Genomic DNA, 57,671 nt, shown 5'->3' on the forward strand with positions numbered 1-57,671 from the left:
TGCTCTCCGGCGAGTCCGCCCCGCAACTGTTCGACGTGGTGAACCAGTACAACCAGGGCGCCGCCTTGCTGGCCGGCCGCGATGAAAAATCGCAGGTGGCCGAACTCAACCTGCGCGCCGGTCGCAAGGCCAAGGCGTCCGTGGCGTATGCATCGGCCTGCATCTACCTGGCGGCGGGCATGGCCTTGCTCGATGAAGACGACTGGGACAGGCAACACGACCTGGTGTTCAGCCTGTGGCAAGAACGTGCGGAATGCGAATTCCATAGTGGTGGCCTGGCGCTGGCGGGCCAACTGATTGCCACGCTGATGGAACGCGCACAGAGCAAGGCTGAACTGGCTGCCGTGTACGGCCAGAAGACCCGGTTGCACGTCATGCAATCGGAATGCGAGCAAGCCGTCGACAGTGCATTGGCCGGCTTGCGCCTGTACGGCATCGACCTGCCCGCGCATCCCGATGCCGGACAAGTCGAGGCCGAGTACGGACAAGTGTGGCGCAACCTGGGAACGTGGCAAATCGAGGACATCCGCAACCTGCCGCCCATGCAGGAGCCGGAACGGCAAGCCAGCATGGACATGCTGGTGTCGTTGATCGCCCCGGCATCCTTCACGGACTTTTCCCTGGCCAGCCTGGTCGTTTACCGCATGGTGAACCTGAGCCTGCTTCACGGTAACAGCAATGCGTCGTCCTACGCGTACGCGTTCTTTGGCTTTCTGCTGGGCCCGGTATTCCACCGCTATGCGGACGGTTACCGGTTCAGCAAGGCCGCGGGCGAGTTGACCGAGCGCTACACGGCGGCAACCAACAAGGCGGAATTGCATTTGCTGACGATTGCCAATGCGATGTGGACCCAGCCGCTGGGCGCCGTCATCGACCGCTTGCGCGCGGTCTTCCATGTCGGCCGTGAAACCGGCGACATTTTCACGGCCTGCAATAACTGGGTCTTGCTGATCGGTGCGCAACTGTTGCAGGGCATCCCGCTCGATACCGTCTGGCGTGAAACCGAAAGAGGCCTCGACTATGTAAGCAAGGCCAAATACCAGGATGACGTAAACGTCATCACCAGCCAGCAGCGCTTTATCGCCACCATGCTGGGCCGTACCGCACATTTTTCAACCTTCAGCGACAGCGCACCGGACGGTTTTGACGAGGCCGCCTTTGAAGCACGGCTGCAGGCGGACAAGACTGCGCAGCCGGTATGCCGCCACTTGCTGTTCAAGATGCAGGCGCGCTACCTGTCGGGTGACTTCGCCGATGCGCTGGCGGCGCTGGCGGCGCTGCGCCCGCAGTTGTGGGCCCTGTCCAACTTGCCGGACCTGGTGCTGGAATACCACTACTATGCGGTGCTGATCCTGGCCGCCGTCCTGGACGCCGGCGCCGCGGATGGGCAGCATCGCACATTGCTGGACGGCCACCTGGCGCCATTGCGCGAATGGGCCGAGCACTGTGCGCCTGCGTTTGCCGACAAATACGCGCTGGCGGCGGCCGAAGCCGCGCGCCTCGACGGGCGCGACAGCGACGCCATGGTCTTGTATGAGCAAGCCATCCAGTCAGCGGAGCGCCACGGTTTTGCCCAGTTCGAAGGCGTGGCGCACGAAGCGGCGGCGCGCTACTACCTGGCGCGCGGCACCGCCAGCGCGGCGCGGGCGCACCTGTGCGCGGCATGCGATTGCTTTGGCCGCTGGGGCGCCGACGGCAAAGTCCGGCAATTGCTGGCGCGCTACCCGCAGTTGCAGGGGCAATGGGCGGCGCCGGCTACGGCCGGCGGCATGGTGCAGCTCGACGCGCTGTCGGTCGCCAAGGCGTCGCAGGCGATCTCCGGCGCGATCCTGCTCGACGAGCTGATCGATACGCTGATGCGCATCATGCTGGAAAGCGCCGGTGCGCAGACCGGCGCGCTGCTGCTGGAACGCGGCGGCGTCCTGGTACTGGCGGCGCAAGCCGGCCTGACGAACCAGGCGGCCGAAGTGCGCCTGCACCTGGACCATGCAGTACCGGCATGGAGCGGACCCGAAACCATCGTCAACTATGTCCGGCGCAGCCGTGCGCCGGTGCTGCTGGCCGACTCCTCCGGGCCGCACCCGTTTTCCGCCGATCCTTACCTGCGCAGCCAGCGTCCCAAGTCCATCCTGTGCATCCCGATCGTCCGGCAAGCCCGGCTGGTTGGCGTGCTGTACCTGGAAAACACGTTGGCCACCCAGGTATTCACGCCGGAACGCGTGACCGTGCTCGAACTGCTGGCCTCGCAGGCCGCCATTTCCCTGGAAAATGCCTTGCTGTATGCCGACCTGCAGCAGGAAAATGCCTCGCGCAAGCGGGTCGAAGCGGCATTGCGCGAGCGGGAAGCGCGCATCCGCCGGCTGGTGGAATCGAATATCATCGGCGTGTTTTTCTGGGACTTACAAGGCGGCATCAATGACGCCAACGACGCTTTCCTGCACTTGACCGGCTATGGCCGCGACGAACTGGCGTCCGGCAGCCTGCGCTGGAATGACTTTACCCCGCCCGAATATGCGGCGGCCGATGCGCGGGCGCGGGAAGAGGTGGCGCGGACCGGCAAGCTGCTGCCGTATGAAAAGGAATTCGTCCGCAAGGATGGCGGCCGGGTGCCGGTCCTGGTGGGCGGCGCGCTGCTGGAAGGCTCGGCCGACCACGGCGTCGGCTTCGTGCTGGACCTGTCCGAACGCAAACAGGCGGAGATCGAGCGCAGCGCGCGCCTGGCGGCCGATGCGGCCAACCGCGCCAAGAGTGCGTTCCTGGCGAATATGAGCCATGAATTGCGCACGCCCCTGAACGGCATCCTCGGTTATGCGCAAATCCTGCTGCGCGAGCGCGACGCCAGCGACAGCCGGAAGACGGCGCTGACCGTGATCCAGCACAGCGGCGAGCATTTGCTCAACCTGATCAACGATATCCTGGATTTCGCCAAGATCGAAGCCAACAAGCTGGAACTGTACATTGCGCCGGTGCGGCTGGCCGAATTCCTCGATGTCGTCAGCGAGATCGTGGCGGTCAAGGCATCGCAAAAAGGACTGGAATTCATCAGCGCATTCGGCCCGGACTTGCCGGCAGCCATACAAACCGATGAAAAGCGCTTGCGCCAGGTCTTGCTCAACCTGCTGTCGAACGCCATCAAGTTCACCGATCATGGCCAGGTGGTGCTGCACGTGCGCCGTGTCGCGCCGGCGCGCCTGCGCTTCGAGGTACGCGACACCGGTGTCGGCATCGCCGAGCCGGAGCGGGAAAAAATCTTCCAGCCGTTCGAGCAGGCGGGCGACCAGCAAAGCCGGCAGGGCGGCACCGGCCTGGGCCTGGCGATCAGCAGCCAGTTCGTGCACATGCTGGGCGGCGAGCTGCAAGTGGACAGCGTGCCGGGCCAGGGCAGCACGTTCTGGTTCGACATGGACGCGGCAATGCCGGAGAGCACGGAGGCGCCGCGCCAGGCCCATGCCGTCCAAGGCTACCAGGGGCCGCGCAAGTCCATCCTGGTGGTGGACGATGTGGGCGAAAACCGCATGGTGCTGCGCGATATGCTCGGCCCGCTGGGCTTCACGGTGCATGAAGCGGCCAATGGCGCCGAGGGGCTGGCGCAAGTGCAGGCCGTGCAGCCGGACCTGGTGCTGATGGACGTGGTGATGCCTGGCGTGGACGGACTGGCCGCGATGCGCTGGCTGCGCCAGTCGCCGGCGTTTGGCGCGCTGCCCATCATTGCGGTGTCCGCCAGCGCGGGAGATCACCATGCCGCCGACAGCCTGGCCGCCGGCGCACAGGCGTTCCTGCCGAAGCCCGTCAAATTGGACCGCTTGCTGGAGCAGGTCGGCGCGCTGCTCGGGCTGGCCTGGACTTATGATGCGGCGGACACGCCAGCCACGGCGGCGCCGCGGGCCGATGCGCCGCTGCTGGCGCCGCCGCCGGACGAAATGGCGGTCCTGCACCAGCTCGCACGGCAGGGCAACATGCGCAACATCATGCAGCGTGCCGACTACCTGTCCGCACTGGACGAACGCTACCGGCCCTTCGCCGACCAGTTGACCCAGCTGGCCAAGGGATACCGGTCCAGGGCCATCCTCGAGCTGGTCGAGCAGCATATGCGGCGCGATGGCGGCGCGTGACGACGGTCCTTCTTATTTCCGTCCCGTCCCGATCTGGTACTTCTTCAACTTGTCATACAGCGTCTTGCGCGGCACACCCAGGTTATCCGCGGCCAGCGCCACGTTATGGCCCGCGGCGGCCAACGCCCGTTCAATCAGTGCGCGCTCGAAATCGTCGACTTGCTGCGGCAACGTGGCCGCGCCGTCGCCGGCGGCCACCGTGGGCGGCGCATCAGGCGCGGCACTGCTGCCTGCTGTGACAAACGCGGGTGCGGCCAGCGGCGCGGCGGGCGCCGTCTGCACCACGCCCAGCACCAGCCGTTCCGCGAAGTTGCGCAATTCGCGTACATTGCCCGGCCAGTCGGCCGCCTGCCACGCGGCCATCTGTTCCGGGCGCCATGCCGGCACGGGACGCTGGTAGCGCGCCGCCGCTTCCTGCACGAAGTGCGCCAGCAGCAGCGGGATATCGTCGCGCCGGTCGCGCAGGCGCGGCAAGTCCAGCGTCACCACGCCAATGCGGTAATACAAGTCTTCGCGGAACAGGCCCTGGCTGGACAGCGCCAATAAATCCGCCTTGCTGGCCGCGATGATGCGGCAATCCAGCGGAATACCCTCATTGCCGCCCAGGCGCTCCAGCTTGCGTTCCTGCAGCACGCGCAGCAGCTTGACCTGCAATGCCAGCGGCATGGTTTCGATTTCATCGAGGAACACGGTGCCGCCGCTGGCATATTCCAGCTTGCCGATGCGGCGCTTTTGCGCGCCCGTGAAGGCGCCCGCTTCGTGGCCGAAGATTTCGCTTTCAAACACGGATTCCGGCAGCGCGCCGCAATTGATGGCGACGAAGTTACCCTTGCGGCCGCTGGCCGCGTGCAGCACGCGCGCCAGCACTTCCTTGCCGGTGCCGGTCTGGCCATTGATGAGGATATCGACGCCGGCCGGGCCGACATTGCGCACCAGCGTTTTCAGGCGTTCCATGACGTCCGAGCGGCCGATCAGGTCCGGCGTGTCCGGGTGCAGCGCGCGGTCCGAGCGCAGGCGGCGGTTTTCCAGCACCAGCGCACGGCGTTCCTGCGCGCGCCGCACGGCGTCCAGCAGGCGCTCCGCCGCAAACGGCTTTTCAATGAAGTCGTAGGCCCCGGCGCGCATGGCCGCGACCGCCATTTCCACGTCGCCGTGGCCCGTCACGACGATGACGGGCAATTCCGCGTCGAGTGCGGTCACTTGCGCCAGCACGTCGAGCCCGGATTTGCCGGGCAGGCGCACGTCCGTGACGATGACGCCGTCGTAATCGGCGCGCAGCAGCGGTTGCGCGGCTTCCGCGCTGGCCACGGCTTGCACGGTGAAGCCGCCCAGTTCCAGGGTTTGCTGTGTCGCCAGCCGCAGCGCGGCTTCGTCTTCGATCAGTATCGCTTGCATAGGTCTATGGTTCGGTTGCTTGCAGCGGCAGGCGCAGCACGAATTGCGCGCCGCCCGCCGGGCCGGGCAGGTTATGCGCCGTCAACTGGCCATTCATCGCCTGCACGATGGACGAGGAAATCGCCAGCCCCAGCCCCAATCCCTGGCCGGACGGCTTGGTCGTATAAAACGGTTCGAACAGGTGCGCGGCCACCTGTTCCGGGATGCCGGGACCGGTATCGCTGATGCGCACTTCGGCCCACCGCTCCGCCTTTTCCAGGGTCACCGTCACCGTGCGGGGATGTGTCTCCTCCATGCCCGCCACGGCGTCGAGCGCATTGCGCAGCAGGTTGATCAGCACCTGCTCGATGCGCACCGCATCGCCCGCCACGGTAATTTCGCTGCCGGTGAGATCGCCGGTTTCCAATGTGACGCCCTGGCGCTTGAAATCATTGTCCACCAGCAGGGCGGACGCCTGCACCGAGCGCGCCAGGTTCACTTGCGTGATTGCTTCATCCTTGCGCGCAAAGCCTTTCAACTGGCTGATGATGGCGCCCATGCGCGCGCTGGCGTCGCTGATGTGGCCCAGGTTGGCGTCGGCCTGTTCCGGGCGGCCCCGCTCCAGGAACACGCGGGCATTGTCGGCAAAGGCGCGGATGGCGGCCAGCGGCTGGTTCAGTTCATGCGTGATGCCGGCCGCCATCTGGCCCAGCATGGCCAGCTTGCCGGCCTGGACCAGCTGGTTTTGCGTGGTGCGCAGCATGTGTTCCGTTTGCTGCAACTTGACGTATTTGCTTTCCAGGTCGCTGTTGGTGGTTTGCAGCTGCGCCGTGCGTTCGGCGATGCGCTGTTCGAGTTCCAGGGCGGCCTGGCGCAGCGCGGCGCGCGATTCGCGCTGTTCTTCGAGACGGCGGCGGCGCTGGTGCAGCGCCCACCACAACGCGCCGCCACAGGCCAGCAACAGCGCGGTGCCGGCGGCCCACAGCAGCGCGGCGCGCTGCACGCGCACCTGCGACGGGAACAGCATCAATTGCCATCCCAGCTTGCCGACCGGGCGCACGGCGTATTCCGGCAGCGGCTGCGGCAGCGACGCGACTTGCCGGCCGGTGTATTGCTGCGTTTGCGCCAGTTCCTGCTGTGCCGTGGCGTCGAGCGGGCGCAGGCTGCGGTAGCGCCAGTCCGGCTGGTTGCTGAGGAAGACGACGCCGTGACGGTCGGCCAGCGCGATCGTATGTTCGCTGGAACGCCACGTCTGTTCGAATTCGGCCAGGCTGATTTTCACGGCCACCACGCCGGCCACGGGACCGCCGTCCGTGCTGTCGCGGTACACCGGTTGCGCGATGAAATAACCCGCCTCCGCCGTGGCCGTGCCGATGCCGTAGAACAGGCCGGGGCGGCCCCGCTGGGCTTCGCTGAAATAAGGGCGGTACGAGAAATTCTTGCCGACGAAGGACGTCGGCTGGTCCCAGTTGCTGGAGCCTAGCGTCAGGCCGCTGCGGTCCATCAAATAAATCGCGCCGACCTGGGACTGGCGCTGGATGGTTTGCAGCGTGCGGTTCAGGCGCGCGATGACGGCGGCATCGGCGGGATGGGCGATGGCCTCCGCCAGGTCGGGCTGGAAACCCAGCACGAACGGCAGGGTTTCATATTTGTCCATCGCCGATTGCAGGTCGGGCGCCATCAATTCCAGCTGGCGCCGTCCCTGTTCCAGCAAATCGGCGCGCGCCCGCAGCGCCCCAAGCGCGTACGCGCCGGCCACCAGCAACAGGGCGGCCAAGAATACGAGCGGGAGGAGCGGTTTGCGCATGCGCCGATTGTACATGGGCGAGGTGTGAAACTCAGTCGACCGCCGCCATCCGCATCTCATCGTTGTGGTGGCGCTGCTGTTCTTCCATCACCAGCATGCCCAGCTCGCGCTTCAGGGCATTGAAGTCGGATGACGAAGGATCGCGCAGGCGGGGCAGTTCCACCATCATGTCGCGCTTCACGGTGCCGGGACGGTACGTCATGACGATGATGCGGTCGGCCAGGTAAATCGCTTCCTCGATACTGTGCGTGACGAAGATGATGGTCTTCTTCAGTTCGGCCCAGATGCGCAGCAACTCATCCTGCAAATTGCGCCGCGTCAGCGCATCGAGTGCGCCGAACGGTTCATCCATCAGCATGATCGGCGAGTCCAGCGCCAGGACGCGGGCAATGGCCACCCGCTGGCGCATCCCGCCCGACAAGTCTTTCGGGTAGCGATGGCGGAAATCCGTCAGCGACAGCATGCGCAGCAACTGGTCCACCGTCTCATTGATGCGCTTCGGTTCCATGCCCTTGATTTCCAGGCCGAACGCGATGTTTTTTTCCACCGTCATCCACGGGAACAGCGCATATTCCTGGAACACCATGCCGCGTTCCGGACCCGGGCCGGTGACCAGCTCGCTATCGGCCATGATCTCGCCGGTCGACGGCAGCGAAAAGCCGGCAATCGCATTGAGCAAGGTGGATTTGCCGCAGCCCGACGGGCCCAGCAGGCAGACGAACTGGCCTTGCGGGATCTCCAGGTTGATGTCCTTCAGCGCGACCACGTCGCGGCCACCGGTCTTGAACACCTTGTTCACGTTGCGGACCTGGATATGGCTCAAGGTCGTGTTAAATGCGTCCATCTTGCTCATGTCAGTTCTCCAGGCCGCGGTGCCACCGCAGCAAATGGTTGTTCAATTTGTTCATGCCGATATCGATCATCAAGCCCAGCAAGCCGATGCTGATCATGCCGGCGATGATTTTGTCGGACCAGAAGTATTCGCGCGCTTCGAGGATGCGGAAGCCCAGGCCATTGTTCACGGCGATCATTTCCGACACGATCACCACGATGAAGGCGGTGCCGATGCCGATCCGCACACCGGACAGGATGTACGGCACGGCGGCCGGCAGCATCACGCGCACGAACATGGCGCGCTGGCTGACGCCAAGGTTGCGCGCGGCGCGGATGTAGATGCCGTCAACCTGGCGCACACCGGCAATGGTGTTCATCAGCACGGGGAAGAAGGCGCCGATGGCGATCAGGAACACGGCCGGCGCGTTGCCCAGGCCGAACCACAGGATCGACAGCGGGATGTAGGCGATCGGCGGGATCGGGCGCAGCACTTGCAGCAGCGGGTTGAACCAGGCGTAAGCGCGCTTGCTGGCGCCCATCACGAGGCCGAACGGCAGCGCCAGGCCGGCGCCGATGCCAAAGCCCAGCAGCACGCGGTACATGCTGCCCAGCGTGTCGGCCCACAGTTCGCCGGACAGCGCCCACATCAGCCAGGAGCTTTGCGCCGCGTCGTACGCCTGCAGCGGCAGCGCATATTCGATCCACTTTTGCACCACCGCCAGCGGCGACGGCAGCACTTGCGGATTGACCAGCCCGAGCGAAGCGGCAGCCTGCCACAGGGCGATCACGACCACCGGCGCCACGGCGCCGGTGCCGATATTTTTCCAGTCCTTGATCATGATATGGTCTCCTTATTTGACGCCGAGGCTTTTCTTGGCGTCGTCCAGCAAGTCGGTCTTGACCCAGTCTTTCGCCACCGGCGGCAGGCGCATCTTGCCGGTGCCGAAGCGGGCCATCACGTCGGTGGTGACCTGGATGTGCTGCGCCGTGACGTCATACGTGTAGGGCGAGTTGGCAATCGCATCCTGGAAATCGTCGGCGGTGATCTGGTTCTTGAACAGCGTCTCGCGCACGTATTTTTCCGCCGTCGGTTTGCTGTCGATGAAGGTCTTGGTGGCCAGCACGAAGCAGTTCATGAAGCGGGCCGCCGTGGCGCGGTGGTCCTTGTAGAATTTTTCGCTCATGACCATGGTGCGCACCGGTTCGCCGATCGGCGTGTCGTATGGCTTCATGACTTCCACGCCATAGCCCTTGTTGATGGCTTGCGACGATTGCGGTTCGCTTTGCATGATGGCGTCCAGGTTTTTGCCCATCAGTGCCTGGTTCAAGTCCGCGAACGCAAGGAATACCAGTTGCACGTCCTTGCCAGGCTGGTCCGATGCGGTCAGGCCGGCCTGCGCCATTTCCGCCACCAGCAAGACTTCATGGATGCCGCCGCGCGTGACGCCGACTTTTTTGCCTTTCAAATCCTTGATGGACTTGATGTTGCTGTCGGGGCGCGCGACCAGGCGCGCGCCGCCCTTGGCGAAGCCGGCCACCACGTAAATCGGCGCGCCGTTGGCGCGGCCCTGGATCGCCGCTTCGGACGCGGTGGCGCCGACGTCCAGTTCACCGGCCAGGATGGCTTGCATCACGTCCGGACCCTTGGCGAAGATGTGTTCTTCCACCTTGATGCCGCACTTGGGGGCGATTTCCTTGATGTATGAGACGGCGCCGTAATGGGCGAATTTCAGGTTGCCGAGACGGACCACTTCTTCGGCGCTGGCCGATGTGGCGGCGCAGGCGGCGAGGGCGGCGGCGAGGACGGAATTACGGAAGCGTGACATGCTGGTCTCCTTTTTGGTTGGTATGACCAGACTTAGAGCAGCAAGCGTGCCAGCGCGGTGTGAAATGTTAAGTGCTTGATTTTTATGGAATTGCGCCAGAGGCTATGGCGCGGGTGCGGCGGAAAACCAGAATCCCGCGTGCGGATTTCCGCGTTGGGCGGTTTCCGCGCAGCGGAAGCCGCCCAACGGGAGTCATTGCGCCGGGCTTATGCCAGCTTTTCCGTCCGGTAGTTGTCGACCATCTTGTACTTGGTCGCATAGAAACCGAACGCCAATGCCGTCAGCAGCGCGAAGCCGGCAAAGAAGAACATCTGGAACGTGATCAGGCCAAAGCCGCTGGCGGCGATCTGCCCCAGCACCGCTTCGTTCTTCACGCTGGAATTGACGATCAGCACCCACAGGTTGCCCACGGTGGTGGTCAAAATCCAGAAGCTCATGATCGAACCCTTCATCGATGCCGGCGCCTGGCTGTACGCGAATTCCAGGCCGGTGGCCGAAACCAGCACCTCGCCCATGGTCAGCAGCGCATAGGGCAGCAATTGCCACAGGATCGACATCGGCGTGCCGCCATCCATTTGCAGCTGCACCCAGCCGATCACGATCCAGGCCGCGCCGCTGAACACCATGCCGGCCGTCATGCGGCGCAGCGGCGTCGGTTCGATGCCGAGCTTGCGCAGGGCAGGGAAGAACACCAGGTTGTTCAGGGGGATCAGCAGCATTACGAGGATCGGGTTCACCGCCTGCATTTGCGCCGGCAGCAGCTTGAATTCGAAACCGAACACGGACAGCAGCGGGCTGACCATGTTGTTCGCCTGCAGGACCCACGTCGATGCTTTCTGGTCGAACAGCGACCAGAATGGCGTCACCAGCGCAAACACGATCAGGATGCGCAGCACGGCACGCACGCCTTCCACGGCGAAGTCCGGGTGCAGGCCGCGCGCCCGTTCCAGCTGCATGCCGGTGCCGATGCCGCCGAACGCCAGCAACAGCACCAGCGCCAGGCAGGCGGAAATCACGAAACCCCACGATGGCGCCATGCACAGCGATGCGATCGCGCCGATCACGCCGATGATGGCCACCACCAGGCCGGGACGGCCCTGGCCGGGCTTTTGCGCCAGCAGCGCGGTGCGCGCCACGCGCGTGAACGAATCCGGGTTCGGTGCGGCGGGCGGCACGTGCACGTAACGCTTTTTACCGGCCCAGAAAATCACGGCGGCAATCGCCATCAGCACGCCGGGAATGCCGAACGCCACGGCAGGGCCGTAATTCTTCAGGAACAGCGGCATCAGCAGCGACGCGAAGAACGAGCCGAAGTTGATCGACCAGTAAAACGCGTCGTAGACGACTTTCGCGCGCTTCTTGTTGGTCTTGTCGAACTGGTCGCCGACGAATGCCGACACCAGCGGCTTGATGCCGCCGGCGCCCAGCGCGATGAGGAACAGGCCGAAATAAAAGCCTTGCAGGTTGTCTTCAAAGAACGCGAGGCACGCGTGGCCGGCCACGTAGACCAGGCTCATCCAGAAGATCGTGTTGTATTTGCCATAGAAGCGGTCGGCCAGCCAGCCGCCCAGCAACGGGAAGAAATACACGCCGATCACGAACGTGTGGAACACGTGCTTGGCTTCACTGGCGCGGTCCGCCACGGGAAGAAACAGCAGCAGCGTGCTGACCAGGAACGGGGTCAGGATGTTGCGCATCCCGTAAAAGCTGAAGCGTTCGCAAGCTTCGTTGGCAATGATGAACGGGATCTGGCGGGGCAGCGGACCGTTGCCGGACTCTTGATCCGGAACAGGCGCCGTTTGAACAGCGGGATTGGCCATATAGCCTCCATGGTTTTTCGACTGACCGGGATGCTATGCCGGATGGGTTGCCGTTGGCAACCGGTATATGCAAGTTGTATGAACGCTACGCTTTGTAGTTTTTATGTAGTTTGACTACGGTATGAACATGCTTCAGCTTTGAAAATATTTGAATAAGTCATTGAAAATAAATGGTTTTATACGAAAATTAAGAAATTCAAACCGATTTGAATAAACCAAATGGTTGATGTATATTCTCTACAAACCCAACTCTATGGACGAACCATGACCCAACAACTGTCCCCGAACTGGTGGCGCGAAGCGATCATCTACCAGGTTTATCCCCGCAGCTTCAACGATACCAATGGCGATGGCGTCGGCGATTTGCCCGGCATCACCGCCAAACTGGATTACATCGCGCAACTGGGCGTGGACATTGTCTGGATTTCTCCGTTCTTCAAGTCGCCGATGAAAGACTTCGGTTACGACATTTCCGACTATTGCGACGTCGATCCCCTGTTCGGCACCCTGGCCGACTTCGATGCAATGATCGCCAAGGCGCACAGCCTGGGCTTGAAAATCATGATCGACCAGGTGATGTCGCACACGTCCGAGCAGCACGCGTGGTTCGCGGAAAGCCGCAAGAGCCGCGACAACCCGAAAGCCGACTGGTACGTGTGGGCCGACGCGGCGCCGGACGGCAACCCGCCCAATAACTGGATGTCCGTGTTTGGCGGTTCGTCGTGGCAGTGGGATACGCGCCGCCGCCAGTATTACCTGCACAACTTCCTGGTCAGCCAGCCGGACTTGAATTTCCATAACCCGGAAGTGCAGCAGGCGCACCTGGATTGCCTGCGCTTCTGGCTGGAGCGGGGCGTCGACGGCGTGCGCATGGATGCGTGCAACTTCCACTTCCACGACCGCCAGTTGCGCAGCAATCCGCCGGCGCTGGTGCGCGATACGGCCACCGTCTCGGACGTCAACCCGTACGGCATGCAGGCGCACATCCACGACAAGACCCAGCCGGAAAACGTGGCGTTCCTGCAGCGCATCCGCAAGCTGCTCGATGAATATGGTGCGGTCGCCATTGGCGAAGTGGGCGCGGACGATTCGCTGGCCGTGATGGCGGAATACACGGAAGGCGGCGACAAGCTGCACATGGCCTATAGCTTTAACTTACTCACACCGCAATGCTCGGCCAGGCATATCCGCACGCAGGTGGAACAGTTTGGCGCCCGCGTCAAGGATGGCTGGGCATCGTGGTCGGTTGGCAACCACGACGCGGTGCGTGTGATGACGCGCTGGGGCGGCGACCAGCCGGACCCGGAATTCGCCAAGCTGGTGCTGGCCATGCAACTGTCGCTGAAAGGCACGCCATGCCTGTACCAGGGCGACGAACTGGCGTTCACGGAAAGCGACGTGCCGTTCGAACTGCTGCAAGACCCGTATGGCATCACGTTCTGGCCTGAATTCAAGGGCCGCGACGGTTGCCGTACGCCGATCGCGTGGGAAGCGGCCACCAATGGCGGCTTCACGGAAGGCAAGCCATGGCTGCCGGTCGATGAAAAGCATATCGCCCGCGCCGCGTCCGTGCAGGAGCGCGACCCGCAATCGCCGCTGGCGTTTGCCCGCCGCTTCATCGCATGGCGCCGCACGATGCCGCAGCTGACGCGCGGCGATATCACTTTCTTCGATGCGCCGGAACCGGTGCTGGCGCTGCGCCGCGATGCGGAAGGCGAGCGTTCGGTGCTGGCCGTGTTCAACCTGGGGCGCGACGCGACGACGCTGCCGTTGCCGCAGGCGGCGGGCGCGCAGACGATTACCGACCCGGGCTTGCCAGGCTCGGTGGCAGCGGACGGTACGGTCACGCTGCCACCCTATGGCGCCTGGTTCGGCTACGTGAAATAAATGCGTAGGGCGGTTCGCTTGCGAGCCGCCATGCCGGTGTTGCCGCCAGCGCCGGCAGCACCGCCGCGTAAGGAGTTGTAGTGAATTGCAGGCGGCGCCGGGCTTCATGCAGTGCCGATATGTTAAGCGTCGTATAAATCGGGTATCCTTGCCGGCTTCAAGGGCATTCCCGGCATGAGAATTAAACGAGACGATGAAACAAGCTGAAGCTGACCAAAAAACAAGCCGCACCGCGTTTGCCGACGGTCCGCGCCTGCTGGCCGATATCGGGGCCACCCATGCGCGTTTTGCTCTCCAGACGGGACCGTCCGAGTTCCGCGCCGTACGCGTGCTGAAATGCGATGACTTCACCGGCATCGTGCCGCTGTTGCGCACTTACCTGGCCGATCACCAGGGCATCACGCTGAACCACGCGGCGCTGGCTGTCGCCAATCCCGTCAGCGGCGACTATGTCCGGATGACCAACCGCGACTGGGAATTCTCCACCGATGAAGTGCGCCGCATCCTCGGCTTGCACACGTTATTGGTGGTGAATGACTTCACGGCGCTGGCCATGTCGCTGCCGGGGCTGAAGCCGGCCGACCTGATGCAGGTGGGTGGCGGCAAGCCGGCCGGCAATTCCGTGATCGGCGTGCTGGGGCCGGGGACGGGCCTGGGCGTGTCGGGCGTGATCCCGACCGTGGACGGCTTCGTGACCCTGGGTTCGGAAGGCGGCCACACCAACTTCGCGCCGGCCGACGAACGCGAAATCGCGATCCTGCAATATGCATGGCAAACCTGGCCGCACGTGTCGACCGAGCGCCTGATTTCCGGCCCCGGCATGGAAATCATTTACAAGGCGCTGGCCAAGCGCAATGGCCGCACTGTACGCGACTTGAATGCGCAGGAAATCATGTCCGGCGCGCTGACGGACAAAGACCCGCTGTGCGTGGAAGTGCTGGAATGCTTCTGCGCCATGCTGGGCGGCGCCAGCGCCAACCTGGCCGTGACCCTGGGCGCGTTTGGCGGCATCTTCATCGGCGGCGGCATCGTGCCGCGCATGGGGGACTGGTTTGCGCAATCGCCATTCCGCGCCCGCTTCGAAGCCAAGGGCCGTTTCACCAGCTACCTGTCGGAAATCCCGACCTACGTCATCACCACGCCGAACCCCGCGTTCTATGGCGTGGCGACGATCCTGTCCGAACACTTGCGCGGCCGCAGCGGCGCCAACACGCTGATGGAGCGCGTGCAGCACTTGCAGCACGAACTGACGCCGGCCGAGCAGCGCGTGGCGCACCTGGTGATCGAGCAGCCGCGCCTCGTGCTGAACGAACCGATTGCCGATATCGCGCGCCTGGCCGACGTATCGCAGCCGACCGTGATCCGCTTCTGCCGCTCGATGGGCTTTTCCGGCCTGGCCGACTTCAAGCTGAAGTTTGCCAGCAGCCTGACGGGCGCGATTCCCGTGCGCCACAGCCAGGTGCGCGTGTCCGACAGCACGCACGACCTGAGCGCGAAGGTGATCGACAACACCGTGTCGGCCATCCTGAAATTCCGCGACCAGCTGGACGTGCGCTCGCTGGACAAGGCGATCGCCCTGGTGGCGAAAGCCAAGCGCATTGAGTTTTACGCGATGGGCAATTCGCGCGTGGTGGCGCTGGACGGCCAGCACAAATTCTTCCGCTTCCGCATCCCCACCGCCGCGTATGGCGATTCGCATCTGTTCACGCTGGCGGCCGAGCTGCTGAAGCCGGGCGACGTGGTAATTGCGATTTCCAATTCCGGCAAGCTGCCGGAATTGCTGGAAGCCGTCGATGCCGCCCGCGCGGCCGGCGCGGACGTGATCGCCATTACCACCAGCCAGTCCGCCCTGGCCAAGAAAGCCACCGTGTGCCTGGCGGTCGACCACAGCGAAGACAGTTCCACGTTCCTGTCGATGATTTCCCGCATCCTGCAATTGCTGCTGATCGACATCCTGTCGGTGGGGATTTCGCTGGATGAGCAAAATGCGTCGCTGGTGCTGGAGCACAAGGCGGGGGATGTGCAGGACAGCCGCCGGCTGCTGATTTCGCACCTGGACAGTTGAAAACAGCTGCCCCGGACGCCTGAAAAAAATGCCGCTCAGTTTGCACCGAGCGGCATTTTTCTTGCGTCACGCCGGGATCAGAAGCTGTATCCCACCGCCACGCCCAGTACCCGCGGGTTGAATTTGATATGTGTCTTGCGCTCGATGCTGCCGGTGGTCGCCGTCATGTCCGATTCGACGTCCGCGGCAATCACGCTCAGGCACAGCGACCAGGTCTTGTCGAACTGGTAGTTCACGCCGGCCTGCGCCGCCAGGCCGGTCGACTTGCTCAACTGGATCTTGGTCGGCCCGCCACTGGCCAGGCTGCCGGACGTGGTCGAGGCCGCATCGTAGAAGCGGGTGTAGTTCAGGCCCACGCCGACAAAAGGACGCAGCGCGCTGCCCGCCGCGCCAAAACGGTAGTTCAGGAATGCCGTCGGCGCGGCCTGCTTGACCTTGGCGATGACGCCGAACGGCGCCAGGGTGCCGGCGCCGATCACCTCTTGCCTGGGAGGGACACCCAGCGCCAGTTCGCCATACCAGTGGTCATCGAGGCGGCGCGTGACCGTGATCAGCACCGTGGTGGCGTCCTTGACGTCGATGCCGGCCGGCTGCGGCGTCAGGAAGGCCGGGCCATTGCTGCTCAGGTTGGGCGACTTGGCATTGACGAAGATGTGCGCGGCGCCCAGGCCGATGGTGGTGTCTTGCGCCAGGACGCCGCCCGAGGCCAGGGCCAGGACGGACATGCTTGCGAGGAGTCGGATATTCATTGTCGTTGTGTCCTGAATTAGTGAGCCAGCACGTTCTGGAAGAAGCCGCGCGCAGCGGCCTGGCAGAACGGCGGAACCAGCGAGCCGTGGTAGGCGCTGGCGACCGCGGCCGTCGGGTCGACTTTGGCGGCGACGGCGGCATTGATGGCTGCGGTTTTCGCTTGCGCGAAGCCCACCTTGGCGGCGGCGAATGGATCGCTGGCGCCGGTCGGCGACGAGTCGACGTCGAGCACGGTCAGCGCCGCCGCCGGCAACCCCTTGGCCTGGAAGTAGCCTGCCGTGGCCTGGGTGTTGACGAAATAGACGGTCGGGTCGGCGTTACCGCCGCACAGCATCACCGGTACCGCTGGCACGTAGGTGCGCAGGTCGTTCTTTTTGGCGGCAATGCGGGTGGCAATGGCCGGCGCGCAGTTCAGCGGATCGGCAGGATTCGCGTTGCAGGGATGGGCCTGCGCATCGGCCAGGTAGGCGTTGCGGAAGCTGGTTTTGACCAGGTTGTTGGCGCCGAAGAAGGGCGCGAACGCGGGCGAGGACGGACCCGGCAGCGAGGCGCTGTTGAACAGCGCGGTCTGCGGCAGCTTGCCCGAAGTGAACAGTTCGGTGGTGCTCAGGTCGCCCGGCAGCAGGGTTTCGATCCCGGCCAGGAAGTTCGACTCGAACACTTCGTTCGGGTTGCCGTAGATGTTGCCGTAGGAATTCTGCCAGCTCGAGGTCAGCAGGGGGAAGAACAGGGTGCCGCCCAGGTTCGGGCTGCCTGCCATGATGGCGTCGCTGAACAGGGACATCGCATATGGCCCCGACAGGCCGGCCACCGCCGTGACCTTGAACTCGGACGCGTAATTCAACTGCATCGCGCGCTGGGTCGCCAGCGCCACGTGGCCGCCTTGCGAGTAACCGGTGATCAGGAGTTTGCCGGAATCGGTCGCGCCGATGTTCGGGAACGCCTTGCGCGCCGCGCGCAGCGCGTCGATCATGTCGTTGGCTTGCTGCTCGGCGTTCAGGTAAGGATGGTATTTCAGGGCCGACACGTCGTAGCCGGCGTAGTTGGGGGCCACCACGATGAAGCCCTGGGCCGCGAACATGGCCGCGACCAGCGACGCTTCGCTGTTGTCGCGGATATTGGCCATGTTGAATTTCTTTTCGACGGTGGTGCCGTGCGCGTACAGCAGCACCGGACGGGGGCCGCTGCAGGCCGGATCGGACCCGGACGGGACCATGATGGCGCCGGTGGCGTCGGTCGCTTCATTCTTGCCGCCCACGGTGCCGTATTTCATGTAGTAGTTGGTGATGGCGCACTTCGGCGTGCCGGTCACCAGGGTCGTGCCAGGCTTGGCCGCTTCCAGCATCTTGCCGAACACGACCGGATCGAGCGACTTGACGGCGGTGCCATCGGCTTGTGGTACCGGTACCATATTGGGGGGATTGGCCACCAGGGAACCACGCGTCAGCGTGTTGTCGATGACCGGGCCCGGGTCGCTGCTGCTGCCGCCGCAGGCCGCGAGGACGGCTGCGGCCAGCATGGACAACGCTAAATTGGTATAACGCATTGTGCCTCCTGGCGATATTGTTGTTTGAATCGAACGAGCGTACTATTCGAGAGCTATCAATATGCCAGTGTTTTGACTTGAAGTAAATTAATCTGGATGGCGTTGTTGTAGCGCCGCGCCGTCCTGGTGGAGGGGGGGAGACGATAAGCGGCTTAGTCCGCCTTCGGGCGACCCTGCCGCACGATCAAATCCAGCAGCTTTTGCGCCCCTTGCAGTACGGGCGCGGTCTGCTTGCCGGTGGCAATCGCTTCAAACGCCCCTTGTCCCACATACAGGCCGTCTGACACCAGCGCCGTCAGCCGCACGTCGCCCAGTGACGGCGGCGCCTGGCGGCGACGGGTGCCGACCGGTTGCTGCTTCACCATCCCTTGCGCGGTTTCCACGATTTCCTTGGCTTGCGCGGCGATTTCCGCCGGGTGGCTTTCATAGACGCTGATCGAACCCATGTGGTTGATGTAGCGTACCGTGCCGTCCGCGTAGGCGGCCAGTACGTCCAGTCCCTGTTCCAGCGGCACTTCGATCACCACCCCCAGTGTTTCCTTGGGCGGCACGGGCTGCGCGTTTTCATGCAGCCAGTTATACGCGAGCATCCGTACGCGGCTTTCTTCGTCGCGGTCATCGGCAATCGCCCGCACGACAGTCGGTTCCGTGCCGTCGGCAAACAGCGAGCGGGTGGCGTCGTCCGTGGTCTTGAACAGTGACGCATCGTCGCAGAACAGCAGGTTGTAGACCAGGTTCAGGTCTTCGCGCGCATAGGGCGCGATGGGCCGGTTTGCCCCTCCTTCAGGGGGGGAACCGTCTGCCGCCGCATTGTTCCGGGCAGGCGCGGGCGCGCCGGGTTCGGCAGCAGCCGGCGTGGACTTGAAACCCAGCAGGGCGAGCAATTTCTTGAACATCGGTTATCAAAGCATGCGTGGAATCATCACCATGATACGGCAAGCTGAAGAAAGTGAAAAAAACTCCTTGAAACAGGACTGAAATAGTTTAAGATATATCTTAGTTCGATATATCTTATGGAGGTTTCATGTTTCACCTGTTCAAAGGCCACCGCCATTCCCACCCGCATATGCATGGCCACGGCTTCTTCGGCCACCACCGTGGCGGCGGTGGACGCGGTCCGAAAATGTTTGATTCCGGCGCCATGCGCTATGTCGTGCTGCAACTGATTTCTGAAAAGCCCCGCCACGGCTATGAAATCATCAAGGAGCTGGAAACCCGCGCCGGCGGCAGCTATACCCCCAGCCCTGGCGCCATCTATCCGCTGCTGTCCATGCTGCACGACATGGGCCACGTCTCGATTTCCCCTGACGGTGCGAAAAAATTGCACACGATTACACCGGAAGGGCAGGCGTTTCTCGACGAAAACCGGCAAATGGTGGACGCCATGATGGCGCGCCTGTCGGAACCGGGTGTGGGGGGCGGCGATATCCGCGCCCTGATGCATGCGCTGAAGGAAGCCGTCATCGGCCGCGCACGCGACGGTTCCGCCACCGAAACACGGCTGGAAGCGATCCGCGCTATCCTGCGCAAAGCTGCCGCCGACATCAATGCGCTCGATTGAGGAGGTTTATGACTTTACCCAACAATGAATTAACCCCGGAATTAACCCCGGCCCGCGAACGCATCATCCTGTGGCTGCTGGCGCTGATCCAGTTCACCGTCATCATGGATTTCATGGTCATGATGCCGCTGGCGCCGCAAATGATGGAAGCGTTCCATATCGGCCCGGCCCAGGTGTCGGGCGCCGTTTCCGTCTACTCGTGGTGCGCCGGCGCCTCCGGCTTGCTGGCCATGGCGTATATCGACCGCTTTGACCGCAAACGCCTGATGCTGACGATGTTTGCGCTGTTCTCACTGTCCAACCTGGCGTGCGCCGTGGCGCCGAATTTCCACGTGCTGGTGCTGTCGCGCGCCTTTGCCGGCTTGACCGGCGGCGTGCTGGGTGCGATCGCCATGGCCATCATCAGCGACCTGATTCCGCCGAACCGGCGCGGCGCCGCCACCGGCATCGTGATGACGTCATTCAGCCTGGCCGCCGTGGCCGGTGTACCGGCCGGCGTCATGCTGTCGGCGCACTTTGGCTGGGCATCCGCGTTCTACCTGCTGGTATTGTTTTCCGTGCCGATCTGGTTTATTGCGGCCAGTGTGCTGCCGCCGCTGACCGGACATTTGAAATCGGCGCCGACGCCGCTGGCGCAAGTGCTGCCCGAGCTGGTGGGGATGTTCCGCGTGCCGGCGCATTTGAAAGCGTTTGCGCTGTCCGGTGTGAACATGGTCTCGGGCATGCTGATCATTCCATTCATTTCACCGGTGCTGGTGGCCAATTACGGCATCAAGCCGGCCGAGATCACATGGGTTTACCTGGCGGGCGGGCTGGCGACATTGGTGTCGGCCCGCGTGATCGGCGCCTGGTCCGACCGCGCCGGCAAGCATTATGTATACCGCTGCCTGGCCGGCTTTGCCGTCGTGCCGATGCTGATGCTGACGCACTTGCCGCACTGGCCGCTGTGGGGCCTGGTGCTGTTGTTCCCGCTGTTCATGATGGTGGTGTCGGGCCGTGGCATTCCGCTGCAAGCGTTGCTGACGACCGTGCCGCACCCGTCGCGCCGTGGCGCCTTCCTCAGCGCCAATGCCGCGCTGATGCAGATCGGCACCGGTTGCGGCGCCATGCTGGGGGGATTGATGCTGTCCACCGATGCGGCGGGCCATATCGAAGGGTATGGCACGATCGGCTGGGTGGCGGCCGCGTTGTCGGTGGTGACCTTGCTGTGGGTGAGCAAGGTACAGGGGGCGCAGGCTGCGCAGCCTGCGCGCGGCGCCGCTTGAAGTCGGTTCAGGTTCCAGGGCCGCTGCGTTGCAGCGGCTTTTTTGTTTCGCGCCACTGCGCCAGGCTCAGCACCGTGCCGTCGATATCGTCGTCGACCAGGATGTCGCCGTCTTTCTGGCCGACCAGGAAGCTTTCCCACCGTTGCGCCGTATCGTCGCTGTTTTCAATGAAGCTCAGCTGGTAATAGCGCTTGCCTTCATATTCACGCAATTGGTCATCGTATTCAATGATGGCGCCGTGCGCCTTGCCACCGGACGCTTTTTCAATCTGCTTCGACCACGCCTGCAATTCCGGCAACGCCATCAGCACCGTGACGGCCTGTTCTCGGTTCAGCGCGCCCTTGTGGACTGGCGTCGCCTGCGCGGCCGATTGCGTGGCGGACTGGGCGGCCACCGATGCCTGTATGGCGTCAGCCAGGACGGCCGCCATCGGGGCGGGGCGCGCCGGTGCTTCCGGCTGTTTGTTCCAGTACAGGTAATACCCCAGTAAGCCCGCAGCCAGGAAACCGGCCACAGCGCCAGCGATTGCTGCCGAGGTTGATGAATTCTTGCGCGCTGCCATGGGAATGCCTGTAATGAAAGGGTGCGGCCATACTAAACCATAGCGGAGGGGCGGGGCAACCAGTGCTGGCATTGCATTTCACACGGCCTACACTGAATCCACAGCGCGCGTTGACGCGTATATAGGGAGTAACCAACCTGAAAGGAGTCCATCATGCCTACCCCACTGGAAATTGTGCAGCAAGCCTATGCCGCGTTCGGCCGCGGCGATATCCCCGGATTGATGGAATTTGTCGCCAGCGACATCGACTGGGAATGTGTCGTCCCCGCATCGCTGCCCTATGCGGGCAAGCGCGGCAACCGCGAACAGGTGGCGGCATTCTTTGCCGCGATCCCGCAGGCGGACGATATCCGCGTGTTCGAACCGCGCGAATTCATTGCTGCAGGCGAGCACGTTACCGTGCTGGGCTGGGAGGAAGCCGTCGCGCTCGATAGCGGTAAGCCTTATGGCACCGAATGGGTGCACGTGTTTACCGTGAAAGCAGGCAAGGTGGTGCGCTGGCGCGGCTTTTACAACTCGGCAGCCCGTTATGGCATAGCCTGACACCTGACGCCGGAAAGTAAAAAAGCCCGCAAGGCGGACCTTGCAGGCTTTTGCCGGCTGGCCGGCGCAGTGCCGGCCATCGGAGGCAATTACATCATGCCGTCCATGCCGCCCATGCCACCCATACCGCCCATGCCACCCATGCCGCCGGCTGGCTTGTCTTCCACAACTTCAGCCACCATGCAGTCGGTGGTCAGCATCAGGCTGGCCACGGAAGCAGCGTTTTGCAGTGCCGAGCGGGTCACTTTGGCTGGGTCCAGAACGCCCATTTCCACCATGTCGCCGTAGGTGCCGTTGGCGGCGTTGTAGCCGTAGTTGCCGGAACCTGCCAGCACAGCGTTCACCACGACGGACGATTCTTCGCCGGCGTTTTGAACGATCATGCGCAGTGGCTCTTCCATGGCGCGCAGCACGATCTTGATACCAGCGTCCTGGTCGGCGTTGTCGCCTTTCAGGTTGCTGATCGACGAGCGGGCGCGCAGCAGGGCAACACCGCCGCCTGGCACGATACCTTCTTCAACCGCAGCGCGGGTAGCGTGCAGCGCGTCTTCAACGCGTGCTTTCTTTTCTTTCATTTCAACTTCGGTGGCTGCGCCAACCTTGATCACGGCAACACCGCCAGCCAGTTTGGCTACGCGCTCTTGCAGTTTTTCACGGTCGTAGTCCGAGGTTGCTTCTTCGATTTGAACGCGGATTTGTTTCACGCGAGCCTGGATGTTCGAAGCTTCGCCAGCGCCGTCGATGACGATGGTGTTTTCCTTGCCCACTTCAATACGTTTCGCCTGGCCCAGTTCTGCCAGCGTCACTTTGTCCAGGGTCAGGCCCACTTCTTCAGCAACAACCTGGCCGCCGGTCAGGATCGCGATGTCTTCCAGCATGGCCTTGCGGCGGTCGCCGAAGCCAGGGGCTTTCACTGCGCAGGTTTTCAGGATGCCGCGGATGTTGTTGACCACCAGAGTCGCCAGTGCTTCGCCTTCGATGTCTTCAGCGATGATCAGCAGAGGACGGCCGGCTTTGGCTACTTGCTCCAGGGCTGGCAGCAGGTCGCGGATGTTCGAGATTTTCTTGTCGCACAGCAGGACGAATGGGTTGTCCAGGATGGCAACTTGCTTCTCTTGGTTGTTGATGAAGTATGGCGACAGGTAGCCGCGGTCGAACTGCATACCTTCAACGATGTCCAGCTCGTCGTTCAGCGACTTGCCGTCTTCCACGGTGATGACGCCTTCCTTGCCGACTTTTTCCATGGCTTCAGCGATGCGCTCGCCGATCGATGCGTCGGAGTTAGCGGAAATCGAACCAACCTGGGCGATTTCTTTCGAGGTGGTGCATGGACGGGCGATAGCGGCGATCTGCTCAACGGTCGCAGCAACAGCTTTGTCGATACCGCGCTTCAGGTCCATCGGGTTCATGCCGGCGGCAACGAATTTCATGCCTTCGCGCACGATTGCCTGGGCCAGCACGGTTGCGGTGGTGGTACCGTCACCGGCGTTGTCGCTGGTTTTGGAAGCAACTTCCTTCACCATTTGCGCGCCCATGTTCATCAGCTTGTCTTTCAGTTCGATCTCTTTGGCGACCGACACACCGTCCTTGGTGACGGTTGGGGCGCCGAACGAGCGCTCCAGCACCACGTTGCGGCCTTTCGGGCCCAGCGTGACTTTAACGGCGTTAGCCAGGATATTTACGCCTTCAACCATTTTGGCGCGCGCTGCGTCGCCGAATACTACGTCTTTAGCTGCCATTCTGTATTCTCCTAAATCTGTTCAGTGTAGGTGTTGTGACAAGTATTACTTGTTGACAACAGCCATGATGTCTTCTTCGCGCATTACCAGCAGCTCTTCGCCGTCAACTTTGACAGCCTGGCCCGAGTATTTGCCGAACAGAACGCGGTCACCCACTTTGACTTCCAGTGGACGCACTTTGCCGTCATCCAGCACTTTGCCGTTGCCCACGGCCAGGACTTCGCCCTGGTCTGGTTTTTCAGCAGCAGCGTCAGGAATGATCAGACCGGATGCGGTCTTGGTTTCCTGGTCGAGACGCTTAACGATGACGCGGTCGTGCAATGGACGCAGATTCATACAAAACTCCTTTAGATAGCAATCAAGCAATGGTTGTCATGCTGGTGGAACAGTAACCGGCGTTATCGCCTGGCCACTGCCCCAGAATTCTTGTTAGCACTCTCGTCTAACGAGTGCCAATTATAGGGATGGTGTTTTGGTATTTCAAGGCACGCTTGAAAAAGTATTTTGTTTATGCAACCGGCAGGGTCAGCCGGAAGCACACTTTCCCGGGGCCGGGATCGGCCAATTCCAGGGCGCCGCCATGGGCGCGGGCGATGTCGCGCGCCAGCGACAAGCCCAGTCCGACGCCGGAAACGCGGCGGTTATGGGCCTGGTCGGCGCGGTAAAAGCGGTCGAACAAGCGGTCCCAGTGTTCTGCGGCAATACCTTCCGACGCGTTACTGATGTCGATTTGCCAATGTTGGCCTTCCTCGCGCGCGGTTAATGCGATCCAGCCGCCGGCCGTGCCATATTTGATGGCGTTGCTCACCAGGTTGTGCAGCACCTGGCCCAGCAGTTCCGCATCGCCGTTCACATACAAGTGCTGCGGCAGCTCCAGCCGCACGGCGCGGCTGTCGTCCATCAGGCCGATGTCTTCCGCCAGTTCTTCCAGCAGCGGGGCGAGGTCGGTGCGCGTCATCGGGATGTGCAACTGGCCCGCGTCGGCCCGCGCCAGTAACAGCAGTTTGCGGACGATGGAATCCAGGCGGCGCACTTCGTCCAGCATGTTGGCCAGCCCTTGTTCCAGCGCGGGATCGCTGGCGGCGCGGGCAAAACTGCGTTCCAGTTCGCCTTGCAGGATGGTCAGCGGGGTCTTCAACTCATGGGCCGCGTCGCCGGAAAAGCGTACGGCTTGCTGGTAGCTGCGCTGCAACCGGTCCAGCATGGCGTTGAACACGGTGATCAGTTCGGCAAATTCCCGGTCTTCGTGCTCGGTCGACACGCGCCGGTCCAGGTCGGTGGCATTGATGCGCACCATGACGCGGGTCAGCCGCTCGACGGGACGCATGGCGCCGCCCGCCAGGTACCACGACAGCACGCCGATCAATGCAACCATGCCGGCCAGCGCGCCGGCAAAGCGTCCGAACGAGGCGCGCAGCTGCGCGTTCGACAGGCTGCGGTTGACGCCGATCCATACCGTGACAGGCCCGTCGGTCACGGAACCGACCCGCCAGCTGCGATCGGCACTGTCGAGGGTTTGCAATCCGCTCCCCGCTTGCGGCGCCGGCTGCGGCGCCAGTTCCAGCGGCCAGTCGCTGCTGCGGTACAACTCGCCCGCCTGCGCATGGTGGACCCGCAGGATGGCAAAGCCTTCCGTCGACCCTTCCGGCGCGAAGCCGCTGAAGCTGGCATTGATGTGGGCATCGATGGCGGACCACGGCGCCTGCAAAGTCAGTTGAAACAGCGGGCCGGACAACTGGGCCGCCAGCACGCGGTCGATGATGCCGGCGCGCCGGTGCACGATGATGTAGGCGGTCGACGCATACAGCGCCGTGATGGCGACCAGCGCGATAACGGTCGACACCAGCGCGATGCGCAGGCGGAATGAGCGCAATTGTGGCCAGCGCGCCAGCAGGCGGGCCATCAGCTTGCTGAAGCGGCGGCTCGCCGCGCCGGTCATGGCAAGCCTTCCGGCTTGCGCAAGCGGTAACCGACGCCCCGTACCGCTTCAATCGCCACTTCGTCCGGCAATTCCAGCTTCTTGCGCAGCCGTTGTATGCAGACATCGACCATATTGGTCTGCGGCTCGAAATCGTAGCCCCATACGTGTTCGAGGATTTGCGTGCGGGTATACACGCGTCCCGGCGAGCGCATCAGGTATTCCATCAAATTGAATTCGCGGCTGGTCAACTCGACGGAACGGCCATCGACTTCGGCCACGCGGCTCAGGCGGTCCAGCCGTACCGGGCCGACCGCCAGCATGTTTTGCCGCTCGCCGCTGACCCGGCGCAGCAGCGCATGGATGCGGGCCAGCAATTCTTCGACATAAAACGGCTTGGCCAGGTAATCGTCGGCGCCCAGGTTCAATCCTTGCAGGCGGTCGTCCAGTTCATTGCGGGCAGTCAGCAGGATCACGGGCGTATCGCGTCCTTCGCGCCGCATGGCTTTCAGGATAGACAAGCCGTCGCGCCCGGGCAGCATGATGTCGAGCAGCACCACGTCGTAATCGCGGCTCAGCGCATAGTCATAGCCCTGGTTGCCATCTTCGCAATGCTCGACCAGGAAGCCATGTTCGCGCAATCCCGCGCAGACAAAGCTGGCAATGCGTTGTTCGTCTTCAATCAATAAGGCTTTCATTAGAGTATTGTCCCGGCCGCCCGGAACTCCGTCAACGTGGCTGGGGAAAAATGACAAAGCTGTAATCTTCCAGTAATGCGTCTTGTCATCTTCGGTTGTTTTAATGCAAGTGTATTAAAACCTTCGGAAAGGAAGACACAATGGGTTTCGGCAGCTGGATCAAGAAAAATATCGTAAAACCCATCGAAAAGGTGGTCGACAAGGTTGGCGACGCCGTCAAGGACATGGGCGACGATTTCAACAGCATCGGCAGCGCCTTCGAGGAAGTCGGCAAGGACATGACCGCCGCAGCCAAGAAAATCGTCGAACTTGGCTATACCAAGAAAAGCCTGGGCAATGGCGACAATAGCTACACCGCCAGTTCGCTCGGCGCCAATATCATCCACGGCGAAGGCGGCAACGACAACATCACCGTCACGGCGGGCGCCTACAACAATATCTACGGCGACGACGGCAACGACACCCTGACCATCAAGGTTGGCGGCTATAACGTGGTGGACGGCGGCAACGGCAACGATACCATCAATATCAACGTGGGCATTTATAACAAGGTGCTCGGCGGTAATGGCGACGACAAGGTCACGATCGCGGCCGGTGCGGCGGCCGACGTCGACCTGGGCGAAGGCAACAACACCCTGTCCGTCAACTCGGCCTATAACGAGATCGACGGCGGCAACGGCAACGACAACGTTACCGCCAACGGCGGCTGGAACGACATCGAACTGCGTGGAGGCAATAACACCGTGGTGGCCAATGGCGGTTCCAACAAGGTCACCACCACCGGCGACGGCCACGACAACATCACCGTCAACGGCGGCTCGAACACCGTCGATGCGGCCCACGGCAACAACACCGTGACGGCAGGCGGCGCGTCGAACGTCATCAACACCGGTAACTGGGATGACGTCGTCACGGCCGATGGCGCCAGCAACGTCATCAACACCAATGGCGGCGCCGACCGCATCACCGTCAAGGCTGCCAACAACCAGATCAACGCCGGCGAAGGTAACAACACGATCAAGGCAGAAGGCGGCCGCAACAAGATCACGGCAGGCGGCAATGACGACACCATCACCGCGGACGGCGTCTCCAACGAGATCAATGCCGGCCATGGCAACAACAACGTGACCTTGAATGGCGCCAGCAATGTGCTCAACGCCGGCGATGGCGCCGACCGCGTGGTCGCCAATGCGGCATCGAATGTCATCAATGTCGGCAACGGCAATAACAACGTGACGGTGAATGCCGCGTCCAACGTGGTCACCACCGGCAACGGCGCCGACAAGGTCGACGCCAAGGGCGGCTCCAACGTCATCAACAGCGGCGCCGGCAACGACAATGTGACGGCCATCGGCGGCTTGAATGTGGTCAATGCCTCCGACGGCAACGACACCGTGCTGGCGCTGGGCGGCGGCAACGGCGTCAACGCCAACGACGGCAACGACACCATCATCGCCGGCGGCGGCGCCAACGTCATCGTCGATGGCGGCGGCAGCAGCACCGTGGTGGCGGGCGGCGCGGTCAATATCGTCTACACCGGCGGCGCCAACAACAAGGTCGGCGCGCTGGGCAACACCAATGCGCTGATCAGCAACCAGGGCGGCAACCTGCAGGCGGCCGTCGGCATGAACAATGTCGTCATCGCCAACGGCAGCGGCAACACCACGCTGGGCCTGGGCGCGGGCAACCTGATCGCCACGGCGGTTGGCGGCAATACCACCGTCGCGCTCGGCGGCACCAACGTGGTGCTGACGGAACTGGGCGGCATGGTCAAGGCGGCCACGGGCGGCCTGGGCAAGGTGCTGGCCGACGTCATGCCAAATAAGGACGCCGCCAAGGCCGTCACCAACGCCACCGCCAAGCTGACGGCTGCCATCAACAGCGGAGCGGGCGCCGACACGGTGGTGGCGGCGGGCGGCAACAACGTGATTTACACGGGCGCCGGCAAGGATGTCGTGACGGCGGCAGGCGGCAACAATATCGTGCTGGCCAACGGCGGCGACAACGTCACCACGGCGATCGGCGGCAACAACATCGTCGTCAACACCGCAGGCAACAACGTGGTGACGGCGGCCGGTTCCAACAACGTGCTGGTGACGGGCCTGGGCGAAGGCGTGGCCGATGTCAGCGCCAAGCTGGGCAGCGCGGCCGGCGGCGTTACCAAGGCGGTCACCACCTTCATCGGCAATACGCTGGCCAACACGGCGGGCAACGACGTGGTGACGGGGATCGGCTCGACCAACGTGGTGTACACGGGCGGCGGCAATGACGTGGCCACCACCATCGGCGCCAACAACGTGGTGTGGAGCGGCACGGGTAACGACGTGGTCACGGCGATCGGTGCGCGCAACGTGCTGTGGGGCGACGCCGGTGCGGACACCATCACGGCCGCCGGCGCCAACAACTTGCTGGCTTCGGGTAATTACGCGGAAATCGGCGCGACCGCCGTGGGCCTGGTCGATTCCATTACCGCCGGTGTGGCCGCCACCGACCTGGTATCGAAAGCGGGCCTGGCCGGTGCTGCATCGGCCCAGACCGGCCGCGACACCATGACGGCGTTCGGCAAGAACAATGTGCTGGTGGGCGGCAGTGCGGCCACTACGGCGACCGCACTGGGTGTCAACAACCTGATCGTGACGGGCGCGTCCAGCGACGTGGTGACCTCGGTCGGCAGCAAGGCCGGCATCGTCACCGGCGCGGGCAGCGACGTGGTGACCGCGATCGGCACCTATGACGTGATCGTGGCGGGCGAGGGTAACAACGTGGTGACGGCGCTGGGCAAGGCCAACATCATCGAAGGCGGCAGCGGTGACGATGTGCTGACGGCGCTGGCCTTTGGCTCGGCCACCAAATCCGTCAATGCCAACGGCAACCTGGTGGTGGCCGGTGACGGCAACAACGTCATCACCACGGTCGGCGTCGACAATGGCGTCATCAGCGGCGGCGGCAAGGACGTGCTGGTAATGGTGTCGTATGGCGGCTCCAACACCAAGACCACCACCACGCAACCGGAAGGCTCGCAGCAAACCACCACCAGCAACACCACCGGCAGCGTGCAGCTGAACGTGGGCTGGACCGGCGGCGGCAATGACACGGCGGTCGTCTACGGCGACCACAATGTGGTGCTGGCCGACAGCGGCGACGACTTCCTCGTCGTGGTCAACGCGGGCAGCAAGCTGTCGTACAGCAGCACCACCACGCAAGCCATCGAAGGTTCCGACAAGGCGCAGACCACCAGCAGCACCAAGGTCAGCCTCGATACCGGCATGAACTTCGTGCACGCGGGGAATGGCAACGACACCATGATCCTGGCCGGCACCACCACCATCGGCATGGGTGGCGCGGGTAATGACTTGATCGTCTCGTCGGGCCAGAACAATATCGCGGTGGGCGGCGCCGGCAACGACACCATCATCGGCCTGGCGGAAATCACCGTGTTCAACGCGGCCGAGGCGCTGGCGGAAAACGATTACGAATCCGCCGGCGACTGGGTGGGGGCGGCCATGAACGCCAACTTCATCCGCTCCCAGTATGGCGCGTTGTCGAAAGGCGACTTGTCGAAGCTGAACCTGGTGGGCAATGTGATCGTGGGCGGTGATGGCGACGACACCATCTTCGCCACCAACGCCGGCACCTACGTGGGCGGCGGCAATGGCAACGACACCATGATGGGGATGGGCTGGGGCGTGATCGACCATCTGCTGGTCGGCAAAGCCAACACGCTCAACGCCGCGTGGACCGACGCCGGCAAAGGTTTTGACGCCATCACGAAGTACCTGAATACGACGATGACCGATGAAATCACCAAAGGCTGGAATGGCATTGCCGCCTCGATGAAGTCGGAACTGGACAAGGCCACGACCAGCGCGGGCAAGCTGGTGGACAGCATGAACAGCGCGGGCAACGCGGCGGTATCGGCCATTACCGGCGCCACCGGCTTGTCGTCGGCGGACTTCGATATCGCGTCGCCATTAAAGACGGCCCTCAAAGACGGCAAGAGCGGCCTGGATTCCGCGATCAACGGCATCACCACCGGCGTCAGCTACGTGGCGGATGCGGACGTGGGCAGCGCGCTGAGCACGTCGGTGGAGTGGCTGGGCGATGCATTGAAGACGGCGTCGAACGCCAGCGGCGACGGCGTCAACTGGCTGGGCAAGTACCTGGGCATCGATACCCACCTGTCCGAATTCAAGGGCGCGGACTTCTTCATCGCCGGTTTCCTGGCCTATACGCTGGGCTACAAGTACGCGGGCAATAACCGCCTGTGGGGCGGTGCGGGCGACGACACCTTATATAGCGGCATGGGCAACGATGACTTGCACGGCGGCGCCGGCAAGGATACCTACGTGATGTCGATGGGCGACGGCAAGGACACGGTGCACGATACGTCGGGCAGCGGCGATGTGCTGAAGTTCACGGCCAACAAGGTGTTCTCGACGGTGACGATGAGCGCGGACAACGTGAAAGCCAACATCGATGGCAGCAACCTGGTCATCAATTACGTCAGCGGTGGCAAGTCGTATGCGCAATTCACCATCGAGGATTATGCGAAAGGCAGTTTCAGTGAGCTGGACCTGGTTGACGCATCCGGCAAGCAGGTTGCCGCGCTGTCGATGGCCGACCTGATCGCCCATGCGGACCAGGGCAGCAGCCCGTACGACATGGCGTCCGGTTGGACGGTCGACCGTTTGCACACGTTTGCCGACTTGTTGCAGGCGTCGATTACCGGTGGTTCCGCCGGCGTGCAACTGGTTGGTGTCAGCAACAGTTAAGCAGGTTGTTATGACGATTCGCCATCTTCAGCGTCATGAGGATGGTGAATCTCCGTTATCATTTTGTTTACATATTCGAATGAAGGTTCGAATATGCGCATCATGCACGTGTGACGGTTGACGTGGCTTTGCAAGGCGTCCTATAGTGGCGGGATGATTTCAGATTTCCAAGAACTTTCCGATAAGATCGACCAACTGGCCGAAATGACGATGGCGCTGCGCCGTGAAAACGCGGAACTGCGCCAGCGTAATGTCGCGCTCGCGGCGGAAGCACAGGCTTATCAATTGCGCCTGGCTGAGGCGTCGCGCCGTGTGTCGGCACTGTTGGCGCAGATCCCGCCCGATCAGGCCGAGGCCGAGCCGCAACCCCAGAGTGAACCCCAGTGATTCAAATTGACGTGACCATCATGGGCCAGCCCTACAAGCTGGCTTGCAAGGAAGAGGAAGAGCGTGCGCTGCGCGAAGCAGCGGCCTTCCTCGATAAAAAGATGACGGGCATCCGCGACGCAGGCAAAGTCAAAGGCAATGACCGCATCGCCGTGATGGCTGCGCTCAGCATGGCGGCGGAATTCCTGTCGTCCAAGGCGCCATCCGGCCCGCTGTCCGACATGTCCATGCTGGAAGTGCAGGAAAAGATCGCGGCCATGCACAAAGTCCTCGACAGCGCACTGACGCCGCAAGAAATTCTGTTCTGACGCATGTTTCCTCTTTCCTGATTGCGCAAGGAGGAGTAAACTCCGTCTCACCCTGCGGTGTTCGTGGATGCCTTATATTCCTTGAACCATTTGTTTGCACCGGTCGCGGGAATTTGTTTGATGGGAGTGAGCGTCGCTAGCCCGATGAACCCGAAATTGAACTAACTGTGACCACCTGAGCCGTTAGGTTCGGGATGCCGGCATAGCGGCACAGGCGGGGCACTTATTCCCATAAGAAGCGGTTGAGCATCATCGATGCGCAGCCGCTTTTTTTCGTCCAAAGGAAACCGCATGGCTTACTGGTTGATGAAATCCGAACCCGATGAAGTCAGCATCGACGATGCGCTGGCCGCCCCCAAACAGACCGTGCCCTGGTTCGGCGTGCGCAACTACCAGGCCCGCAACTTCATGCGCGATGGCATGCAGGTCGGCGATGGCGTCTTGTTCTACCACTCCAGCTGCCCCGAGCCCGGCATCGCGGGCCTGGCGGAAGTGGCCAGCACCGCGTATCCGGACGATACGCAATTCGATCCGGCCAGCCACTATTACGATGCGAAGTCCAAGCGCGAAGAACCGCGCTGGGTCATGGTCGATGTGAAGGCGGTGCGCAAGACCCGCCTGCTGTCGCTGGCGGAACTGCGCACGATTCCTGAACTGGAAGACATGGTGGTGCTGCAGAAGGGTAGCCGTTTGTCGATCACGCCGGTGACGGCGGGGCAGTGGAAGACCTTGCAAAAGCTGCTGAAGTAAGCGGTTGACGTATGCGGCCTATGCGGCGGAGGGCGCGCCCGCGTACACCTGCTTCTTGTAAGACCACGCCAGCATCAGCAGCGCGCCGACAATCATCGGCAGCGACAGCATCTGGCCCGACGACACGTCGATACCGGCGACATTGATGCTCCAGTCGGGCGTGCGGAAGTATTCCGTGAAGAAGCGCGCGCAGCCATACAGCAGCACGAACAGCCCGCCCACGGCCAGCCGCGGACGGGCCTTGCGGGCAAAGGGCCAGACGATAACGAACACCAGCAGGCCGTCGACCAGCATCTGGTAAATCGGCGACGGATGGCGCGGCAAGGCGTCGACATTCGGCCAGATCATCGCCCACGGCAAGGTGTCCGGCGCCACGCGGCCCGGCAATTCCGCATTGATGAAGTTCCCCATGCGGCCGCACGCATAACCGAGCGGCACCAGCGGCGCGATGAAGTCATACACGTCCAGCACGTTGAAGCCTTGCTTGCGCGCCCACAGCCACATGGCAAACAGCACGCCGAGGAAGCCGCCGTGGAACGACATGCCGCCATTCCACACGGCGAAGATTTGCAGCGGGTTGTGGAAGAAGTAGTCGGGACGGTAAAACAGCACTTCCCCCAGGCGGCCGCCCAGCACCACGCCCAGCATGCCGTAAAACAGCATGTCGTCCAGGTGCTGGTTGGTCCAGCCCTGGCGGGCAATGTGCGGCTGTTTGATCCGCACGCGCCCCAGCAGGATGAACAGCGCGAACGCCAGCACGTACATCAGGCCATACCAGTGGATCTTGACAGGCCCCAGCGCGAGGGCGACGGGATCGGGCATCGGGTGGATCAGCATGCGATATTCTTTCGTAATAATTCCAGGAAGCCCTGCAGCACGGGCGACGGATTGTCGCGGCGCCAGGCCAGGCCGGTTTCGACCAATGGTGTCGGGTCGGCCAGCGCCCGGTATTCTACGCCGGGGCGCATCAAATTCGACACGGATTGTGGCACAAGCGCGATGCCCATGCCAGCCGACACCAGGCTGACGATGGTTTGCATCTGGATCGCTTCCTGCCCGATGGCCGGCGTCAGTCCCGCCGCGCGGAACACGGACAGGATGGCGTCATACAGGCCGGGCGAAATCGAACGGGGGAAGATAATCAGCGGCAGCGTGGGCAAATCCTTCAGCGCCACCTTGCCCCGTTTCGTGATCAGTCCCAGTGGCGCGGCCAGCACCAGCGGTTCCTTCAGCACGGGCAGATAATCGAGGTCGGATTTCGCCTTGTCCGGCAGCGGCGGAATCAGCAAGCCCGCATCGATCCTACTGCGCAGCAAATCTTCCAGCTGCAAGTCCGACGTGGCTTCCTGCAGCGCGATCTGCACTTGCGGATAGGCGGCGCGGTACGCGCGCAGGAACGGCGGCAGCACGCTGTAGTCCGCCGACGACACGAAGGCCAGCGCCAGGCGTCCGCTTTCGCCGGACGCGGCGCGCTGCACCAGCGCCGGCAATTCCTGCGCCTGCGCCAGCAGGCGGCGCGCTTCCGGCAACAGGGCGCCACCGGCCGGCGTCAACGCCACGCCGCGGCGGTTGCGGTCGAACAGCGGCGCACCCAGCATGTCTTCCAGTTGCGCGATGGCTTGCGACAGCGGCGGCTGCGTCATGTGCAGGCGCTGCGCGGCTTTGCCGAAGTGCAGTTCTTCGGCCACCGTGACGAAGTAGCGCAACTGCCTCAACTCTATGTTCATATGGGAATTATTCGCAATTCAGTGCTGTGATATTTATAGCGTATCACAGCGGCATAAAAACCATATTTGACTTGTGGGCATGGGAAAGGCAATCTGGCGTAATCCGCATAAAGTTATGCGCAAAGAATAGAGGAGTACACCATGCCGCAATACCGTTCCCGTACCACCACCCATGGCCGCAACATGGCCGGCGCGCGCGCGCTGTGGCGCGCCACCGGCATGAAAGATGGCGATTTCGACAAGCCGATCATCGCCGTTGTGAACTCGTTCACGCAATTCGTGCCTGGCCACGTGCACCTGAAAGACCTGGGCCAGCTGGTTGCCCGTGAAATCGAAGCGGCGGGCGGCGTCGCCAAGGAATTCAACACCATCGCCGTCGATGACGGTATCGCCATGGGCCACGGCGGCATGCTGTATTCGCTGCCATCGCGCGACCTGATCGCCGACTCGGTCGAATACATGGTCAACGCGCACTGCGCGGACGCCATGGTCTGCATCTCGAACTGCGACAAGATCACGCCGGGCATGCTGATGGCCGCCATGCGTTTGAACATCCCCGTGATCTTCGTGTCGGGCGGCCCGATGGAAGCGGGCAAGGTCGTGAAAGTCGTCAACAACACGCAAAAGATCATCAAGCTGGACCTGGTCGACGCCATGATCAAGGCGGGCGACACCACCGTGTCCGACGCCGACGTGGCGGAAATCGAGCGTTCCGCGTGCCCGACCTGCGGCTCGTGCTCCGGCATGTTTACCGCCAACTCGATGAACTGCCTGACCGAGGCGCTGGGCCTGTCCCTGCCGGGCAACGGCACCATCGTGGCCACCCACGCCGACCGCAAGGAACTGTTCCTGCGCGCTGGCCGCCTGATCGTCGACCTGGCCAAGCGCTATTACGAACAGGATGACGCCTCGATCCTGCCGCGCAATATCGCCACCATGGCCGCGTTTGAAAACGCCATGGCGCTGGACGTGTCGATGGGCGGTTCCACCAACACCGTGCTGCACTTGCTGGCGGCCGCGCACGAAGCGGGCGTGCCGTTCACGATGGCCGACATCGACCGTATTTCGCGCAAAGTGCCTTGCCTGTGCAAAGTGGCGCCGATGACGGACAAGTTCCACATCGAAGACGTGCACCGCGCGGGCGGCATCATCAGCATCCTGGGCGAGCTGGCGCGTGCCGGCCTGCTCGATACGTCGGTGTCGTCGGTCCACGCGAAAACGCTGGGCGAAGCGATTGAAAAGAATGACGTCAAGCGCAGCGACGATCCTGCCGTGCACCAGCTGTTCCGCGCGGCGCCGGGCGGCGTGCCGACCCAGGTCGCGTTCTCGCAAGCGGAACGTTTCGATGCGCTGGACCTGGACCGCAGCACCGGCTGCATCCGCGACCTGGAACACGCATATTCGAAAGACGGCGGCCTGGCGGTCTTGTACGGCAACCTGGCGGAAAAAGGCTGCATCGTGAAAACCGCCGGCGTGGATGAAAGCATCCTGAAGTTCTCCGGCAAGGCGCGCGTGTTTGAAAGCCAGGACGCGGCGGTGGAAGCCATCCTGGGCGACACCGTGCACGAAGGCGACGTCGTCATCATCCGCTACGAAGGCCCGAAAGGCGGTCCGGGCATGCAGGAAATGCTGTACCCGACGTCGTACATCAAATCCAAGGGCCTGGGCAAGGCGTGCGCGCTGTTCACCGATGGCCGCTTCTCGGGCGGTTCGTCGGGTCTGGTGATCGGCCACGCCTCGCCGGAAGCGGCGGAAGGCGGCGCGATCGGCCTGGTGGAAGAGGGCGACATGATCGACATCGATATCCCGAACCGCACCATCGGCCTGCGCGTGTCCGATGAAACGCTGGCGGCGCGCCGCGCGGCCATGGAAGCGAAGGGCGCCGATGCATGGCAGCCTGTCAACCGCGAGCGCGTGGTATCGCAGGCGCTGCAAGCCTATGCGGCGCTGACCACGTCGGCCGACCGCGGCGCGGTGCGCGACCTGTCGCAATTGAAACGCTGATATCTCATTGCGTAGGGCGGCTTTTACAAAGCCGCCTGCGTGCGCCATGTTGACGCATGCACGGCGGCTTCCGCTGTGCGGAAACCGCCCTACGGTCACGCCGCCGTATGGCGGTTTTTTTATTTCTTGTCGAAGTTCTTTTTCACCCTGTCCTTGCGGCGCTGCTCGTCCACATCATGCGCCTTGCGCTTGTCCAGCCCCAGCATGGGCTCCAGGAATTCGAACCAGACAAACGCCGCCACCATCAGGCCGACGATGTACCACCATGAAATTTCGGCAAAACGCCATACTTCAAAATAGCGTAAGCCAACCAGCGCAACAATCAGTATAATAATCGGCATAAAAAGAGCCCCCCTTGGATACATCATCTTACAAAAGATTGGGCTATACCGGGTGCGATATTGTTGCGAGGGTCAACCAGGGCTATGATCCCCGCGTTGTTATAACGAGGTAGAATAGTTGTAGTTACTATGGAGAAAACGATGAAACGTATCTTGATGGTTGGTATCGCGGCCGTTTCGGCCTTCGCAGCACAAGGCGCCATGGCCAATGCAGATCTGGCCAAAGCAAAGAATTGCATGGCTTGCCACGCAGTCGCCAATAAAGTAGTGGGCCCGGCATTCAAGGATGTCGCAGCCAAGTATGCAGGTCAAAAGGATGCCGAAGGCAAGCTGGTGACCAAAGTCATGAAGGGCGGCTCGGGCACCTGGGGCGCGGTCCCAATGCCAGCCAATCCGCAAGTAAGCGAAGCGGAAGCCAAGACCCTGGTGAAATGGGTCCTGTCGCAGAAATGATGTAACGGCGCTGCCTGCAGCGCACAAGGGCCGGTTCAGCTGAACCGGCCCTTTTTTTTACTTCACGATTTCCAGCAATTCACGCCGGCCATCCTTGAACGTGTACAGGGTCAGCGCGCCATCCTTGATGTCGCCAAACTTGTCGAACGCGATCGTGCCGGTAATGCCCTGGTAATGCACCTTGGCCAGGAACGGCAGGTACTTGACCGGGTCGGCGGATTTGGCTTGCTGCATGGCGGTGGCCATCGCCATCACGGCGTCATACACGTACGGTGCGTAAATCTGCACGTCCATGTTGAATTTCTTCTTGTAGCGCGCCGAGAACTCTTCCAGCTGCTTTTTCTGCGAAGCCGGTACGCCGCCCGCTTCCGCGCACGTCACGGTTTCGTCGGCGCCGCCCGCCAGTTTCGGCAAGCCTTCCGTGCAAATGCCGTCGCCGCCCATGAACTTGGCCTTGATGCCCAGCGAGCGCATCTGGCGCAGCAGCGGGCCGCCCACGCCATCCATGCCGCCAAAGAAGATCAGGTCCGGGTTCTTGGCCTTGATGGTGGTGAGGATCGCGTTGAAGTCGGTGGCTTTATCGGTGGTGAATTCCTTGGCCACCACTTGCGCGCCCTTGGCGCCCTTGGCGAATTCCGCCGCGACGCCCTGGCCGTATGCCGTGCGGTCGTCGATGACGGCAATCTTTTTCGCGCCCAGTTTGTGCACGGCATATTTGCCCAGCACGGAACCCAGCTTGTTGTCGTTGGCAACCACGCGGAACGCCGTGTTGTAGCCCTGGTGCGTGTAGACCGGGCTGGTCGACGATGCGGAAATTTGCGGGATGCCCGCATCGTAATAAATCTTCGAGGCGGGAATCGTGGTGCCGGAATTCTGGTGGCCGATCACGCCGTTGACTTTGGCGTCGACCAGTTTTTGCGCTGCCGCCGTACCTTGTTTCGGGTCGGCCGCGTCATCTTCCGGCAAGAGCACGAACTTGACCGGTTTGCCATTGATCTTGAATCCCTGTGCATTCAAGTCTTCCACCGCCATCTTGGCGCCGTTTTCATCATCCTTGCCCAGGTGGGCGGAAGGACCGGACGTGGCAGCCACGTGGCCGATTTTGACGATTTCCTGCGCCTGGGCGCCTGCGGCCGCGAAAGCCATGGCCAGCGCCACAGGAATGAACTTCTTCTGCATTGTATGCGTGCTCCAAAAAAATAAGGCCGTCCAGTGGTGTGGACGGCCCGAATGATCTCATCTGCACGTTATGCAGTCAGCGATTGTTTCCGCTTATGCTAATAACGCTTGGTTATTTGACCACTTCCATCTTGGTTTTCTTGCCATCGGTGTAGGTGAACAGGGTCAGCGTGCCATCCTTGATGTCACCCTTGGAGTCGAACGAAATCGGACCCGTCACGCCCTGGTACTTGATATTGGCCAGGTACGGCAGGTACTTGGCGGGATCGGACGATTTCGCTTCGATCATGGCTTGCGCCATCACCATCACGGCGTCATACACGTATGGCGCGTACAGCTGCACTTCCTGGTTGTACTGCTTCTTGTAGCGGGCGCGGAAGTCGTCCATGTTCTTTTGCAGGTCGGCCGTGACGCCGCCCGCTTCGGCGCAGGTCACGACGCCGTTGGCGGCCGCATCGCCGGCCAGGCGCGGCAGCGCGTCCGTGCACAGGCCGTCGCCGCCCATGTACTTGGCCTTGATGCCCAGCGCCTTCATCTGGCGCAGCAGCGGGCCGCCGACGGAGTCCATGCCGCCGAAGAAGATCAGGTCCGGGTTCTTGGCTTTAATCGACGTCAGGATCGCATTGAAGTCGGTGGCTTTATCGGTGGTGAATTCCTTGGCCACCACTTGCACGCCCGGTGCGGCTTTCTTCGCGCCCTTGACGAATTCGCCGGCCACGCCCTGGCCGTAAGCGGTGCGGTCGTCGATCACGGCGATCTTTTTCGCGCCCAGTTTCTGGACCGCGTACTGGCCCAGCGTGCCGCCCAGCTTGTTGTCATTGGCGACCACGCGGAACGCGGTCTTGAAGCCTTGCTTGGTATAGTCCGGCGACGTGGCGGCAGGGGAGATTTGCGGGATGCCGGCGTCCATGTAGATTTTCGATGCGGGAATCGTGGTGCCGGAATTGAGGTGGCCGATCACGCCCTGGACGTGCGCATCGACCAGCTTTTGCGCGACAGTCGTGCCCTGTTTCGGGTCGCCGCCATCGTCTTCCAGCTGAATGACGAATTTGACTGGCTTGCCATTGATCTTGACGCCCTTGGCGTTCAAGTCGGCGATCGCCATGTTGGCGCCGTTTTCATTATCCTTGCCCAGGTGGGACGAAGGGCCGGAGACAGGGGCCACGTGGCCGATCTTGATGACGTCCTGCGCGCCGGCGCTGCCTGCGAAGGCCAGGGCAATGGCGAATGGAATCAGCTTGGTGTTGAACTGCATGTACGTTCTCCGAAAGATTGATGACGGCGGCGCGCAACATTGCTGCGCCATTAACAAAGGCCACGGCGTGAAGTTACAACAAAATGACAACACTGCAAAGCAGTCGCCAGCGGTTTTTTCAGTAAACGTATGGGAAGCCGTACCGGTGCACGGGGCGCATTATGGCTTTTGAGACGATTTCACTTCTTTTGCGCCTGCAAGTGCAGCAACTCCTGCGAAACTGCACGGCTGACGATGGCGCCCAGCGCTTCCTGCAAGCCGTGGCGAATTTCCGACGTCAAGCCCTTGATGGCATGGTTCAGCGCTTCTTCCATGCTGTCGCGGATGCGCTGTTCCAGCACGAAGTCCACGCGCGACTGCAATTGCTGCAGTACTTTTTCCGACAGGCGTTGTTCCAGCGCGGCCCACTGCGCATCGTCGAGCGCATGGAGGTCGTCCGCATGGTGGGCCGCCGCGGCGGGGAAGTGCGCATGGTGCGGCGCGTGCCGGGGCGTGTCGTCCTGCAGTACTTCGGTCAGGACCGGGATCGAGGCATCGTACGGATTGGCGGGGCTCATGATTTATTCGCCACGAAATGGGTGGGTTGGTAATCCTGCTGTTTATAGGCCTTGTACCGCTGGCGGCCTGCCGCCGCATCGGTTTCTTCCGCCGACACCACTTCAATCACGCGGTTGAAACGCTCGAAGCCGGCCGGCATGCGGCGCGACAGGTTGACCAGCAAATCCGTGTGCGGCAGCGGCGCGCCGTCGTCGCAGGCCAGGATGATCGGCGTCTGCGCCGCCAGCGCATCGCCGGCCGCCACGTGGGGCAGGAATTCCGTGGGCGCGAACGACCACAGTTGCGCGTCGAGCGCCTGCTGCTGCGCCGCGTCGTCCGTCAGCAGCACGATGCGGTTATTGGCAGCGCTGGCCTTGCGCACCAGGCGGCACGCATAGGCAAGTTTGTCAGGCACATTGGTATGGAAATCGACGCGGGTCATGCTGGCAGTGGTGGACGGTTCGAACTGCCCCCATTGTAACCGCATGCAAGGTCAGAATTGAAAATCCGGCGGCGCATTGGCGGGAGGCGTGCGCTGCGTACCGGCCGGCGGCGTCCTGCGTATTGCCGCGGCAGCCCGGTCTTCGTCGGTCGGGGCAGGGGGCGGGGCGGCCGGCGCCGGGGCGCCATAGGCATAGTTCGGCGGCAGCGCGCTTTGCGCCGGATAACCGGCCGCGCTCAGCGCCTCGTCCCACGTCACCTGGTCATAGCCGACCTGGCGCGTCCGCCCGATCACCAGCAATGGCAGGCGCCCGTTGCTGCCCGCACGCTTCAACGCGTCCATGTCGGCCGCCGTCAGCACGGTTTTCTCCGCATAGGGAATGCCGCGCTTGCGCAATTGCGCACGGCCCTGGTTGCAGGCGTCGCACTCGGCGGTGGTGTACAGCGTGACGGGATTGTCGCGCACGATGGTTTGCAGTTCGGACGGCAGCGCCGGCGTCGCGGCGCCGGTGGCATAGGTCTTCAGTTCCGCCGATTGTTTTGCAGTAGGCGGTGGAGGCGTGTCGGAAAAATGCGTGATACCTTTTTCATCTTTCCATTTGTAGACTTGCGCGCCGGCCATCCCTGCGGCCAGCATCAGCAGGACGGGGAGGGCGAGGCGTGCTTTCATGGTGCTTACGCCGCCATGCCGCTGTGGCGCAACAGGGCATCGATCGATGGCTCGCGGCCACGGAATGCCGTGAACGATTCCAGCGCGGGACGGGAACCGCCCACGGCCAGGATCTCTTGCTGGAAGCGCTTGCCGGTTTCCGTGCACAGCACACCATTACCCAGCGCCGCCGCTTCTTCGAACGCGGCATACGCGTCGGCGGACAACACTTCGGCCCACTTGTAGCTGTAGTAGCCGGCCGCATAGCCGCCGGCAAAGATATGGCCGAACGAATTCTGGAAGCGGTTGAAGGCCGGCGGCACCACCACGGAGAACTTGCGGCGCACGCCATCGATCATTTCCTGCACGGACTGCTCACCGGCTGGATCGAAATCGAAGTGCAGGTGCATGTCCAGCAGCGAGAATTCCACCTGGCGCAAGGTCTGCATGCCCGACTGGAAGTTTTTCGCGGCCAGCATCTTGTCGTACAGCGCGCGCGGCAGCGGCGCGCCGGTGTCGACGTGCGCCGTCATGTGCGACAGCACGTCCCATTCCCAGCAAAAGTTTTCCATGAATTGCGACGGCAATTCCACCGCATCCCACTCGACACCGGCAATCCCGGAGACGCCGATTTCATCGACCTGTGTCAGCATGTGGTGCAAGCCGTGGCCGAATTCGTGGAACAGCGTAATGACTTCGTCGTGCGTGAACAGCGACGGCTGCGTTTTGCCATCGACCACGGCCGGTTCCGTGAAATTGCAGGTGAGGTAAGCCACCGGCGTTTGCACGTCGCCGTCGGCGCGCAGGCGGCGGCCGCGCGCGTCGTCCATCCAGGCGCCGCCGCTCTTGCCGGCGCGCGCATACAGGTCCAGGTAGAACTGGCCGATCAGCTTGCCGTCGCGTTCGATGCGGAAGAAACGCACGTCCGGGTGCCACGTCGTCGCCACGTCCGGCGCGATGGTGACGGAGAACAGCGACTGGATCAGACGGAACAGGCCGTCGACCACTTTGTGTTCTGGGAAGTATTGCTTCACTTCCTGCGCCGAGAACGCATAGCGGCGTTCCTGCAACTTTTCCGATGCGTACGGCAAGTCCCACGCCTGCAAATCGTCCAGGCCCAGTTCATCGCGGGCAAAGTCGCGCAATTCCGCAAAATCTTTTTCCGCATAGGGGCGGGCGCGCTGCGCCAGGTCTTCCAGGAAGGCAATCACGTGTTCCGGCGATTGCGCCATCTTCGGCACCAGCGATACTTCGGCGAAATTCTTGTAGCCCAGCAGCGCCGCTTCTTCCGCGCGCAGTTTCAGCAGGGTCACGATGTTTTGCGTGTTGTCCCACTCGTCGCGCTTGCTGAACACGTCGCCTTGCTCGGACGCCTTGGTGGCGTTGGCGCGGTAAATGGTCTCGCGCAAGGCGCGGTTGTCGGCGAATTGCAGGATCGGGTAATACGAAGGGAAGTGCAGCGAGAACATCCAGCCTGCTTTGCCTTCCTTTTCCGCCAGCATCTTCGCGGCGTGCTTGACGTCGTCCGGCAGGCCCGCCAGGTCCGCCTCGTTTTCCACCGTCAATTTATAGTCGTTGGTGGCATCCAGCACGTTTTCGGAAAAGCGCGTCGACACTTTCGCGTGCTCTTCCTGGATTTCGGCAAACCGTGCTTTCTTGTCGTCCGGCAGTTCCGCACCACCCATGCGGAAATCGCGCACGGCATTGTCGATGATACGCTTGCGGGCCGGCGCCAGGCTGTCGAAGGCGGCGCTGGCGCGCAGCGCCTTGTACTTGCCGAACAGCGCTTCGTTCTGGGCCAGCGCGGTCCAGAATTCCGTTACCTTGGGCTGGTTTTCGTTGAAGACGGCCCGCAGTTCCGGCGTATCGACCACATTGTTCAAATGACTGACGATGCTCCACGCGCGGCCCAGCAATTCCGTGGCGATTTCCAGCGGCGCCACGAAGTTGTCCCACGTAACCACGCCGTTGTCACCTTCTGATGGCGCTTCCAGCTGCGCCACCACGGCGCTGCTTTGTGCCATCAACTGGTCGATGGCGGGTGTGACGTGCTCAGGCTTGATGAGGTCGAAGCGTGGCAGTCCGGAAAAGTCCAGCAGCGGGTTGTTCGTGGTGTCAGTCATGGTTTCCAATGTGTTCCTTGTAATGGGTGCCGGGCCTTCAGGCCGGGCATCCACATCATAAATAATTGCTCGCCTTACTTGCGTTCGGCCGACTCGATGGTGTTCATCAACAACATCGTGATCGTCATCGGGCCCACGCCGCCCGGCACCGGCGTGATGTGCGACGCGACTTCCTTGATGCCGTTGAAGTCGACGTCACCGCACAGCTTGCCGTTGTCGTCGCGGTTCATGCCCACGTCGATGACGATCGCGCCAGGCTTCACCATATCAGCAGTCAGCGTATTGCGGCGGCCGACTGCGGCCACCACCACGTCCGCCTGGCGGGTGAACACGCCCAGGTCCGGCGTGGCGCTATGGCAGATGGTGACGGTGGCGTTGGCTTGCAAGAGCAGCAGCGCCATCGGCTTGCCGACCGTGTTGCTGCGGCCGATCACGACCGCGTGCTTGCCGCGCAGGTCGGTGCCGGTCGATTCGATCAGCTTCATGCAGCCATACGGCGTGCAGGCGCGGAAACCGTCCAGGCCCGTCATCATTTCACCGGCCGACAGCACGGAGTAACCGTCCACGTCTTTCGAGGTGGCAATCGCTTCGATGACTTTATGCGGGTTGATGTGTTTCGGCAGCGGCATTTGCACCAGGATGCCGTGGATGGTGGGGTCGTTGTTCAGCGCGGTGATGCGGTCCAGCAATGCCTGCTCGGTCAGGTCGGCATCGTATTTCTCCAGCACCGAATGAATGCCGACGTCGCCGCACGCCTTGACCTTGTTGCGGACGTAGACCTGGCTGGCCGGGTCTTCGCCGACCAGGATCACGGCCAGGCCGGGCTGTTTGCCCTGGGCGGTCAGGGAGGCGGCGCGCGCAGCGATTTCAGCGCGCAGTTTCTGGGAGAGGGCGATACCGTCGATCAGTTGAGCAGACATGATTGCTTTTTTGGGGAGGGTGGGAAGAAAGACCACATTATAAAGCGTCGCAGCGGCTAAGTAGTTCCCACAATATGAAATGCGTTATCGTAATTTGAAAAATGCGGAAAACGCTGTTAGAATCCTTTCACTAATTCAGTAACACCAGAAGTCTAAATTCCGAAGTCTTAGTAAATTAACACGCAGCACCGCCCTCGCGATCGGTGAATCGGGTGGGCGTCTCACACTAGGAGACTTATTACATGGCAGCTCAACTCGACCAGGTCACGGCACTAACCGCCCTCGATCCGGATGCGCAGGAAACCAAGGAATGGCTGGACGCGCTGGAATCCGTCCTGCAAAACGAAGGTTCGGATCGTGCACACTACTTGCTGGAGCGCCTGATCGATCTGGCCCGCCGCAACGGCGCGGACATCCCGTTCTCCGCCAACACCGCCTACATCAACACCATCCCCGCCGACATCGAAGCCCACTGCCCAGGTAACCTGGAGTATGAAGAGAAGCTGCGCTCGTGGATGCGCTGGAATGCGATGGCGATGGTGGTGAAAGCCAACCGCGCCGACGGCGACCTGGGCGGCCACCTGTCTTCCTTCGCTTCGCTGGCGAACATGCTGGGCATCGGTTTCAACCACTTCTGGAAAGCCCCGTCGGAAAACCACGGCGGCGACCTGCTGTACATCCAGGGCCACTCGTCCCCTGGCATCTATGCGCGCGCCTTCCTGGAAGGCCGCCTGTCCGAGGACCAACTGCTGAACTTCCGTAAGGAAGTCGATGGCAAAGGCTTGTCGTCGTACCCGCACCCGAAACTGATGCCGGACTTCTGGCAATTCCCGACCGTGTCGATGGGCCTGGGCCCGCTGATGGCGATCTACCAGGCGCGCTTCCTGAAATACCTGCACGCACGCGGCATCGCCGACACCACCGGCCGTAAAGTCTGGGCCTTCTGCGGCGACGGCGAGATGGACGAACCGGAATCGATGGGCGCGATCGGCATGGCCGCGCGTGAATCGCTGGACAACCTGGTCATCGTGGTCAACTGTAACCTGCAGCGCCTGGACGGTCCGGTGCGCGGCAACGGCAAGATCATCCAGGAACTGGAAGCGGACTTCCGCGGCGCCGGCTGGAACGTGATCAAAGTGATCTGGGGCCCGGGCTGGGATGCGCTGCTGAAGAAAGACAAGGACGGCATCCTGCAAAAAGTCATGATGGAAACCGTCGACGGCGAATACCAGAACTACAAGGCCAAGGATGGCGCGTACGTTCGCAAGCACTTCTTCGGCAAGCATCCGAAGCTGCTGGAAATGGTCGCCAACCTGACCGACGACGACATCTGGCGCCTGACCCGCGGCGGCCACGATCCGCACAAGATCTACGCTGCCTTCAAGTTGGCCAACGAGTCCAAAGGCCAGCCGACCGTATTGCTGGTGAAGACCGTCAAGGGCTTCGGCATGGGCAAATCCGGCGAAGCGCGCAACACCGCGCACCAGACCAAGAAACTGGACGACGAAGCCATCCGCGAAATGCGCGACCGCTTCAGCATTCCTATCCCTGACGACAAGCTGGCCGAGATTCCGTTCTACAAGCCGTCCGATGACGCACCGGAAATCAAGTACCTGCACGAGCGCCGCAAAGCGCTGGGCGGCTACCTGCCTGCGCGCCGCGTGAAAGCCGACGAAACCCTGGTGGTGCCGCCGCTGGAAGCGTTCAAGGCCACGCTGGAGCCAACCCCGGAAGGCCGCGAAATCTCGACCACGCAAGCCTACGTCCGTATCATCACCGCGCTGCTGCGCGACCAGTCGCTGGGCCAGCGCCTGGTGCCGATCCTGGTTGACGAGTCCCGTACCTTCGGTATGGAAGGCCTGTTCCGCCAGATCGGTATCTTCAACCAGCAAGGCCAGTTGTACGAGCCGGTCGACAAGGACCAGGTGATGTACTACCGCGAAGACAAGGCCGGCCAGATCCTGCAAGAGGGTATCAACGAAGCAGGCGGCATGAGCTCGTGGATCGCGGCGGCAACGTCGTACTCGACCAACAACCGCGTGATGATTCCATTCTTCACGTACTACTCGATGTTCGGCCTGCAGCGCGTTGGCGACCTGGCATGGGCGGCAGGCGACATGCGCGCCCGCGGCTTCCTGATGGCGGGTACCGCCGGCCGTACCACGCTGAACGGCGAAGGCTTGCAGCACGAAGATGGCCACAGCCACCTGATCGCCGCGACCATCCCGAACTGCGTACCGTACGATCCGACCTTCTCGCATGAGCTGGCAGTGATCATCCATGACGGCCTGCGCCGCATGGTGACCGAGCAGGAAGATGTGTACTACTACATCACCATCATGAACGAGAACTACGCTCATCCAGGCCTGAAAGCCGGCCAGGAAGAGGGCATCCTGAAAGGCATGTACCTGCTGCAGGAAGGCGACAAGGATGCCAAGCAGCGCGTACAGCTGATCGGTTCGGGCACCATCCTGCGTGAATCCATCTTCGCCGCTGAACTGCTGAAGAACGACTGGAACATCGCTGCCGACGTCTGGTCCGCACCATCGCTGACCCTGGTGGCGCGCGATGGCCAGGATGCGGATCGCTGGAACATGGTCAACCCGGGCAAAGAGCAGCGCGTGCCGTACGTCACGAACCTGCTGAAGGACACCACCGGTCCGATCGTGGCAACCACCGACTACATGAAAGCGTTCGCGGAACAGATCCGCGCGTTCATCCCGAAAGACCGTACCTATAAAGTATTGGGCACCGACGGCTATGGCCGCTCCGACAGCCGCGCGAAACTGCGCGAGTTCTTCGAAGTGAACCGTTACTATATCGTCGTAGTGTCGCTGAAAGCACTGGCGGAAGAGGGCAAAGTACCTGTTTCGACCGTTGAACAAGCCATTGCCAAGTATGGCATCGACGCTAACAAACCAAATCCGGTGACCCAATGAGAGAATACGGAGCGAACGCTATGAGCATTGTGGAAGTTAAAGTACCGGACATCGGTGACTTCAAGGAAGTCGAAGTCATCGAACTGCTGGTCAAGGTTGGCGACACGATCAAGGTGGACCAGTCGCTGGCGACCGTGGAATCGGACAAGGCGTCGATGGAAATCCCGTCCAGCCACGCCGGCGTCGTCAAGGAACTGAAGATCAAGATCGGCGACAAGGTCTCCGAAGGCTCGCTGTTGCTGCTGGTGGAAGACGCCAGCGCGGGCGCCGCGCCAGCCGCTGCTCCGGCTGCCGCCGCCGCGCCTGCCGCAGCCGCGCCGGCCCCGGCTGCCGCTGCACCAGCCGCTCCGGCAGCCCCAGCCGCCGCACCGGCCGCCGCCGGTCCGGTGGAAGTCAAAGTGCCGGACATCGGCGACTTCAAGGAAGTCGAAGTCATCGAGCTGCTGGTCAAAGTGGGCGACACCATTGCCGTCGACCAGTCGCTGATCACGGTGGAATCGGACAAGGCATCGATGGAAATTCCATCGAGCCACGCCGGCGTCGTGAAAGAGCTGAAAGTCAAAGTCGGCGACAAAGTGGGCGAAGGCTCGCTGGTGCTGATCGTTGACGCGGTTGGCGGCGCTGCGCCTGCGGCCGCCCCTGCTGCTGCCGCACCGGCTCCAGCCGCGGCTGCTCCAGCCGCCGCCGCTCCGGCTGCCGTCGCTGCGCCTGCTGCTGCCGCTGCGGCGCCCGCCGCATCGCAAGGCTCCGTGCAAACCAGCAAGCTGGCGCACGCTTCGCCATCGATCCGCAAGTTCGCCCGCGAACTGGGCGTGGACCTGGGTAAAGTCGGCGGTACCGGCCCGAAAGGCCGCATCACGCAAGCGGACGTGCAGGCGTTCGTCAAGGGCGTGCTGTCCGCGCCTGCCGCTGCGCCAGTGGCTGCCGGTGGTTCGATCGGTGGCGGCGGCAACTTCAGCGTACTGCCATGGCCATCGCTGGACTTCAGCAAGTTCGGCGAAACCGAACTGCAGGCGCTGCCGCGCATCAAGAAGATCTCCGGCCCGAACCTGCACCGCAACTGGGTACAGATTCCACACGTGACGACCTTCGACAAGGCCGACGTGACGGACCTGGAACAGTTCCGCGTCGACAGCAACGCCGCCAACGCGAAGAACAAGGATGCCGCCAAGCTGACCATGCTGGCCTTCGTCATCAAGGCGTCCGTCGCCGCGCTGAAGAAGTTCCCGGTGGTGAACTCGTCGCTGGATGAAAAAGGTGAAAACCTGATCATCAAGAAGTACTTCAACATCGGTTTCGCCGCCGATACGCCGAACGGCCTGGTGGTGCCTGTCGTGAAGAACGCCGACCAGAAATCCGTGTCGCAGATCGCACGCGAAATGGGCGAACTGTCGCTGCAGGCGCGCGAAGGCAAGCTGAAACCTGCCGACATGCAGGGCGCAACGTTCACGATCTCGTCGCTGGGCGGCATCGGCGGCACGGCGTTCACGCCGATCGTCAATGCGCCGGAAGTGGCGATCCTGGGCCTGTCGAAGTCCACCATCGAGCCGGTATGGGATGGCAAGCAATTCCAGCCGCGCCTGATGCTGCCGCTGTCGCTGTCGTTCGATCACCGCGTGATCGACGGCGCCCTGGGTGCACGCTTCAATGCCTACCTGGCCGAAGTGCTGGCCGACCTGCGCAAGATCTTGCTGTAAGGAGCCCTGGATGACCGAAGTTAAAGTACCGAATATCGGCGACTTCAAGGAAGTCGAGATCATCGAAGTGATGGTCAAGGTGGGTGACACCATCAAGGTCGATCAATCGCTGGTGACCGTCGAATCCGACAAGGCGTCGATGGAAATTCCTTCCAGCCACGCTGGCGTGGTCAAGGAATTGAAGGTCAAAGTGGGCGACAAGGTGGGCGAAGGTTCGCTGGTGTTGCTGGTCGAAGAAGGCGCGGGCGCCTCGGCTGCTCCGGCAGCGGCCGCGCCGGCGCCGGCTGCCGCGGCTCCGGCCGCAGCACCGGCTGCGCCGGCAGCTCCTGTCGTGGCGCCGGTCGCTGGCGGTTACACCGGCCAGATCGACATCGACTGCGACATGATGGTGCTGGGCGGTGGCCCTGGCGGCTATTCGGCTGCCTTCCGTGCCGCCGACCTGGGCATGAACACCGTGATCGTGGAGCGCTACGAAACGTTGGGCGGCGTGTGCCTGAACGTGGGCTGCATTCCGTCGAAGGCGCTGTTGCACGTGGCCTCCGTGATCGACGAAACCGCGCACATGTCCAACACTGGCGTCACTTTCGCCAAGCCGACGATCGACATCGACCAGGTACGCAAGTACAAGGAAGGTGTGATCAAGAACATGACCGGCGGTCTGGCCGGTATGGCCAAGGCGCGCAAAACGCAGATCGTGGTCGGCGTCGGCCAGTTCCTGAGCGCCAACCACATCGAAGTGACGGCCAAGGATGGCACCAAGAAGGTCGTGCAGTTCAAGCAGGCCATCATCGCTGCCGGTTCGTCGGTCGTGAAACTGCCATTCGTGCCGGAAGATCCGCGCATCGTCGATTCGACCGGCGCGCTGGAATTGCGCTTCATGCCGAAACGCATGCTGGTGATCGGCGGCGGCATCATCGGCCTGGAAATGGCGACGGTGTACTCGACCTTCGGCGCGCGCATCGACGTGGTGGAAATGCTGGACGGCCTGATGCAGGGCGCGGACCGTGACGCTGTCAAGGTATGGCAGAAGTTCAACGAGAAGCGGTTCGACCGCATCATGACCAAGACCAAGACGGTGGGCGTTGAAGCCCTGCCGGAAGGCATCAAGGTCACGTTCGAAGCAGCGGAAGCCGGTGTCACCGCACCGGAACCGCAGATCTACGACATGGTGCTGGTGGCCGTTGGCCGCAGCCCGAACGGCAAGAAAATCGCCGCCGACAAGGCCGGCGTGATCGTGACCGATCGCGGCTTCATCAACGTCGACAGCCAGATGCGCACCAACGTGCCGAACATCTTCGCCATCGGCGACCTGGTCGGCCAGCCGATGCTGGCGCACAAGGCGGTGCACGAAGGCCACGTGGCGGCGGAAGCCGCGGCGGGCCAGAAGTCGCACTTCGACGTGAAGGTGATTCCATCGGTGGCTTACACCGATCCGGAAGTGGCATGGGCCGGCATTACGGAAGATGAAGCGAAAGCCAAGGGCATCAAGGTCGAGAAGGGCCACTTCCCTTGGGCAGCGAGCGGCCGCGCCGTGGCCAATGGCCGCGCCGAAGGCTTCACCAAGCTGCTGTTCGACGCTGAAACGCACCGCATCATCGGCGGCACCATGGTCGGCACGCACGCCGGCGACATGATCGGCGAGATCGCCCTGGCGATTGAAATGGGCTGCGACGGCACCGACATCGGCAAGACCATCCACCCGCACCCGACCCTGGGCGAGTCGATCGGCATGGCGGCGGAAGTCTACGAAGGCGTCTGCACGGACTTGCCGCCACCGCGCAAGCGTTAATGTCGGTACGCTGAAAAGCAAAAGCCCGGATCGAAGATGATCCGGGCTTTTTTTTAGTCGTCATTTCGGGGCCTGGCCCCAAAAGTACTATCGTTCGCTTGGTGGGCAATAGTTTTATTGGTTGGTGCCGCGGTACTTGTCGAAGTTGGCTTCGAAGTCCTTGAAGTTATCGGCCAGCATTTTTTCATGCTGCTCGAGGTAGTACTTGCGGGCCGGTTCCGACTGGGTCTTGAATTCTTCCACGTTGCGGGTGGCCATGGCGAGCATGTAGGCGTTGAAGCGGGTCGCCGCAAACATCAGTGCGGGTCCGATGACGTTGCGGTCCATGTTCTGGGCCTTTTCGTTCGCGGTGGTGATGAAGGTATCAACCAGCTGCATGAACTGTTCGTCGGTGGTAGGAGTTGTGCTCATAAAATTAACGCCTTGGGTTGGTGAAGACTGGCATCCTGCCACGAATCGGCGGATGTAACAACTTGGGTGTTGTTTATTAAATCAGGTTCAGCGTCATATCGATGTGGTCGGCGACCGGTGCGCTGCGCACCAGGCTGCGCGCCTTTTGCAGAGCGGCACGGGCTTCCGCATTGCGGCCCAGGCGGCGGAACAGCAGGCTGCGCAGGCTGAAGTAATACGTGTAGCCGGCCAGGTCGTGTTCCAGCGGCTCCAGCATGCGCAGCGCGGCCGACGGCCCCCGTAGATGTTCGACCGCCACGGCCCGGTTCAGCGTGACGATGGGGGAGGGGTGCACGGTTTCCAGCACGCCATAGAGCCGGTCGATTTCCGCCCAGTCGGTGCGGCGCGCGCTGGCCGCCTGCGCGTGCACGACGGCCACCGACGCCTGGATCTGGTACGGCCCCAATGGTGTGCAATTGGCGGCGCGTTGCGCCAGCGGCACGGCTTCGTCGATCAGCGCGCGGTTCCAGCGGCTGCGGTCTTGCTGGGCCAGCGGGACCAGCGCGCCCTGGGTGTCGACGCGGGCGTTGGCGCGCGCGTGTTGCAGCATCAAGAGCGCGGCCAGGCCCAGGGCGCCGCTGTCATACGGATACAGCCGCGCCAGCAGGCGCGCCAGCTTGATGGCTTCGTCGCACAATTCCGTGCGGATGTAATGGCGGCTGTTACTGGTCAGATAACCTTCATTGAACAGCTGGTAAATCATGGTCGACACAGTGGCCAGCCGCGCGGCGCGCTGGTGGTCCTTGATGTCGTCAAACGGCGTGGCTTCTTCGGACACGCGGCGCTTGGCGCGCAGGATGCGCTGCACCATGGCGGCTTCCCGGACCTGGAAGGCATGGGCAATCGCGGGCACGGGCACGCCGGACACCAGGCGCAAGGCCAGCGCCATCTGGTGCGATGGCGGCAAATCCCGGTGGCAGCAAATGTACAGCAGGCGCAGCGTGTCGTCGCGGTAGGGGATGTGGCTGTCGGGATCGAGCATGTCGGCGCCGGCGCCGAACAACAATTCCGCATCGGGCAGCGCCATCGCGGCATAGCGCCCGCCCAGCGCTTCCTGACCCGTATTGCGGCCCGTCGTCACCAGCCAGGCCAGCGGGTCGCGCGGCAATCCGGTACGCGGCCATAACTGGAGCGCACCGAGGCTGGCCTGCTTGTGGGCGTTGACCGCCAGGTCCAGGTCGCGAAAATGGCGCAACAGCGCCGCCATCGCCTGTGGCCGCGTGGCAGCCAGGGTGGCGTTGATGATGTCGCTAGCGGAATGATCGCGATGTCCCATGCCTCAGCTTACCGCAGAATATGCCGCGAAAAACACACTCTTGCCCTTTAGAAAAAAGTGCCGGGGACTTTTTTGGGAATAGGCAACAAAAAACCGGGCAATGCCCGGTTTCCGTAGTGCGTGGTACCCGCGTGGTTTGTTTTAATTGGCAATAAAGCTGGTCGGGATTTCGATCCCGCCAGAGCGCGCTGCTTCCGCATAGGCGCGTAATTCGTCGATGGCTGCTTCGAGTTGTTCTTTCGTCGGATTGGACTGGAAACCCTTGATACGCTCATTCAACGAGGCCACTTTCCTGCTCCATTCGAGCCGATCACACTTGCTCATATAACCTCCCAATTGAAAGGTACAGGATGCCCCCGTAAGGGAAAAGGCTCAGTGCGGTGCCGCACATAGAAATGTGTCGAAAGGCAACTTATGCAGTGACGGTGTCGGGGCGACGCAGTGCGCCGCCGAGGAACATGTCGAGGCCGATATCGAGTTGGCGTTGGAGCACTTCCGGCGGTGGCGAGCTATCCGGCTGGAACAGCAAACGCCGCATGTGGTCGCCCATCAGGCAGTTCAGGCACTGGACCGCCAGCATCTCCAGCGGGACATCGTCGCGCAATTGGGCGCGGACATCCGGGCGGGCAAACAGGCGGATGAGCTGTTCCCGCGTCTGCCGCGGCCCCACCTCGTAATACGCCTGCGCCAGCTCGGGCGTGGATTGCGACTCCGCAATCACGATCCGGTGCAGCGCCACTGCCACCGGGGACGTCACCAGGTCCATGAAGTGCATGGCGAAATCGGCCAGCACATCGCGTAACGGGCGCGTGCTGGTGTCCAGGTCATCCATGTCGGCAAAGAAATGATTGCGGCCTGCAGCGATGACTGCGGAAAACAGCCCGGCCTTGCCGCCGAATTTCACGTAAATGGTGCGCACTGCAACCCTGGCCTGCTTGGCAATCATTTCCAGGCTGACCTTGTTATATCCCTTTTCCATGAACAGTTGGGCCGCGACCACGACCAGTTCCTGCAAGCGCGCCTCCGCTTCGGCAGCCTTGGGCCGTCCCTGGGCCTTGGGCTGGCATGGCAGCACGTGCGACCCCGGACACGGGAAATTAAGGTCTTGTTTGGAAAGCAAATCTTGAATAGTGGAGTTGGACATGGCGTACAGGCTGACTGGCTACTGACATCTTATCAGATGGGGACTTTAGTCCAAAATAAAATGAAATGCAATCGTTTCATTTCTTGACTTCGATCAGCAGTTGACGAATAATGCACCTATCCCATTTCATTAATTGGAGCGCCGTAATGCCGACCCAGCAAAGCCAAGCAGAGCAAAAAGTGCTCAGCGCCGTCCCAAGCCCCAATACCAGTGCGGCCCAGCCTCAAACCGCCGGTGCGCCGCCCTCGAATACCCGTGTGCTGCTGATCGCCGGCCTGATCGCGCTGGCCGCCGCCGGCGCCGGTGGCCGCATGTGGTATCGCAGCCATAACTTCGTCGAGACGGAAAATGCCTACGTCGCGGGCCACGTGCATCCGGTATCGAGCCGTATCGCCGGTGTCGTCAGCAAAGTGCTGATCGACGATAACCAGCTGGTCAAGGAAGGCGACGTGATCGCCGAGCTGGATCCGTTCGACCAGACCGTGCGCGTCGAACAAATCCAGGCGCAAATCGCCGCCACCGAACAGCAGGTATTGCAGGCCGACGCGCAAATCGCCCAGGTCAATGCCCAGGCATCGGCCGCCGGCGCGCAAGTGGCGCAATCGCAGGCGCAATTGCTGCGCGCGACGCAGGATGCCGAGCGTTTCGGCCAGCTGTATACCAGCCAGATGAAAGCCGTGTCGAAAGCCGAACTGGATGCGGCCAATGCGGCCCGCGCCAGCGCCACGGCCGACCTGGCCGCCCGTAAGGACAGCGCCGTTGCCGCCAAGGCGCAAATCGGTTCCGCCACCGCCGCGCGTGAAGTGCTGAAGGCGCAGGTCAACGTGTTGAAAGTGCAGTTGAAAGACGCGCAGCAGCAACTGGCTTATAACCGCATCACGGCGCCCGTGACGGGCCGGATCGGCAAGCGCACGTTGGAAGTGGGCCAGCGTATCCAGGCCGGCCAGCAATTGACGGCCATCGTGCAGGACAACGTGTGGGTGACGGCGAACTTCAAGGAAACCCAGTTGGCCGAACTGAAACCTGGCCAGCCGGTGCACCTGACCGTCGATGCGCTGCCGGGCAAGGAACTGGTTGGCCGCGTGGACAGCTTCTCGCCAGCGTCGGGCGCGCAATTCGCGCTGCTGCCGGCCGATAACGCCACCGGCAACTTCACCAAGATCGTGCAGCGCGTGCCGGTAAAAATCACGTTCAAGCAGGAAGATCTGAAAGCATTGCAGGGCCGCCTGGTGCCGGGCATGTCGGTCATCGCCGAAGTGTCGCTGAAGGAAACCGCCGCGTTCGACAAGGCGCAGGCCACCGCGCAAGCCAACGCGCAAAAGACTGCCCATTAACCAACGAAATTCGCCAGGAAATTCGCAAGGGAGTTCGCAATGAGCAGTGCAACCCTCGACAGGGCGCCGCAACTGGCCGTGGAAGGCCAGAAGGTCGACGCCCGCACATGGATCGCCGTGGCGGCCGGCATGCTGGGCGCCTTCATGGCGGTGCTGGACATCCAGATCACCAACGCATCGCTGAAAGATATTCTCGGCAGCCTGAACGCCACGCAGGAAGAGGGTTCGTGGATTTCCACCGCCTACCTGGTGGCGGAAATCATCGTGATCCCGCTGACGGCGCTGTTGACCCGCGTCTTCGGCGCACGCCGCTACATGATGGGCACCACGGCGCTGTTCCTGCTGTTTTCAACGCTGTGCGGCGCCGCATGGAATCTGCCCAGCATGATCGTGTTCCGCATGGCGCAAGGCTTTACGGGCGGCGCGCTGATTCCGATGGCGATGACGCTGGTGATGGCCAAGCTGCCGCCATCGAAGCGCGCGGTCGGCATGGCCGTGTTCGGCCTGACCGCCACCTTGGCGCCGTCGATGGGCCCGACCTTGGGTGGCTACCTGAGCGAACTGTATGGCTGGCCGTCGATCTTTTACATCAACTGGGTGCCTGGCATCCTGCTGATCTGCGGTATCGCGTATGGTCTCGATAAAGAGAAAAACCAGTTGCACCTGTTGTTCAAGGCGGACTGGATCGGCATCGGTTTCATGGCGCTGGGCCTGGGTTCGCTGACGATTTTCCTGGAAGAGGGCAACAGCAAGGACTGGTTCGATTCCGCTTTCATCTGGGCCTTCGCGTCGCTGGCGCTGATCGGTCTGCTGGGCTGGGTCGTCACCAGCGCCACCCGCGCCGACCCGTTCGTCAACCTGAGCCTGTACGGCCAGCGCAACTTCCTGGTAGCCACGGCCTTGTCCGCGGTATTCGGCATGGCGCTGTATGGTTCGTCGTTCCTGCTGCCGTTGTACCTGGGCCAGATCGCCAACTACACGCCGATGCAGATCGGCGAAGTGATCATGTGGGCCGGCTTGCCGCAATTGTTCATCATGCCGTTCGTGGCCAAGCTGTCGTCGAAAATCGATAACCGCATCCTGTGCTCGTTCGGCCTGTTCATGTTCGGCCTGTCGTGCCTGATGAATGCCTACATGGACGCCACCACCGGCTATGACCAGCTGGTGCTGTCGCAAGTGGTGCGCGCGCTGGGCCAGCCGTTTGTCATGCTGACCCTGTCGAACTTCGCGATGCAGGGCATTGCACCGAAAGACATGCCGTCCGCATCGAGCCTGTTCAACATGACGCGCAACCTGGGCGGCTCGGTCGGCATCGCCTTGCTGGCCACGTCGCTGACGCAGCGCGAACATTTCCACTCGCAGCGCCTGGGCGAAGCCATCACGTCGTTCTCGCCGGCCGTGCAGGAACGCCTGGCCAGCATGACGCAGGCATTCATTGCCAAGGGCATCGACGCCGCCGGCGCAGCGGACAAGGCATTGAAAGCCATCGATGGCATCGTACGGCGCGAATCGTATGTGATGGCCTATAACGACGGCTTCTTTATCGTCAGCGCGATCCTGATGGCCTGCATCGTTGTGATGTGGCTGTCGGACGAAGTGAAATCCCCTTCCGGCGGCGGCGCCGGCGCGCACTGATATACGAAAGGTTTGAATCATGATGAAACGTATTACCCTGGCAGCCCTGGTGGCATCGGCCACCCTCGTATTGACTGGCTGCGCCACCGTGGGCCCTGAATTTTCCGCGCCAAAAAACGTGGCGGAAGCGAACTTCCGCCACGCGCAGGGGAGCGCTGAAGCGCGCCTGCCGGCACAATGGTGGAGCGTGTACGGCGACGACACCTTGAACCGGCTGGAACAAGGCGCGCTGCGCGGCAATCCGACCGTCAAAGCCGCCGCGCAGCGCCTGCTGCAGGCGCAGGCGCAACTGGGCGTGGTGAAATCCAGCCAGGGGCCGGCCGTCAACGTCAGCACCGGCGTGTCGAATTCGCGCACGTCGGCCAACACGTCGCAAGGGCTGGCGCTGGGTCACCGTTCGATCCACGGCGACAACTATTCGGTGGGCGCGTCGCTGTCGTATGAAGTCGACCTGTGGGGCCGCGTGCGCCGCCTGGTGGAAGCTTCCGACGCGCAGGCGCTGGCCGCCGAGGCGGACCGCGACGGCGTGCTGTTGCTGCTGTCGGCGCAAGTGGCGTCGAATTATTGGCAGTTGCGCGGCCTCGATGCGGAAATCGCCATCCTGAACGGTGCACTGGACACCCGCCGCGAGACGGAAGAACTGGTCAATGCGCGTTTCAACGCGGGGCTGTCGAACGAACTCGATACGTCGCGCGCCCGCATCGAACGCGCCAACGCGGAAGCGGACTTGCAGGAAGCGCAGCGCCAGCGCAATGCGCTGGAACACAGCCTGGCCGTGCTGACGGGCGCGTCGCCATCGTCCATGCAATTGCCTGCCGCCGGCGCATCGCTGCCGCAGCCACCGAGCATCCCGGTCGGCCTGCCGGCCAGCCTGCTGTCGCAGCGTCCCGATTTGGCCGGCAGCGTCGCCGCGCTGCGCGCATCGAATGCGCAGATCGGCGTGGCCGAAGCGGCGTTTTATCCGTCGATCAGCCTGACGGGCAATTTCGGCTTTGCGTCGGAAAGCCTGGGCGACATCACCAAGGGCGGTTCGCGCCAGTTCAGCATCGGCCCGCTCGCGCTGTCGCTGCCCATCTTCGACAGCGGCCGCAACGACGCCAACCTGAAGCTAGCCAAGGCCCGCTATGAGGAAGCGCTGGCCAACCACGAAGGCCGCCTGCTGACGGCGCTGCGCGAAGTGGAAGATGCGCTGTCGGACGTGCAGCAAAAGCAGAAGCAGCAGCAAGTGCAGGCGCAATCGCGCGAAGCGGCAAC

46 protein-coding genes and 1 other RNA gene (2 of these 47 cut by a window edge) are annotated in these 57,671 nt (G+C 62.5%); 19 read left to right on the forward strand and 28 right to left on the reverse strand.

Annotation, left to right across the window (positions count from 1 at the left end):
- Nucleotides 1-4,112, forward strand: the 3' portion of a protein-coding gene (locus GJ700_RS05895; protein ID WP_154371731.1) for an AAA family ATPase. The gene continues 1,828 nt to the left of window position 1, outside the view; only the last 4,112 of its 5,940 coding nucleotides appear in the window; its start codon lies beyond the left edge, outside the window; the stop codon is at nt 4,110-4,112.
- A gap of 12 nt (nt 4,113-4,124) precedes the next feature.
- Here GJ700_RS05895 and GJ700_RS05900 read toward each other — a convergent pair whose 3' ends face one another.
- The 6 genes from GJ700_RS05900 to GJ700_RS05925 all read right to left on the reverse strand — a co-directional run bounded on the left by GJ700_RS05900 (nt 4,125) and on the right by GJ700_RS05925 (nt 11,773).
- A complete protein-coding gene (locus GJ700_RS05900; RefSeq protein WP_154371732.1) occupies nt 4,125-5,507 on the reverse strand; it encodes a sigma-54-dependent transcriptional regulator in 1,383 nt (460 codons plus the stop codon).
- Nucleotides 5,508-5,511: 4 nt separating this feature from the next.
- The gene (locus GJ700_RS05905; RefSeq protein ID WP_371867845.1) at nt 5,512-7,263 is read right to left on the reverse strand and encodes a sensor histidine kinase; all 1,752 of its coding nucleotides are present in this window, start codon (nt 7,261-7,263) and stop codon (nt 5,512-5,514) included.
- A gap of 61 nt (nt 7,264-7,324) precedes the next feature.
- Nucleotides 7,325-8,146, reverse strand: coding sequence for an ABC transporter ATP-binding protein (locus tag GJ700_RS05910; protein WP_229506829.1), 822 nt, complete (start codon nt 8,144-8,146; stop codon nt 7,325-7,327).
- Nucleotide 8,147: 1 nt separating this feature from the next.
- Nucleotides 8,148-8,966 (reverse strand): ABC transporter permease, encoded by an 819-nt coding sequence (locus GJ700_RS05915; protein WP_154371734.1) that lies wholly within the window; start codon nt 8,964-8,966, stop codon nt 8,148-8,150.
- Between the two features lie 12 nt (nt 8,967-8,978).
- Entirely contained in the window at nt 8,979-9,953 is a 975-nt protein-coding gene (locus tag GJ700_RS05920; RefSeq protein WP_154371735.1) for an ABC transporter substrate-binding protein, read from the reverse strand.
- 206 nt (nt 9,954-10,159) lie between these two features.
- Nucleotides 10,160-11,773, reverse strand: coding sequence for a POT-type proton-dependent oligopeptide transporter (locus tag GJ700_RS05925; protein ID WP_154371736.1), 1,614 nt, complete (start codon nt 11,771-11,773; stop codon nt 10,160-10,162).
- 264 nt (nt 11,774-12,037) lie between these two features.
- Between GJ700_RS05925 and GJ700_RS05930 the strand changes: the two genes are divergently transcribed.
- Together GJ700_RS05930 and GJ700_RS05935 are read left to right on the forward strand one after the other, a co-directional pair.
- Nucleotides 12,038-13,660 (forward strand): alpha-glucosidase, encoded by a 1,623-nt coding sequence (locus GJ700_RS05930; RefSeq protein ID WP_154371737.1) that lies wholly within the window; start codon nt 12,038-12,040, stop codon nt 13,658-13,660.
- A 193-nt stretch (nt 13,661-13,853) separates the two neighbouring features.
- The gene (locus tag GJ700_RS05935) at nt 13,854-15,725 is read left to right on the forward strand and encodes a glucokinase (RefSeq protein ID WP_154371738.1); all 1,872 of its coding nucleotides are present in this window, start codon (nt 13,854-13,856) and stop codon (nt 15,723-15,725) included.
- 77 nt (nt 15,726-15,802) lie between these two features.
- Here GJ700_RS05935 and GJ700_RS05940 read toward each other — a convergent pair whose 3' ends face one another.
- The 3 genes from GJ700_RS05940 to GJ700_RS05950 form a co-directional block, all read right to left on the reverse strand.
- The gene (locus tag GJ700_RS05940; RefSeq protein WP_154371739.1) at nt 15,803-16,474 is read right to left on the reverse strand and encodes an OmpW/AlkL family protein; all 672 of its coding nucleotides are present in this window, start codon (nt 16,472-16,474) and stop codon (nt 15,803-15,805) included.
- Between the two features lie 17 nt (nt 16,475-16,491).
- Nucleotides 16,492-18,021: an alpha/beta hydrolase family protein gene (locus tag GJ700_RS05945; RefSeq protein ID WP_154371740.1), complete on the reverse strand. Its 1,530-nt coding sequence runs from the start codon at nt 18,019-18,021 to the stop codon at nt 16,492-16,494.
- Nucleotides 18,022-18,173: 152 nt separating this feature from the next.
- A complete protein-coding gene (locus GJ700_RS05950; protein ID WP_154371741.1) occupies nt 18,174-18,917 on the reverse strand; it encodes a hypothetical protein in 744 nt (247 codons plus the stop codon).
- A 128-nt stretch (nt 18,918-19,045) separates the two neighbouring features.
- Here GJ700_RS05950 and GJ700_RS05955 point away from each other — a divergent pair, with 128 nt between their 5' ends.
- A complete protein-coding gene (locus GJ700_RS05955) occupies nt 19,046-19,582 on the forward strand; it encodes a PadR family transcriptional regulator (RefSeq protein WP_229506830.1) in 537 nt (178 codons plus the stop codon).
- An 8-nt stretch (nt 19,583-19,590) separates the two neighbouring features.
- Nucleotides 19,591-20,847, forward strand: coding sequence for an MFS transporter (locus GJ700_RS05960; protein WP_154371742.1), 1,257 nt, complete (start codon nt 19,591-19,593; stop codon nt 20,845-20,847).
- Nucleotides 20,848-20,854: 7 nt separating this feature from the next.
- On the opposite strand, the gene GJ700_RS35250 is transcribed toward GJ700_RS05960, so the two are convergent.
- Nucleotides 20,855-21,409: a hypothetical protein gene (locus GJ700_RS35250; RefSeq protein ID WP_229506831.1), complete on the reverse strand. Its 555-nt coding sequence runs from the start codon at nt 21,407-21,409 to the stop codon at nt 20,855-20,857.
- Nucleotides 21,410-21,562: 153 nt separating this feature from the next.
- On the opposite strand from GJ700_RS35250, the gene GJ700_RS05970 reads away from it, so the two are divergent.
- Nucleotides 21,563-21,952 carry a nuclear transport factor 2 family protein gene (locus GJ700_RS05970; protein ID WP_154371743.1) on the forward strand — a complete coding sequence of 130 codons (390 nt, stop codon included), beginning with the start codon at nt 21,563-21,565 and terminating at the stop codon, nt 21,950-21,952.
- 89 nt (nt 21,953-22,041) lie between these two features.
- Here GJ700_RS05970 and groL read toward each other — a convergent pair whose 3' ends face one another.
- From groL to GJ700_RS05990, 4 genes are all read right to left on the reverse strand, one after another.
- The gene (gene groL / locus GJ700_RS05975) at nt 22,042-23,691 is read right to left on the reverse strand and encodes a chaperonin GroEL (RefSeq protein WP_154371744.1); all 1,650 of its coding nucleotides are present in this window, start codon (nt 23,689-23,691) and stop codon (nt 22,042-22,044) included.
- 45 nt (nt 23,692-23,736) lie between these two features.
- Entirely contained in the window at nt 23,737-24,027 is a 291-nt protein-coding gene (gene groES, locus GJ700_RS05980; RefSeq protein WP_154371745.1) for a co-chaperone GroES, read from the reverse strand.
- Between the two features lie 172 nt (nt 24,028-24,199).
- Nucleotides 24,200-25,630: a sensor histidine kinase gene (locus tag GJ700_RS05985; RefSeq protein ID WP_229506832.1), complete on the reverse strand. Its 1,431-nt coding sequence runs from the start codon at nt 25,628-25,630 to the stop codon at nt 24,200-24,202.
- On the reverse strand, nt 25,627-26,307 hold the full coding sequence (locus tag GJ700_RS05990; RefSeq protein ID WP_154371746.1) for a response regulator transcription factor: 681 nt from the start codon (nt 26,305-26,307) through the stop codon (nt 25,627-25,629). Before GJ700_RS05990 ends, GJ700_RS05985 begins: the two co-directional genes overlap by 4 nt.
- Before the next feature lie 140 nt (nt 26,308-26,447).
- Between GJ700_RS05990 and GJ700_RS05995 the strand changes: the two genes are divergently transcribed.
- The 5 genes from GJ700_RS05995 to GJ700_RS06015 all read left to right on the forward strand — a co-directional run bounded on the left by GJ700_RS05995 (nt 26,448) and on the right by GJ700_RS06015 (nt 32,524).
- Complete coding sequence (locus GJ700_RS05995) at nt 26,448-31,079, forward strand: beta strand repeat-containing protein (RefSeq protein ID WP_154371747.1); 4,632 nt, start codon at nt 26,448-26,450, stop codon at nt 31,077-31,079.
- Between the two features lie 153 nt (nt 31,080-31,232).
- Nucleotides 31,233-31,466, forward strand: coding sequence for a hypothetical protein (locus GJ700_RS06000; RefSeq protein ID WP_154371748.1), 234 nt, complete (start codon nt 31,233-31,235; stop codon nt 31,464-31,466).
- Nucleotides 31,463-31,774: a cell division protein ZapA gene (locus tag GJ700_RS06005; protein WP_371867846.1), complete on the forward strand. Its 312-nt coding sequence runs from the start codon at nt 31,463-31,465 to the stop codon at nt 31,772-31,774. Before GJ700_RS06000 ends, GJ700_RS06005 begins: the two co-directional genes overlap by 4 nt.
- Nucleotides 31,775-31,820: 46 nt before the next feature.
- Nucleotides 31,821-31,999: non-coding RNA, 6S RNA (gene ssrS, locus GJ700_RS06010), on the forward strand.
- 66 nt (nt 32,000-32,065) lie between these two features.
- Nucleotides 32,066-32,524 carry an EVE domain-containing protein gene (locus GJ700_RS06015; RefSeq protein WP_154371749.1) on the forward strand — a complete coding sequence of 153 codons (459 nt, stop codon included), beginning with the start codon at nt 32,066-32,068 and terminating at the stop codon, nt 32,522-32,524.
- 18 nt (nt 32,525-32,542) lie between these two features.
- On the opposite strand, the gene lgt is transcribed toward GJ700_RS06015, so the two are convergent.
- Together lgt and GJ700_RS06025 are read right to left on the reverse strand one after the other, a co-directional pair.
- Nucleotides 32,543-33,361 carry a prolipoprotein diacylglyceryl transferase gene (lgt, locus tag GJ700_RS06020; protein ID WP_154371750.1) on the reverse strand — a complete coding sequence of 273 codons (819 nt, stop codon included), beginning with the start codon at nt 33,359-33,361 and terminating at the stop codon, nt 32,543-32,545.
- Nucleotides 33,355-34,251 (reverse strand): LysR family transcriptional regulator, encoded by an 897-nt coding sequence (locus GJ700_RS06025; protein ID WP_154371751.1) that lies wholly within the window; start codon nt 34,249-34,251, stop codon nt 33,355-33,357. Before GJ700_RS06025 ends, lgt begins: the two co-directional genes overlap by 7 nt.
- Nucleotides 34,252-34,392: 141 nt before the next feature.
- Here GJ700_RS06025 and ilvD point away from each other — a divergent pair, with 141 nt between their 5' ends.
- Entirely contained in the window at nt 34,393-36,255 is a 1,863-nt protein-coding gene (ilvD, locus tag GJ700_RS06030; RefSeq protein ID WP_154371752.1) for a dihydroxy-acid dehydratase, read from the forward strand.
- A gap of 119 nt (nt 36,256-36,374) precedes the next feature.
- Here the strand turns inward: ilvD and GJ700_RS06035 are convergent, their stop codons facing one another.
- The gene (locus GJ700_RS06035; RefSeq protein ID WP_154371753.1) at nt 36,375-36,596 is read right to left on the reverse strand and encodes a TIGR04438 family Trp-rich protein; all 222 of its coding nucleotides are present in this window, start codon (nt 36,594-36,596) and stop codon (nt 36,375-36,377) included.
- Between the two features lie 141 nt (nt 36,597-36,737).
- On the opposite strand from GJ700_RS06035, the gene GJ700_RS06040 reads away from it, so the two are divergent.
- Nucleotides 36,738-37,049 (forward strand): c-type cytochrome, encoded by a 312-nt coding sequence (locus tag GJ700_RS06040; protein ID WP_154372004.1) that lies wholly within the window; start codon nt 36,738-36,740, stop codon nt 37,047-37,049.
- A 57-nt stretch (nt 37,050-37,106) separates the two neighbouring features.
- On the opposite strand, the gene GJ700_RS06045 is transcribed toward GJ700_RS06040, so the two are convergent.
- The 7 genes from GJ700_RS06045 to folD form a co-directional block, all read right to left on the reverse strand.
- Nucleotides 37,107-38,228, reverse strand: coding sequence for a branched-chain amino acid ABC transporter substrate-binding protein (locus tag GJ700_RS06045; protein WP_154371754.1), 1,122 nt, complete (start codon nt 38,226-38,228; stop codon nt 37,107-37,109).
- Nucleotides 38,229-38,340: 112 nt separating this feature from the next.
- Nucleotides 38,341-39,483 carry a branched-chain amino acid ABC transporter substrate-binding protein gene (locus tag GJ700_RS06050; RefSeq protein WP_154371755.1) on the reverse strand — a complete coding sequence of 381 codons (1,143 nt, stop codon included), beginning with the start codon at nt 39,481-39,483 and terminating at the stop codon, nt 38,341-38,343.
- A 179-nt stretch (nt 39,484-39,662) separates the two neighbouring features.
- Complete coding sequence (locus GJ700_RS06055) at nt 39,663-40,040, reverse strand: DUF2486 family protein (RefSeq protein WP_154371756.1); 378 nt, start codon at nt 40,038-40,040, stop codon at nt 39,663-39,665.
- Nucleotides 40,037-40,462 (reverse strand): DNA polymerase III subunit chi, encoded by a 426-nt coding sequence (locus GJ700_RS06060; protein WP_154372006.1) that lies wholly within the window; start codon nt 40,460-40,462, stop codon nt 40,037-40,039. Before GJ700_RS06060 ends, GJ700_RS06055 begins: the two co-directional genes overlap by 4 nt.
- A 51-nt stretch (nt 40,463-40,513) precedes the next feature.
- Entirely contained in the window at nt 40,514-41,131 is a 618-nt protein-coding gene (locus GJ700_RS06065; protein ID WP_154371757.1) for a glutaredoxin family protein, read from the reverse strand.
- A gap of 5 nt (nt 41,132-41,136) precedes the next feature.
- Entirely contained in the window at nt 41,137-43,233 is a 2,097-nt protein-coding gene (locus tag GJ700_RS06070) for a M3 family metallopeptidase (RefSeq protein ID WP_154371758.1), read from the reverse strand.
- A gap of 74 nt (nt 43,234-43,307) precedes the next feature.
- The gene (folD, locus tag GJ700_RS06075) at nt 43,308-44,153 is read right to left on the reverse strand and encodes a bifunctional methylenetetrahydrofolate dehydrogenase/methenyltetrahydrofolate cyclohydrolase FolD (protein WP_154371759.1); all 846 of its coding nucleotides are present in this window, start codon (nt 44,151-44,153) and stop codon (nt 43,308-43,310) included.
- A gap of 242 nt (nt 44,154-44,395) precedes the next feature.
- On the opposite strand from folD, the gene aceE reads away from it, so the two are divergent.
- Genes aceE through lpdA form a run of 3 tightly spaced genes read left to right on the forward strand, consistent with a single transcriptional unit; the run spans nt 44,396 to nt 50,578 of the window.
- A complete protein-coding gene (gene aceE, locus GJ700_RS06080) occupies nt 44,396-47,092 on the forward strand; it encodes a pyruvate dehydrogenase (acetyl-transferring), homodimeric type (RefSeq protein ID WP_154371760.1) in 2,697 nt (898 codons plus the stop codon).
- Nucleotides 47,093-47,112: 20 nt separating this feature from the next.
- Nucleotides 47,113-48,789, forward strand: a complete 1,677-nt coding sequence (gene aceF / locus GJ700_RS06085) for a dihydrolipoyllysine-residue acetyltransferase (RefSeq protein ID WP_154371761.1) — start codon at nt 47,113-47,115, stop codon at nt 48,787-48,789.
- Between the two features lie 10 nt (nt 48,790-48,799).
- Nucleotides 48,800-50,578 (forward strand): dihydrolipoyl dehydrogenase, encoded by a 1,779-nt coding sequence (gene lpdA, locus GJ700_RS06090; protein WP_154371762.1) that lies wholly within the window; start codon nt 48,800-48,802, stop codon nt 50,576-50,578.
- Between the two features lie 114 nt (nt 50,579-50,692).
- Here lpdA and GJ700_RS06095 read toward each other — a convergent pair whose 3' ends face one another.
- The 4 genes from GJ700_RS06095 to GJ700_RS06110 form a co-directional block, all read right to left on the reverse strand.
- Nucleotides 50,693-50,989, reverse strand: coding sequence for a DUF3144 domain-containing protein (locus GJ700_RS06095; protein WP_154371763.1), 297 nt, complete (start codon nt 50,987-50,989; stop codon nt 50,693-50,695).
- A 76-nt stretch (nt 50,990-51,065) separates the two neighbouring features.
- Nucleotides 51,066-52,304 carry an RNA polymerase sigma factor gene (locus GJ700_RS06100; RefSeq protein WP_154371764.1) on the reverse strand — a complete coding sequence of 413 codons (1,239 nt, stop codon included), beginning with the start codon at nt 52,302-52,304 and terminating at the stop codon, nt 51,066-51,068.
- 141 nt (nt 52,305-52,445) lie between these two features.
- A complete protein-coding gene (locus tag GJ700_RS06105) occupies nt 52,446-52,628 on the reverse strand; it encodes a hypothetical protein (RefSeq protein WP_154371765.1) in 183 nt (60 codons plus the stop codon).
- Between the two features lie 88 nt (nt 52,629-52,716).
- Nucleotides 52,717-53,379 (reverse strand): TetR/AcrR family transcriptional regulator, encoded by a 663-nt coding sequence (locus GJ700_RS06110; RefSeq protein ID WP_371867847.1) that lies wholly within the window; start codon nt 53,377-53,379, stop codon nt 52,717-52,719.
- A 215-nt stretch (nt 53,380-53,594) separates the two neighbouring features.
- On the opposite strand from GJ700_RS06110, the gene GJ700_RS06115 reads away from it, so the two are divergent.
- The 3 genes in view from GJ700_RS06115 to GJ700_RS06125 are tightly spaced (at most 39 nt apart) and all read left to right on the forward strand, a layout consistent with a single transcriptional unit that may run on beyond the window.
- Nucleotides 53,595-54,782, forward strand: coding sequence for an HlyD family secretion protein (locus tag GJ700_RS06115; protein ID WP_154371767.1), 1,188 nt, complete (start codon nt 53,595-53,597; stop codon nt 54,780-54,782).
- A 39-nt stretch (nt 54,783-54,821) separates the two neighbouring features.
- A complete protein-coding gene (locus GJ700_RS06120; protein ID WP_154371768.1) occupies nt 54,822-56,417 on the forward strand; it encodes a DHA2 family efflux MFS transporter permease subunit in 1,596 nt (531 codons plus the stop codon).
- 19 nt (nt 56,418-56,436) lie between these two features.
- Nucleotides 56,437-57,671, forward strand: partial view of an efflux transporter outer membrane subunit gene (locus tag GJ700_RS06125; protein ID WP_154371769.1) — the 5' portion only. Its footprint extends 199 nt past the window's final position; only the first 1,235 of its 1,434 coding nucleotides appear in the window; it begins with the start codon at nt 56,437-56,439; its stop codon lies beyond the right edge, outside the window.

Source organism: Pseudoduganella rivuli (assembly GCF_009674485.1).
Taxonomy (GTDB): Bacteria; Pseudomonadota; Gammaproteobacteria; order Burkholderiales; family Burkholderiaceae_D; genus Rugamonas; species Rugamonas rivuli_B.

Excerpts from the sequence above, each read along its gene's own strand:
- GJ700_RS05900 (WP_154371732.1), bottom strand. The coding sequence starts at position 5,507 with ATGCAAGCGATACTGATCGAAGACGAAGCCGCGCTGCGGCTGGCGACA.
- GJ700_RS05910 (WP_229506829.1), bottom strand. The coding sequence starts at position 8,146 with ATGAGCAAGATGGACGCATTTAACACGACCTTGAGCCATATCCAGGTC.
- GJ700_RS05915 (WP_154371734.1), bottom strand. The coding sequence starts at position 8,966 with ATGATCAAGGACTGGAAAAATATCGGCACCGGCGCCGTGGCGCCGGTG.
- GJ700_RS05920 (WP_154371735.1), bottom strand. The coding sequence starts at position 9,953 with ATGTCACGCTTCCGTAATTCCGTCCTCGCCGCCGCCCTCGCCGCCTGC.
- GJ700_RS05925 (WP_154371736.1), bottom strand. The coding sequence starts at position 11,773 with ATGGCCAATCCCGCTGTTCAAACGGCGCCTGTTCCGGATCAAGAGTCC.
- GJ700_RS05930 (WP_154371737.1), top strand. The coding sequence starts at position 12,038 with ATGACCCAACAACTGTCCCCGAACTGGTGGCGCGAAGCGATCATCTAC.
- GJ700_RS05935 (WP_154371738.1), top strand. The coding sequence starts at position 13,854 with ATGAAACAAGCTGAAGCTGACCAAAAAACAAGCCGCACCGCGTTTGCC.
- GJ700_RS05940 (WP_154371739.1), bottom strand. The coding sequence starts at position 16,474 with ATGAATATCCGACTCCTCGCAAGCATGTCCGTCCTGGCCCTGGCCTCG.
- GJ700_RS05945 (WP_154371740.1), bottom strand. The coding sequence starts at position 18,021 with ATGCGTTATACCAATTTAGCGTTGTCCATGCTGGCCGCAGCCGTCCTC.
- GJ700_RS05950 (WP_154371741.1), bottom strand. The coding sequence starts at position 18,917 with ATGTTCAAGAAATTGCTCGCCCTGCTGGGTTTCAAGTCCACGCCGGCT.
- GJ700_RS05955 (WP_229506830.1), top strand. The coding sequence starts at position 19,046 with ATGTTTCACCTGTTCAAAGGCCACCGCCATTCCCACCCGCATATGCAT.
- GJ700_RS05960 (WP_154371742.1), top strand. The coding sequence starts at position 19,591 with ATGACTTTACCCAACAATGAATTAACCCCGGAATTAACCCCGGCCCGC.
- GJ700_RS35250 (WP_229506831.1), bottom strand. The coding sequence starts at position 21,409 with ATGGCAGCGCGCAAGAATTCATCAACCTCGGCAGCAATCGCTGGCGCT.
- GJ700_RS05970 (WP_154371743.1), top strand. The coding sequence starts at position 21,563 with ATGCCTACCCCACTGGAAATTGTGCAGCAAGCCTATGCCGCGTTCGGC.
- groL (WP_154371744.1), bottom strand. The coding sequence starts at position 23,691 with ATGGCAGCTAAAGACGTAGTATTCGGCGACGCAGCGCGCGCCAAAATG.
- groES (WP_154371745.1), bottom strand. The coding sequence starts at position 24,027 with ATGAATCTGCGTCCATTGCACGACCGCGTCATCGTTAAGCGTCTCGAC.
- GJ700_RS05985 (WP_229506832.1), bottom strand. The coding sequence starts at position 25,630 with ATGACCGGCGCGGCGAGCCGCCGCTTCAGCAAGCTGATGGCCCGCCTG.
- GJ700_RS05990 (WP_154371746.1), bottom strand. The coding sequence starts at position 26,307 with ATGAAAGCCTTATTGATTGAAGACGAACAACGCATTGCCAGCTTTGTC.
- GJ700_RS05995 (WP_154371747.1), top strand. The coding sequence starts at position 26,448 with ATGGGTTTCGGCAGCTGGATCAAGAAAAATATCGTAAAACCCATCGAA.
- GJ700_RS06000 (WP_154371748.1), top strand. The coding sequence starts at position 31,233 with ATGATTTCAGATTTCCAAGAACTTTCCGATAAGATCGACCAACTGGCC.
- GJ700_RS06015 (WP_154371749.1), top strand. The coding sequence starts at position 32,066 with ATGGCTTACTGGTTGATGAAATCCGAACCCGATGAAGTCAGCATCGAC.
- lgt (WP_154371750.1), bottom strand. The coding sequence starts at position 33,361 with ATGCTGATCCACCCGATGCCCGATCCCGTCGCCCTCGCGCTGGGGCCT.
- GJ700_RS06025 (WP_154371751.1), bottom strand. The coding sequence starts at position 34,251 with ATGAACATAGAGTTGAGGCAGTTGCGCTACTTCGTCACGGTGGCCGAA.
- ilvD (WP_154371752.1), top strand. The coding sequence starts at position 34,393 with ATGCCGCAATACCGTTCCCGTACCACCACCCATGGCCGCAACATGGCC.
- GJ700_RS06035 (WP_154371753.1), bottom strand. The coding sequence starts at position 36,596 with ATGCCGATTATTATACTGATTGTTGCGCTGGTTGGCTTACGCTATTTT.
- GJ700_RS06040 (WP_154372004.1), top strand. The coding sequence starts at position 36,738 with ATGAAACGTATCTTGATGGTTGGTATCGCGGCCGTTTCGGCCTTCGCA.
- GJ700_RS06045 (WP_154371754.1), bottom strand. The coding sequence starts at position 38,228 with ATGCAGAAGAAGTTCATTCCTGTGGCGCTGGCCATGGCTTTCGCGGCC.
- GJ700_RS06050 (WP_154371755.1), bottom strand. The coding sequence starts at position 39,483 with ATGCAGTTCAACACCAAGCTGATTCCATTCGCCATTGCCCTGGCCTTC.
- GJ700_RS06055 (WP_154371756.1), bottom strand. The coding sequence starts at position 40,040 with ATGAGCCCCGCCAATCCGTACGATGCCTCGATCCCGGTCCTGACCGAA.
- GJ700_RS06060 (WP_154372006.1), bottom strand. The coding sequence starts at position 40,462 with ATGACCCGCGTCGATTTCCATACCAATGTGCCTGACAAACTTGCCTAT.
- GJ700_RS06065 (WP_154371757.1), bottom strand. The coding sequence starts at position 41,131 with ATGAAAGCACGCCTCGCCCTCCCCGTCCTGCTGATGCTGGCCGCAGGG.
- GJ700_RS06070 (WP_154371758.1), bottom strand. The coding sequence starts at position 43,233 with ATGACTGACACCACGAACAACCCGCTGCTGGACTTTTCCGGACTGCCA.
- folD (WP_154371759.1), bottom strand. The coding sequence starts at position 44,153 with ATGTCTGCTCAACTGATCGACGGTATCGCCCTCTCCCAGAAACTGCGC.
- aceE (WP_154371760.1), top strand. The coding sequence starts at position 44,396 with ATGGCAGCTCAACTCGACCAGGTCACGGCACTAACCGCCCTCGATCCG.
- aceF (WP_154371761.1), top strand. The coding sequence starts at position 47,113 with ATGAGCATTGTGGAAGTTAAAGTACCGGACATCGGTGACTTCAAGGAA.
- lpdA (WP_154371762.1), top strand. The coding sequence starts at position 48,800 with ATGACCGAAGTTAAAGTACCGAATATCGGCGACTTCAAGGAAGTCGAG.
- GJ700_RS06095 (WP_154371763.1), bottom strand. The coding sequence starts at position 50,989 with ATGAGCACAACTCCTACCACCGACGAACAGTTCATGCAGCTGGTTGAT.
- GJ700_RS06100 (WP_154371764.1), bottom strand. The coding sequence starts at position 52,304 with ATGGGACATCGCGATCATTCCGCTAGCGACATCATCAACGCCACCCTG.
- GJ700_RS06105 (WP_154371765.1), bottom strand. The coding sequence starts at position 52,628 with ATGAGCAAGTGTGATCGGCTCGAATGGAGCAGGAAAGTGGCCTCGTTG.
- GJ700_RS06115 (WP_154371767.1), top strand. The coding sequence starts at position 53,595 with ATGCCGACCCAGCAAAGCCAAGCAGAGCAAAAAGTGCTCAGCGCCGTC.
- GJ700_RS06120 (WP_154371768.1), top strand. The coding sequence starts at position 54,822 with ATGAGCAGTGCAACCCTCGACAGGGCGCCGCAACTGGCCGTGGAAGGC.